This window comes from Solitalea longa (genome assembly GCF_002920915.1).
Lineage (GTDB): Bacteria > Bacteroidota > Bacteroidia > Sphingobacteriales > Sphingobacteriaceae > Solitalea > Solitalea longa.
Genome location: NZ_PQVF01000008.1, coordinates 1 through 57671, shown reverse-complemented (window position 1 = coordinate 57671; position 57671 = coordinate 1). Strand labels below are relative to the sequence as shown.

General features: G+C 38.1%; 52 protein-coding genes (1 of these 52 running past the window's edge). 35 read left to right on the top strand and 17 right to left on the bottom strand.

Going from position 1 to position 57671, the window contains the following annotated elements; all coding sequences use genetic code 11:
- The 7 genes from C3K47_RS12255 to ilvC all read left to right on the top strand — a co-directional run.
- Positions 1-1289 carry the 3' portion of a putative LPS assembly protein LptD gene (locus C3K47_RS12255; RefSeq protein ID WP_133159381.1) on the top strand. It extends 1336 nt beyond the left edge of the window, so the window shows 1289 of its 2625 coding nt (coding positions 1337-2625); its start codon lies beyond the left edge, outside the window; it ends in the stop codon at positions 1287-1289.
- Positions 1290-1538: 249 nt separating this feature from the next.
- Entirely contained in the window at positions 1539-2792 is a 1254-nt protein-coding gene (gene ilvA, locus C3K47_RS12250) for a threonine ammonia-lyase IlvA (RefSeq protein ID WP_103789433.1), read from the top strand.
- Positions 2793-2851: 59 nt separating this feature from the next.
- Entirely contained in the window at positions 2852-3739 is an 888-nt protein-coding gene (gene ilvE / locus C3K47_RS12245; protein ID WP_103789432.1) for a branched-chain-amino-acid transaminase, read from the top strand.
- Between the two features lie 77 nt (positions 3740-3816).
- Positions 3817-5496, top strand: a complete 1680-nt coding sequence (gene ilvD / locus C3K47_RS12240; protein WP_103789431.1) for a dihydroxy-acid dehydratase — start codon at positions 3817-3819, stop codon at positions 5494-5496.
- Between the two features lie 49 nt (positions 5497-5545).
- Positions 5546-7294 carry a biosynthetic-type acetolactate synthase large subunit gene (gene ilvB, locus C3K47_RS12235; protein WP_103789614.1) on the top strand — a complete coding sequence of 583 codons (1749 nt, stop codon included), beginning with the start codon at positions 5546-5548 and terminating at the stop codon, positions 7292-7294.
- 67 nt (positions 7295-7361) lie between these two features.
- Positions 7362-7907: an acetolactate synthase small subunit gene (gene ilvN / locus C3K47_RS12230; RefSeq protein WP_103789430.1), complete on the top strand. Its 546-nt coding sequence runs from the start codon at positions 7362-7364 to the stop codon at positions 7905-7907.
- A gap of 53 nt (positions 7908-7960) precedes the next feature.
- Positions 7961-9499 carry a ketol-acid reductoisomerase gene (gene ilvC / locus C3K47_RS12225; protein ID WP_207765291.1) on the top strand — a complete coding sequence of 513 codons (1539 nt, stop codon included), beginning with the start codon at positions 7961-7963 and terminating at the stop codon, positions 9497-9499.
- 275 nt (positions 9500-9774) lie between these two features.
- Here ilvC and C3K47_RS12220 read toward each other — a convergent pair whose 3' ends face one another.
- The gene (locus C3K47_RS12220; RefSeq protein WP_103789429.1) at positions 9775-9996 is read right to left on the bottom strand and encodes a PLDc N-terminal domain-containing protein; all 222 of its coding nucleotides are present in this window, start codon (positions 9994-9996) and stop codon (positions 9775-9777) included.
- A gap of 141 nt (positions 9997-10137) precedes the next feature.
- Here C3K47_RS12220 and C3K47_RS12215 point away from each other — a divergent pair, with 141 nt between their 5' ends.
- On the top strand, positions 10138-11397 hold the full coding sequence (locus tag C3K47_RS12215; protein ID WP_103789428.1) for a competence/damage-inducible protein A: 1260 nt from the start codon (positions 10138-10140) through the stop codon (positions 11395-11397).
- Here the strand turns inward: C3K47_RS12215 and C3K47_RS12210 are convergent.
- From C3K47_RS12210 to queA, 6 genes are all read right to left on the bottom strand, one after another.
- Positions 11378-12193, bottom strand: coding sequence for a methionyl-tRNA formyltransferase (locus C3K47_RS12210; RefSeq protein ID WP_103789427.1), 816 nt, complete (start codon positions 12191-12193; stop codon positions 11378-11380). The genes C3K47_RS12215 and C3K47_RS12210 overlap by 20 nt on opposite strands.
- Positions 12194-12299: 106 nt before the next feature.
- The gene (locus tag C3K47_RS12205) at positions 12300-13673 is read right to left on the bottom strand and encodes an exonuclease domain-containing protein (protein WP_103789426.1); all 1374 of its coding nucleotides are present in this window, start codon (positions 13671-13673) and stop codon (positions 12300-12302) included.
- 237 nt (positions 13674-13910) lie between these two features.
- Entirely contained in the window at positions 13911-14579 is a 669-nt protein-coding gene (locus C3K47_RS12200) for a response regulator transcription factor (protein ID WP_103789425.1), read from the bottom strand.
- A gap of 31 nt (positions 14580-14610) precedes the next feature.
- The gene (locus tag C3K47_RS12195) at positions 14611-15387 is read right to left on the bottom strand and encodes a sensor histidine kinase (RefSeq protein WP_103789424.1); all 777 of its coding nucleotides are present in this window, start codon (positions 15385-15387) and stop codon (positions 14611-14613) included.
- An 82-nt stretch (positions 15388-15469) separates the two neighbouring features.
- The gene (locus tag C3K47_RS12190; protein ID WP_103789423.1) at positions 15470-16138 is read right to left on the bottom strand and encodes a 2-C-methyl-D-erythritol 4-phosphate cytidylyltransferase; all 669 of its coding nucleotides are present in this window, start codon (positions 16136-16138) and stop codon (positions 15470-15472) included.
- Between the two features lie 109 nt (positions 16139-16247).
- Complete coding sequence (gene queA / locus C3K47_RS12185) at positions 16248-17297, bottom strand: tRNA preQ1(34) S-adenosylmethionine ribosyltransferase-isomerase QueA (RefSeq protein ID WP_103789422.1); 1050 nt, start codon at positions 17295-17297, stop codon at positions 16248-16250.
- Between the two features lie 176 nt (positions 17298-17473).
- Here queA and C3K47_RS12180 point away from each other — a divergent pair, with 176 nt between their 5' ends.
- On the top strand, positions 17474-18724 hold the full coding sequence (locus C3K47_RS12180) for an ABC transporter permease (protein WP_103789421.1): 1251 nt from the start codon (positions 17474-17476) through the stop codon (positions 18722-18724).
- Between the two features lie 157 nt (positions 18725-18881).
- Here the strand turns inward: C3K47_RS12180 and C3K47_RS12175 are convergent, their stop codons facing one another.
- Complete coding sequence (locus C3K47_RS12175) at positions 18882-20078, bottom strand: pyridoxal phosphate-dependent aminotransferase (RefSeq protein ID WP_207765290.1); 1197 nt, start codon at positions 20076-20078, stop codon at positions 18882-18884.
- Between the two features lie 371 nt (positions 20079-20449).
- Here C3K47_RS12175 and C3K47_RS12170 point away from each other — a divergent pair, with 371 nt between their 5' ends.
- The 17 genes from C3K47_RS12170 to C3K47_RS12095 all read left to right on the top strand — a co-directional run bounded on the left by C3K47_RS12170 (position 20450) and on the right by C3K47_RS12095 (position 34036).
- Positions 20450-20908 (top strand): NUDIX domain-containing protein, encoded by a 459-nt coding sequence (locus C3K47_RS12170; RefSeq protein WP_103789420.1) that lies wholly within the window; start codon positions 20450-20452, stop codon positions 20906-20908.
- A 4-nt stretch (positions 20909-20912) separates the two neighbouring features.
- Complete coding sequence (dacB, locus tag C3K47_RS12165) at positions 20913-22325, top strand: D-alanyl-D-alanine carboxypeptidase/D-alanyl-D-alanine endopeptidase (protein WP_103789419.1); 1413 nt, start codon at positions 20913-20915, stop codon at positions 22323-22325.
- A gap of 187 nt (positions 22326-22512) precedes the next feature.
- Positions 22513-23310 carry a PhzF family phenazine biosynthesis protein gene (locus C3K47_RS12160; protein WP_103789418.1) on the top strand — a complete coding sequence of 266 codons (798 nt, stop codon included), beginning with the start codon at positions 22513-22515 and terminating at the stop codon, positions 23308-23310.
- A 253-nt stretch (positions 23311-23563) separates the two neighbouring features.
- A complete protein-coding gene (locus C3K47_RS12155) occupies positions 23564-24376 on the top strand; it encodes a class I SAM-dependent methyltransferase (protein ID WP_207765289.1) in 813 nt (270 codons plus the stop codon).
- A gap of 175 nt (positions 24377-24551) precedes the next feature.
- Positions 24552-25673: an ATP-grasp domain-containing protein gene (locus C3K47_RS12150; protein ID WP_165784694.1), complete on the top strand. Its 1122-nt coding sequence runs from the start codon at positions 24552-24554 to the stop codon at positions 25671-25673.
- A 129-nt stretch (positions 25674-25802) separates the two neighbouring features.
- A complete protein-coding gene (locus C3K47_RS12145; protein ID WP_103789416.1) occupies positions 25803-26126 on the top strand; it encodes an ArsR/SmtB family transcription factor in 324 nt (107 codons plus the stop codon).
- Positions 26127-26131: 5 nt separating this feature from the next.
- Complete coding sequence (locus C3K47_RS12140; protein ID WP_103789415.1) at positions 26132-26590, top strand: SRPBCC domain-containing protein; 459 nt, start codon at positions 26132-26134, stop codon at positions 26588-26590.
- 11 nt (positions 26591-26601) lie between these two features.
- Positions 26602-27006, top strand: coding sequence for a DoxX family protein (locus tag C3K47_RS12135; RefSeq protein ID WP_103789414.1), 405 nt, complete (start codon positions 26602-26604; stop codon positions 27004-27006).
- Positions 27003-27581, top strand: a complete 579-nt coding sequence (locus C3K47_RS12130; protein WP_103789413.1) for a YdeI/OmpD-associated family protein — start codon at positions 27003-27005, stop codon at positions 27579-27581. Before C3K47_RS12135 ends, C3K47_RS12130 begins: the two co-directional genes overlap by 4 nt.
- A gap of 32 nt (positions 27582-27613) precedes the next feature.
- A complete protein-coding gene (locus C3K47_RS12125) occupies positions 27614-28177 on the top strand; it encodes a DUF4256 domain-containing protein (protein WP_103789412.1) in 564 nt (187 codons plus the stop codon).
- 115 nt (positions 28178-28292) lie between these two features.
- The gene (locus C3K47_RS19555) at positions 28293-28430 is read left to right on the top strand and encodes a hypothetical protein (protein ID WP_165784693.1); all 138 of its coding nucleotides are present in this window, start codon (positions 28293-28295) and stop codon (positions 28428-28430) included.
- A gap of 200 nt (positions 28431-28630) precedes the next feature.
- Entirely contained in the window at positions 28631-29122 is a 492-nt protein-coding gene (locus C3K47_RS12120) for a DinB family protein (RefSeq protein ID WP_103789411.1), read from the top strand.
- 88 nt (positions 29123-29210) lie between these two features.
- Positions 29211-29723, top strand: coding sequence for a hypothetical protein (locus tag C3K47_RS12115; RefSeq protein ID WP_103789410.1), 513 nt, complete (start codon positions 29211-29213; stop codon positions 29721-29723).
- 147 nt (positions 29724-29870) lie between these two features.
- Entirely contained in the window at positions 29871-31493 is a 1623-nt protein-coding gene (abc-f, locus tag C3K47_RS12110) for a ribosomal protection-like ABC-F family protein (protein WP_317043024.1), read from the top strand.
- Between the two features lie 261 nt (positions 31494-31754).
- Positions 31755-32447, top strand: coding sequence for a GIN domain-containing protein (locus C3K47_RS12105; protein ID WP_103789409.1), 693 nt, complete (start codon positions 31755-31757; stop codon positions 32445-32447).
- 235 nt (positions 32448-32682) lie between these two features.
- Positions 32683-33396, top strand: coding sequence for a head GIN domain-containing protein (locus tag C3K47_RS12100; RefSeq protein ID WP_103789408.1), 714 nt, complete (start codon positions 32683-32685; stop codon positions 33394-33396).
- Positions 33397-33502: 106 nt separating this feature from the next.
- Positions 33503-34036, top strand: coding sequence for a GNAT family N-acetyltransferase (locus tag C3K47_RS12095; RefSeq protein ID WP_103789407.1), 534 nt, complete (start codon positions 33503-33505; stop codon positions 34034-34036).
- Positions 34037-34090: 54 nt separating this feature from the next.
- Here the strand turns inward: C3K47_RS12095 and C3K47_RS12090 are convergent, their stop codons facing one another.
- Positions 34091-35290, bottom strand: a complete 1200-nt coding sequence (locus C3K47_RS12090) for an OmpA family protein (RefSeq protein ID WP_103789406.1) — start codon at positions 35288-35290, stop codon at positions 34091-34093.
- Between the two features lie 403 nt (positions 35291-35693).
- On the opposite strand from C3K47_RS12090, the gene C3K47_RS12085 reads away from it, so the two are divergent.
- From C3K47_RS12085 to pdeM, 7 genes are all read left to right on the top strand, one after another.
- Positions 35694-38579 (top strand): triple tyrosine motif-containing protein, encoded by a 2886-nt coding sequence (locus C3K47_RS12085; protein ID WP_243392545.1) that lies wholly within the window; start codon positions 35694-35696, stop codon positions 38577-38579.
- Positions 38580-38998: 419 nt separating this feature from the next.
- The gene (locus tag C3K47_RS12080) at positions 38999-39856 is read left to right on the top strand and encodes a glycoside hydrolase family 16 protein (RefSeq protein WP_103789404.1); all 858 of its coding nucleotides are present in this window, start codon (positions 38999-39001) and stop codon (positions 39854-39856) included.
- Positions 39857-39983: 127 nt separating this feature from the next.
- Positions 39984-41426: a glycoside hydrolase family 30 protein gene (locus tag C3K47_RS12075; RefSeq protein WP_103789609.1), complete on the top strand. Its 1443-nt coding sequence runs from the start codon at positions 39984-39986 to the stop codon at positions 41424-41426.
- Between the two features lie 90 nt (positions 41427-41516).
- The gene (locus tag C3K47_RS12070) at positions 41517-42923 is read left to right on the top strand and encodes a glycoside hydrolase family 30 protein (RefSeq protein ID WP_103789403.1); all 1407 of its coding nucleotides are present in this window, start codon (positions 41517-41519) and stop codon (positions 42921-42923) included.
- Between the two features lie 14 nt (positions 42924-42937).
- Positions 42938-44686 carry a cellulase family glycosylhydrolase gene (locus C3K47_RS12065; RefSeq protein WP_243392544.1) on the top strand — a complete coding sequence of 583 codons (1749 nt, stop codon included), beginning with the start codon at positions 42938-42940 and terminating at the stop codon, positions 44684-44686.
- Positions 44687-45003: 317 nt separating this feature from the next.
- Positions 45004-47454, top strand: a complete 2451-nt coding sequence (locus C3K47_RS12060; protein WP_103789402.1) for a ligase-associated DNA damage response DEXH box helicase — start codon at positions 45004-45006, stop codon at positions 47452-47454.
- Positions 47451-48092, top strand: a complete 642-nt coding sequence (pdeM, locus tag C3K47_RS12055; protein ID WP_165784692.1) for a ligase-associated DNA damage response endonuclease PdeM — start codon at positions 47451-47453, stop codon at positions 48090-48092. The genes C3K47_RS12060 and pdeM overlap by 4 nt, the downstream gene beginning before the upstream one ends.
- Positions 48093-48234: 142 nt before the next feature.
- Here pdeM and surE read toward each other — a convergent pair whose 3' ends face one another.
- A complete protein-coding gene (surE, locus tag C3K47_RS12050) occupies positions 48235-48981 on the bottom strand; it encodes a 5'/3'-nucleotidase SurE (protein ID WP_103789400.1) in 747 nt (248 codons plus the stop codon).
- 79 nt (positions 48982-49060) lie between these two features.
- Here surE and C3K47_RS12045 point away from each other — a divergent pair, with 79 nt between their 5' ends.
- Positions 49061-49954 carry a diacylglycerol/lipid kinase family protein gene (locus tag C3K47_RS12045; RefSeq protein WP_103789399.1) on the top strand — a complete coding sequence of 298 codons (894 nt, stop codon included), beginning with the start codon at positions 49061-49063 and terminating at the stop codon, positions 49952-49954.
- Positions 49955-49990: 36 nt separating this feature from the next.
- Positions 49991-50431 carry a low affinity iron permease family protein gene (locus tag C3K47_RS12040; RefSeq protein WP_103789398.1) on the top strand — a complete coding sequence of 147 codons (441 nt, stop codon included), beginning with the start codon at positions 49991-49993 and terminating at the stop codon, positions 50429-50431.
- Positions 50432-50501: 70 nt separating this feature from the next.
- On the opposite strand, the gene C3K47_RS12035 is transcribed toward C3K47_RS12040, so the two are convergent.
- The 7 genes from C3K47_RS12035 to C3K47_RS12010 all read right to left on the bottom strand — a co-directional run.
- Positions 50502-51392 (bottom strand): polysaccharide deacetylase family protein, encoded by an 891-nt coding sequence (locus tag C3K47_RS12035; RefSeq protein WP_103789397.1) that lies wholly within the window; start codon positions 51390-51392, stop codon positions 50502-50504.
- Between the two features lie 229 nt (positions 51393-51621).
- Positions 51622-52950, bottom strand: coding sequence for a TlpA family protein disulfide reductase (locus C3K47_RS12030; RefSeq protein ID WP_103789396.1), 1329 nt, complete (start codon positions 52948-52950; stop codon positions 51622-51624).
- A 204-nt stretch (positions 52951-53154) separates the two neighbouring features.
- On the bottom strand, positions 53155-53496 hold the full coding sequence (locus tag C3K47_RS19885; RefSeq protein WP_394341687.1) for a hypothetical protein: 342 nt from the start codon (positions 53494-53496) through the stop codon (positions 53155-53157).
- Complete coding sequence (locus C3K47_RS19550; protein ID WP_165784691.1) at positions 53390-53821, bottom strand: hypothetical protein; 432 nt, start codon at positions 53819-53821, stop codon at positions 53390-53392. The genes C3K47_RS19885 and C3K47_RS19550 overlap by 107 nt, the downstream gene beginning before the upstream one ends.
- A gap of 470 nt (positions 53822-54291) precedes the next feature.
- A complete protein-coding gene (locus tag C3K47_RS12020) occupies positions 54292-54543 on the bottom strand; it encodes a hypothetical protein (protein WP_103789394.1) in 252 nt (83 codons plus the stop codon).
- A 153-nt stretch (positions 54544-54696) separates the two neighbouring features.
- A complete protein-coding gene (locus C3K47_RS12015; RefSeq protein ID WP_133159379.1) occupies positions 54697-55101 on the bottom strand; it encodes a putative quinol monooxygenase in 405 nt (134 codons plus the stop codon).
- A gap of 240 nt (positions 55102-55341) precedes the next feature.
- A partial coding sequence (locus tag C3K47_RS12010) for a T9SS type B sorting domain-containing protein (RefSeq protein ID WP_133159378.1) occupies positions 55342-57671 on the bottom strand: 2330 nt, incomplete at its 5' end.

The following is a 57671-nucleotide window of genomic DNA, read 5'->3' as shown; positions in this document are numbered from 1 at the left end:
CGCCAACTTGGTACAGCAAAGTGAGATTGACCTACGGTATGGCATTAAGTAATACCGTTAACACCTACGATAGTTTATTGTTCAGTTCAAGTGCGCCACCTGAGCATCAGTTTAAAACACTGGTTAATCATACGGCAAGCCTGCAAACCAGTTTTAATGTGCTGAAATACATAAACATTAGTCCAAACATGCCATATACCGAAAACTGGTATTTCAGAACTATAACAAAAGAATACAATGCGGGTAATGATCAGGTAGAAACCACTTATCATAATGGGTTTAAAGCCGAAAGAAGTTACGCTCTGAGTGTTGGAGCTTCAACAACTTTATACGGTATGGCACAGTTTAAAAAAGGTGGTATAAAAGCCATTCGTCATACCTTGCGTCCAAATGTCAGTTATAGTTATAAACCTGATTTTTCGGATCCTAAATATGGGTACGTGAAAACGTACACTGATAAAAATAATAATGAAGTTCCTTATTCTGTATTCGAATCCGGTTCATCGAGTTATGGCCGTAGCAGTGTAATTGGTTTCGGATTGAGTAATAACCTTGAAATGAAGGTGCGTTCAGCTAAGGATACAGTGAATGGAGAAAAGAAGATATCCATTTTAAATGAATTAAGTTTGAACTCGAGCTATAATTTTGCTGCAAAAGAATTTAATCTTGCGCCATTTTCATTAGCCGGTTTCACTAATTTATTTAAAACTATAAATTTAAACTTTGGGGCCTCACTTGATCCTTATGCTGTTAATGATGAAGGTCAACGGATCAATAAATTCTCTATTAATGAAGGTGGACCATTGGTAAATCTGACTAATGCTAACATTTCTTTAAGTGCCAATTTTAACTCAAAGGCTAAAAACCGTCCTCAATATACAACTCAGCAGCAGCGAGATCTTTACCTGGTTGATCCAAATCCAAATAATTTTATTGATTTTAACATTCCCTGGAATGTGGGCATAAACTATGCGTTTAACTATTCACGTTCGTATTCAAATGGGAACAGATTTAATAACTTCTTTCAAACAATTAACGTCAACGGAGATTTTAACCTGACTCAAAAATGGAAGATCAGTGGTATGACCGGCTATGATGTATCATCACAGACAATTTCTCCAACTACTTTAAGTATTGCCCGTGATTTGCATTGCTGGGATCTGCAAGTGTATTGGGTACCGTTTGGACAATACAAACAATACAGTATTGATCTAAGGGTAAAGTCCTCAATTCTACAGGATTTAAAGCTTAGCAAGCGTCGTCCTTATTACTACGATGATGCCTATTAAGTGGGTAGACGTCGTAGAAATATTTATTTTTTTTAAACTTTATTTTGCTTCTTTATTAATATCATAATATATTCGCCTTAAGAGTTAAACAAATGAAAAATCTGAGCACTATTATTACTGTCATTATTATTATCGTGGTGATTCTTCACACATGACAGGGAAGTGGTGCACTTAAATATGTAAAGCAAACACAAACATAAAAAGAGCCGCTTCCCCCAAAGGGAGCGGCTCTTTTACTTTATCACAACTATGCAAACAACAACCTCTAACTTAACAGAGCAGGTAGTGCAGGCTGCCGAAAAACTTGATGGTGTAGCCTATCGGACGCCCCTGCAATACATTGCCCGACTATCCGAGAAATACAACTGCAAGTTGTATTTCAAACGTGAGGATATGCAGCCGGTTCGCTCTTATAAAATCAGAGGAGCTTATAATAACATTATAAATCTTGATCCCGAATTACGCGAAAGAGGAGTTGTATGCGCTAGTGCCGGAAATCACGCTCAAGGCGTTGCTTTTAGTAGTAATAAATTGAAAATCAAGTCGCATATTTTTATGCCGCAGGTTACTCCTCGTCAGAAAATACAAAAGGTTAGAAGTTTTGGTGGCGAATGGGCGAATGTTATTTTAACAGGGACCACTTACGATGAGGCCTATGAAGCGGCTAAAAAGTTTACAGAACAAAATGACCTTTCTTTTATTCATCCTTTCGACGATTGGAATACCATCTGGGGACAGGCTACTGTTTCCAGGGAAATTGATGAAGACCTGAACGATCTCGATATGCTGGTTGTTCCAATTGGTGGTGGTGGATTGGCTTCAGGAGCTGCCTTATATTTCAAGGAAAATAAACCAGAGGTAACAGTGATTGGTGTTGACCCGGCAGGTGCTCCCAAAATGGTGGAGGCTCGAAAGAATGGGGCTCCATTGAAGCTTGAATCTATAGATACCTTTATTGATGGGGCGTCAGTGAAGCAAATCGGTGAACTGACCTTTCAAATCATTAACGAGCATATAGAACAAATTTTTACTATCGAGGAGGGTAAGGTTTGTACAACCATGATCGAATTATATCAAAATGAAGGAATCATAGCTGAGCCTGCTGGTGCAATGGCAGTAGCGGCCCTTGATAAAATTGCCGATCAATTGCAGGGCAAAAATGTGGTTTGTGTGATCAGCGGTGGCAATAATGATATAGCTCGTTACCCTGAAGTTATTGAACGAAGCCTGATTTTTGAAGGTTTAAAACACTACTTTATAGTTGAATTTGCCCAAAAACCGGGTGAGCTTCGTAATTTTTTGAACGAGGCTTTGGGTCCCAACGATGACATTGTGCATTTTCAATATCTGAAAAAGACCAATAAAGAGTTTGGGCCAGCGCTGGTAGGTATTGAACTTGCTGTTAAAACCGATCTCGAACCTTTGCTCTTCCGTTTAAAACAAAACCACATCAATTATATCAACGTGAACGATCACGAAATGTTGAGGAAATACCTGGTTTAAACACTCACTCTCAACCGAATAAATTGTTATCAACTGATTTTAACCTTATAGACTGAATTATGCATTTTAATGAAAACTCAATTGTATTTTACAATGGCCAGTATTTAAACATCAAGGATGTTAAATTAAGTCCCTACAGTCAATCGTTTCACTATGGCAACAGTGCCTTTGAAGGTATAAGGGCCTATGATACAGATAGCGGTACTCGCATTTTTAAGCCTATTGAGCACTTTAAGCGCTTACATTATTCATGCAGTACACTTTTTCTCACCCTAAATTATACAGTTGAGGAGTTGACGGATATATCATATGAGTTAATTCGTCGCAATCATTTGAAAAATGCTTATATCCGTCCATTGGTTTTTGCCGGTGATAATTTATCGTTAACGCCAGGTAACAGCCATAACATTTTTATTGGTGCCTTCAGTTGGGCAGTGTATTATGGCGATCAGCAAACCCGTCTAATGACCTCCTCTTATAAACGAATTAGTCCTTCTGCATTTCATGTCGACTCTAAAGTTAATGGGCAGTATGTTAATGCAGTGATGGCCACACGTGAAGCTAAACAGAAAGGTTTTGATGAGGCATTGCTCTTAGATGAGCATGGTTTTATTGCTCAATGTGCAGCATCTAACTTTTTCTATGAAAAAGACAATACTATTTACACACCAGAGTTGGGTAGTATTTTTCCAGGCATCACCAGATCAACCGTAATTGACATTGCCAGTGATTTGGGTTATGAAGTGATTGAAAAGAAAATAAAGCCTGAAGACTTGATTGATATCGACGGTGCTTTTTCTACAGGAACTGCTGCTGAGGTTGCCGGAATAGAAAGTATTGACGGCAAAAGCTTTCGTAAAAAATGGGAAGACACAATTGGTTTCGAAATAAGCGTAAAATACAGGAAACGAGTTACTTTAAAAGAATACAAAGGTTATATCATATAAATTGAGCATCGTAAAACAAAACAATGATTGTTTAACAAACTTTCAAAGAAAACATACTTTTAGATTAAATTTTACAAATGAACAAACTAAATAGATATAGTGCAACGTTAACGCAGGATACTACATTACCTGGTGCGCAGGCCATGTTACATGGTATTGGTCTTACTGAAGAAGACATGAATAAAGCTCAGGTAGGCATTGCCAGTGCAGGTTATGAGGGAAATACTTGTAACATGCATCTGAATGATTTAGCAAAAGCAATTAAAGCTGGTGTGAAGGATAATGAGTTGGTGGGGCTTATATTTAATACTATTGGTGTAAGCGATGGTATGTCAAACGGTACGGAGGGCATGCGCTTTTCATTACAGTCGCGTGATATTATTGCCGACAGTATTGAAACCGTGGTGTCGGCACAATGGTATGATGCTGTAATTACCGTAATGGGTTGCGATAAAAATATGCCGGGTGCTTTAATGGCTATGGGCCGTTTAAATCGTCCTTCTATAATGGTTTATGGAGGTACAATTGATGCAGGTCATCATAATGGGAAAGACCTTGATATCATTTCGGCTTTTGAAGCATTAGGGCAAAAAATTGCAGGAGATATAACTCCGGAAGAATTCAAAGAAGTTGTAAAACATGCATGCCCTGGCTCAGGTGCCTGTGGGGGTATGTACACGGCTAATACCATGTCTTCGGCAATTGAAGCATTAGGAATGAGTTTGCCGTACAGTTCATCAAACCCGGCAGTAAGCAAGGTAAAGCAGGATGAATGTAAAGCTGTAGGTAAAGCAATTCGTACTTTACTGGAGAAGAACATTCTTCCAAAGGATATTATGACCGAAAAGGCGTTTGAAAATGCAATGACGATCATAATGGCTTTAGGAGGGTCAACAAACGCGGTATTGCATTTAATTGCCATTGCAAAGGCGGTTGATGTTAAACTGACGATCGATGATTTCCAACGTATTTCTGACAGAACTCCATTTATTGCTGACCTAAAACCTAGCGGTAAATATTTGATGAAAGACCTTCATCAGGTAGGTGGTATTCCGGCAGTAATGAAATATTTGCTGAATGAAGGTTTCTTACACGGAGATTGTTTGACAGTAACAGGAAAAACGGTTGCAGAAAATCTTGCAGATGTGCCCGAATTGGCGGCCGATCAGCAAATTATCGTTCCGGTTACAAGCCCGATCAAAGCAACAGGGCATTTGCAGATTTTATACGGAAACTTGGCGGCAGAAGGTTCGGTTGCTAAAATTACAGGTAAGGAAGGTTTAAAGTTCAGCGGACCTGCTAAGGTATTCAATACTGAGTTTGATCTAAATGATTCGGTTCTTTCAGGTAAGATCCAAAAAGGCGACGTAGTGGTAATCCGCTATCAGGGTCCTAAAGGAGCACCGGGAATGCCTGAAATGCTGAAGCCAACTTCATTAATTATGGGAGCAGGCTTAGGTAAAAGTGTAGCTTTAATTACTGATGGCCGTTTCTCAGGTGGAACACATGGTTTCGTAGTTGGCCACATTACTCCTGAAGCGCAAAACGGTGGTTTGATCGGACTGTTAAAAGATGGTGATATCATTACTATTGATGCCGAAAGACGAGTCTTAAATGCAGAGTTAAGCGATGAAGAGATCGCAAGCAGAAGAGCCGCTTGGCAACAGCCGGCTTGGAGAGCCACCAAAGGTACTTTGGCAAAATATATCAAAAACGTTTCTTCAGCATCTGAAGGTTGCGTTACAGACGAATTATAATATTAAAACAATTGCTCCGTTAGTCGGGGCAATGCTCAACAATAAAACTATGGGAACAACAGTTCAAAACGATACATTAAAGACAATGCAAAAAACAGCTGCTCAACGTAAAATCAGTGGATCGGAAGCCCTTATGATGGCTTTAGTTGCTGAAGGCGTGGATACCATTTTTGGTTATCCGGGTGGAGCTATTATGCCCGTCTATGATGCACTCTATGATTATCGCGATAAACTAAACCATATTTTAGTGCGCCATGAGCAAGGTGCCGGACATGCAGCCGAAGGTTATGCCCGAATTTCGGGTAAAGTAGGTGTGTGTTTGGTTACTTCAGGACCTGGTGCAACCAATCTTATCACGCCTATTGCCGATGCATTGATGGACAGCGTTCCGATGGTTTGCATTGTTGGTCAAGTGGCTAAAGCATTATTAGGAACTGATGCATTTCAGGAAGCTGATATTATGGGTATGACCATGCCGATAACCAAATGGAATTACCAGGTAACGTCGGCAGACGAGATTCCTGAGATCATTGCAAAGGCATTTTATATTGCTAAAAGCGGTCGTCCTGGGCCAGTATTGATCGATGTTACTAAAAACGCCCAGTTTGAACAACTGACCAACGAATTTATCAATGTTAAATGTAACAGTGTTCGTGGTTATCGCCCTAAATCAAACTATACCTATGAGCAGGTGGAAAAAGCGGCAGAGTTAATTAATGCTGCAAAAAAACCTTTCCTGTTTATTGGACAAGGCATTTTAATTTCTAAAGCCGAAAATGAAGTACGGGAATTGGTAGAAAAAACAGGAATTCCTGTAGCCAGCACGCTGCACGGACTTTCAGCTTTCCCAGCATCTCATCCACAATATGTGGGAATGTTAGGCATGCATGGTAACTACGGGCCAAATCTGTTAACTAATGAGGCTGATGTAATCATTGCCATTGGTATGCGTTTCGATGACAGGGTAACTGGTGATTTAAAGCGTTATGCAAAACAGGCTAAAGTTATTCATATTGAAGTTGATCCAGCTGAGATAGACAAGAATGTTAAAACGGCTGTATCGATCAATGCTGATGCGAAAGAGGCTTTACAGGTATTACTTCCGTTGGTTCGCAAAAACGATCATTCTCAATGGCATGCTAAATTCAATGAATGTTATCAGCAGGAAATAGAAAAGGTCATCCAAAATGAAATTTATCCTACGCAAGGCGGAATGCGCATGGGTGAGGTAATCAATATGATCTCAGAAAAAAGCAAGGGACAAGCAGCATTAGTAGCGGATGTAGGTCAGCATCAAATGATGGCTGCACGTTACTATAAGTTTGCGCATACCAACTCTTTCATCTCATCAGGAGGTTTGGGAACGATGGGCTTTGCATTGCCCGCAGCATTTGGTGCAAAAGTGGCGGCTCCTGAACGTGAAGTTATCGCTGTAATTGGAGATGGCTGTTTTCAAATGACCATACAAGAATTGGGAACAATTGCTCAAAATAAGCTTCCGGTTAAAATTGTGATCCTGAATAATAATTTCCTGGGTATGGTTCGCCAATGGCAGGAGATGTTCTTTGATAACCGCTATTCATTTGTTGAATTGCAAAATCCTGATTTTATCAAAATTTCTGAAGGTTTTGGTGTAAAAGCGAAAAAGATCACCGAAAGAGAAGAGCTTGATAGCGCTGTTGAAGAAATGCTTGCATCTGAAGTTCCTTACCTTTTAGAAGTGGTGGTTGAAAAAGAAGCCAATGTATTCCCAATGGTTGCCACTGGTGCAAGTGTCGATGAAGTTCGCCTTCAATAAAAGCGATAACTATCATTTAAAGTGTTTTATCAATAATTACTAATATCCCTTCAGGGGGAAGGGCATAATGGAAAAGTTATATACCATATCGGTTTTTACGGAAAATAATATCGGTTTATTGAACCGGTTAACGATCATCTTTACCCGTCGCCGAATTAATATTGAAAGCTTAACAGTTTCTGAGACAGAGAAAAAGGGTATTTCTCGTTTTACCATTGTAGTTAAATGTACCGAAGACATGAGTCGTAAACTGGTGCAACAAATTAACAAGGTTATTGAAGTGTTAATTGCCTATGCTTACGATGCTGATAATATGATATTTAGTGAGGTTGCAATCTACAAAGTGAACATTGAAGATCCTGCTAAATTAACACCTATTATCAATCTGGCTAATGAACATGGCGCCAGGGTAATGTATATGGAACCAGGGTTTACAGCTCTTGAAAAAACCGGTACGATAGAAGATCTGATGAGTTTTTATGATCTGTTAAAACCTTTTGGTTTGTTGGAGTTCGTCCATTCAGGGCGTATAGCCATTCACAAACAGCGTATTCCGGCACATGAATTATATCATGCCGAAGAATTAACCGAGTATGAGCAGGTGTTAAACTAGGTTTATACTTAACAAACAATTAAAATAAAACTTATACTAAAAGAATAAACAAAATGGCTTTAATGAATTTTGCAGATACAATAGAAGAAACAACTGCTAAGGCTAGCCGCCAAAATTATTTCAACACACTTTCATTAAGAGAAAAACTTAATCAATTGGGTGTTTGCGAATTTTTAGACAACAGCCATTTTGCTGATGGGGTGACTGCTTTAAAAGGTAAAAAATTAGTAGTTGTGGGTTGTGGTGCTCAGGGATTAAATCAAGGTTTGAATCTTAGAGATTCAGGTTTGGATGTTTCTTATGCATTACGTGAAGAAGCAATTGCTGAAAAACGCCAGTCGTGGAAAAGTGCTACCGAAAACGGTTTTGTAGTGGGTACTTATGAACAATTGATCCCTACTGCCGACGTGGTGATTAATCTTACTCCTGATAAGCAACACTCCGCTGTAGTATCGGCAGTAATGCCTTTAATGAAAAAAGGAGCAACCTTATCATACTCTCACGGATTCAACATTGTTGAAGAAGGCATGAAGATCCGTAAAGATATCACCGTAATCATGGTGGCCCCAAAATGTCCGGGTACAGAAGTTAGGGAAGAATACAAAAGAGGATTTGGTGTTCCTACCTTAATTGCTGTTCACCCAGAAAATGATCCGGAAGGTAAAGGATGGGCGCAAGCTAAAGCTTATGCCGTTGGTACCGGAGGTCACAAAGCAGGTGTGTTAAAATCATCATTTGTTGCCGAAGTTAAATCGGATTTAATGGGTGAACAAACGATCCTTTGTGGTTTATTGCAAACTGGTTCAATTCTTTGTTTCGATAAAATGGTTGAAAAAGGAGTTGATAAAGGGTATGCATCTAAATTGATCCAATACGGATGGGAAGTAATTACCGAAGCCTTAAAACAAGGTGGTATTACTGCTATGATGGACAGATTATCTAATCCAGCAAAAGTTAAAGCTTTTGAGGTTTCTGAAGAATTGAAACGCATTATGCGTCCATTGTTCCAAAAACATCAGGATGATATTATGAGCGGTGAGTTCTCATCAACCATGATGGAAGATTGGGCGAACAACGATATTAACTTGTTAACCTGGAGAGCAGCAACAGGAGAAACTGCATTTGAGAAAACGCCGGCAGCTGATGTGAAGATCTCAGAACAAGAGTTTTTTGATAATGGATTGTTAATGGTAGCTATGGTTAGAGCTGGTGTTGAATTAGCTTTCGAAACGATGGTTGAAGCTGGTATTATTGCTGAATCAGCTTATTACGAATCATTACACGAAACACCACTTATTGCCAATACCATTGCTCGTAAAAAACTGTTTGAAATGAACCGTGTTATTTCTGATACTGCTGAGTATGGTTGTTACTTGTTCGATCATGCTTGTAAACCATTATTAGCTGATTTTATGAAAACAGTGAATACCGATATCATTGGTAAAAACTACAACGACGGTAAAGACGGTGGCGTAGATAACAAAAAACTAATTGCTGTAAATAAGGCTATCCGTTCGCATCAAATTGAGGTAGTAGGTGATGTATTAAGACAAGCCATGACTGCCATGAAATCAATTACTACAGTAGCATAATTAAAGAGAGTTCCGTTTAAGCGCGGAACTCTCTTTTAATATAGAAATGGTGTAACCATTTCGATTTAATTGATAACTTCTCAATCTCAACCAATGCAAGAAATCCCCTGCTAATGCGGGGGATTCTTGTTTCAACCTACTTAAACAGCTCCTTTGTCATCTTCGGAAAAACAGCAGCACAACTGTTCCAATCAAACTAATTGTTTATTGGTGTTCATAGTTAGTTGTTGGCCAAACTGTAAACACCAGAATTAGATCGATTGAAAACTTCCGAATTAATTAAAAAGGAGTTTCTCTTTCTTATCTTGATCGTTTTCTTTTCTTACCCTGAAATAGATCAATGTTCCGATTATTGGTAAAAAGACAGATAATAAAATCCAAAAAAAGATGTTAGAAACACGATTTCGGTAGGCATCAATTGCTACCATTATTATACAGGTAACAGTTGTTATACTCACCACCACTGCAGTAAGTAAACACATAAAAAATGCAAACATTTTTAATTGGTTTTTAGTTGGTTTAATTGCAATGTTCTTGGTTTCTTTACATCTGTTATACCTTTACCAGTAATTTAAAGTTTCAATAAATAGTTTAAGTTTTAAAGTAATTCCAAATAAACTCAAAAAAATAATTAACAAATGTTAGCAGAAATAATAACCATTGGTGATGAAATACTAATAGGGCAGGTGGTGGATACCAATTCGGCCTGGATGGGACAAAAACTGAACGACATTGGAATATCCGTAAAGCAAATTACTTCAATTAGTGATAAACGCGAGGCAATACTTACGGCGTTGAATGAAGCTTGCTCACATGCAAATATTATTTTAATTACCGGTGGGTTAGGGCCAACCAAGGATGATATTACCAAACATACCCTTTGCGAGTTTTTTGGTGCCAGTTTGGTAATGAACGATGATGCCTTGAACAATGTTAAAGAAATATTCAAAAGGTTTAACCGGCCATTGATTGAGGTAAATGTTCGTCAGGCCGAAGTTCCGGATAATTGCCAGGTAATTCAAAACAAGAATGGCACGGCTCCTGGTATGTGGTTCGAATACAATGATAAAATTATTGTTTCAATGCCCGGAGTTCCTTTTGAAATGGTAGGGATGATGGAAGGTTATGTGTTACCTGAACTTCAAAAACGATTTAACATAGATACAATTTTCCACAAAACAATTATAACAGCCGGATTGGGAGAGTCATTTTTAGCCAAAGAGATCGAAGACATTGAAGACGGTCTGCCTGAACATATTAAATTGGCCTATTTGCCGAAATTAGGACAAGTTAGGTTGCGTTTAAGTGCGATTGGAACTAATAAAGAACATGTTGAAAAAGAAGTTGAGAGTGCTTCGGGGTTGATTATCAACCGGATAAAGAAATATGTTGTTGCTACTGAAGATATAACTCTTCAGGAAGCGATTTTAAACCATTTGAAAGTAAATAATCAGACTTTAACCACTGCCGAAAGCTGTACAGGGGGGTATATAGCTCACTTGATTACCTCCATACCCGGATCGTCAAATGCTTATGTGGGTGGAGCTGTTACCTATAGTAATCAATTAAAACAACAAATGATAGGAGTGAAGGCTGAAACATTGCAAGCTTTCGGAGCAGTAAGTGAACAAACCGTTACAGAGATGGCACTGGGTGCTTTGGCCACCTACCATACCGATTTTGCTATAGCCTGCTCCGGAATTGCGGGACCTGACGGAGGTACATCTGATAAACCTGTAGGTACTATTTGGATTGCAGTAGCTTCAAAAGATAAAGTGATAGCTAAAAAGTTTCTGTTTGGAAATAAACGTTTGCAAAACATTGAACGGACCGCTACAAGCAGCTTTTATATGCTCTGGAAATTAATGAACAATATAGCTACAGAAGAAATGTTGTAGAGGCCAATTGAGTTGCATCATTTTTTACCGTAATACCATGGCTAAGCTGTTCAACTTCTTTATCTGAAATAGGTAATTGTAAGCCTTTTATTACATGATTAATATGCTCAGGTGACCATTCATTCCATTTGATGAGTTGCCTAATCTCATCTGCTGATAATCTTTTGGCCCGTTTGGTTGAGCCCCGTACGGGCTGTTTTATTCTTTTTACTTTTCCTTTTTTAATTAGTTGTATTGATCGTACCAATAATTCGTATCCCAACTTTTCGCAATGCTCAATAGTTTGTAAATGTGAACTGCCATTTTTGATCTCAAAAGATTGCTGCAGAAGAATATCTCCGGAATCTTCTTTTTCTCCTAAATAGTGAATGGTAACACCGTGTATCAGGTCGTAGTCAAGGTATTGCCACATAATGGGTTGAGGGCCACGGTATTTTGGTAATAACGAATTATGCACATTGATCACACCTTTTGGTGGCAGTGCTAATAATTTTTGATCGAATAAAAATGGGCTCGAATAAGAAATGATCAAATCAGGTTTAAGTGTCTTTATCCAATCTAAAAATTCATTTTCGTTTTCTTTACTGAATATAAAATTGGGCAGCTTTTTAGCGTTTGAAAGTAGTCTTTTTACTCGAAAATAATTGTGTCTTATACTGAAAGAGAATTTGTGTCTAATCGATTGATTTTTAATGTTCTTGCACGGAAATGCGATGCCAATAAGTTCAATTTTGTCGTCGAATAGTAGCTTTTGAGCCAATGAATTGTAGCCCGAAGTAATCAATAATATTTTCATGGAGCGTAAATTTTAAGAATCAGACAGATTATTCGTGGATGTACAATAATCTTACCATAATAAAAGATAAAATCCTCTTTATTTATGCTTGAAAGGGATTTTTGTTCTAAAAATATACACTTTTCCCAGGATGGTTAAGAATGTATTGATAAATCAGATTTTTAACATAATCGAAAGAAGGGTAAGTGGTCAATGATTGCTGAAGTGACTCAAAATTGTTCCAAATGGTCTGATCATCAATAAATCCCATCCCATAAAATTCACCTTTTATCATTAATAAGCAACTCCGCTCGTTTTCCGTTCGCCCATCTTCCATTATAGCAAAGGTGGGTAAATAACTGTTTACAGAGGAAATAGCAGCATCAACGCGTTGATTGTAAATAGTAGTTTCTTCCAGTCCTTTACAAGCTCCATGGCATTCAGTTGAGCATGATTCGGCTATTTTACTCAAAAAACAGAGCTTGCTGCACAATTCATAATCGTCAATTAATTGATATAAAAACCGATACCCGTCGCTGAGCGAATTGAAAGTAGCAATTGGACGGAAATTTTTAATCTTTTTACTGATGGCCAAACGCTTATATCCATTTTGTGCATCAAATAAATACAGCCCGTATAGCTGTTCGTAATGTTTTAATGAGCGATTGTACTTTGGCCAATATTTTTTTATTTCCAGGGCTTCCAAAACAAAAGAGTACAACTCACTGCCACATTCAGTATGCGAAATGCTGAACACTTCTCTTAAAAATTCCTGTTTTTGTTGAGTGGCCTTATTATTGGTAAAATGACTCAACACTCTTTTTTTTAGATCAACAGCTTTTCCAATATAAATTATCTTTCCTTTTTTATCATAGAAATAATAAACGCCAGGTTTATTTGGAAGGCATTCGATTTGTTCTTTAGGTAAATTGGCCGGAATGGAAGCCTCTTTCGAGCCTTTTTTTAAGGATTGAACGATAAATTGATTAGCGTCATTTTCTATCAATTTAGAGAAAAGGATAGAGGTGGCATGAGCATCACCTGCGGCTCTGTGCCTGTTTTCAATTGAAATGGATAGGTGATTGCATAATTTGCCGAGACTGTAAGAAGGAAAGCCCGGGAAAATTTTACGTGAAAGTCTAACAGTGCAAAGCTTTTTCGATTGCAGTTGAAAACCGGCCCGGTTGAACTCATGATGAAGAAACGAATAATCGAAGTTTACATTATGAGCCACAAAAACTTTGTCACTTAACAATTGAAACAGCGATTGGGCAATTTCATTAAATCGTGGAGCGGTTTGTACCATTTCATTGGTAATACCTGTGAGCGACTGAATATGAAGAGGGATGGGCACACCCGGATTAACCAGTGTCTCAAACCGGTCAACAATTTCTTTTCCGTTGTGAACAAAAACAGCTACCTCAGTAATACTATTGCCGCTTGCATAACCGCCTGTAGTTTCAATATCTACAATAGCATATAGTGTATCGTTATCTCGCATACTTAAAAACTATACAGCTGCAAATATAATAAAGACTAATAATTTTAGCTTATTTGGCAAATAATTTTAGCTATTTAAAATAATATAAAATATTAATTACGTTTAAGTTATTGATTGTTAGATTGTTTAAGTTTAATAATAGCAATGTAGTTTTGGGTTAATTTCAGTTGAAATAATTCAAAAAATAAGGCCCTTCTGTTTTAGAACGGCCTTAAATCTAATTTTATCAGGTTCGGATTAATCCAGAATTTCTTCTTCGGTAATAAGCTGATTTCGCAAGGCATAAACCACAACACCTGCGGTGTTTTTTACATTCATTTTTTCCAAAATGCGCATGCGATAACCTTCGACAGTACGTTTGCTCAAAAATACTTTATCGGCAATTTCAAGGGCTGTTAGTTGCTTACAAATAAGTTTTATTATATCAAGTTCACGGTCATTGAATTCTACCTGTTGTTGTTTGGATGCCTGTTTACTTTTTGCCAGCATTTTAACTAGTTTCATTGAGGCTGCCTCACAGAAGTAGTTACCATCTTCATAAACAGTTTTTATCGCTTCAATGATCTCATTTTTGTGAGCATTTTTTAGCAGATAGCCTTTTGCTCCGGCTTCAAACATATCGGCTATCAAATTATCCTCATCGAACATGGATAAGGCAATGATCTTTACAGTAGGAAACTTGTCTGAAATGATCTTTGTAGCCTCAATTCCATCCATACCCGGCATTTTTATATCAGTAAGTACTACATCGGGATGATGAAGGTTAATTTTATTGATCAAGTCGATGCCGTTTATTGCCTGCTCAATCAAATTAAAATCTTTTTCCTTTTTTAGAACCAAACTTAGTCCGTCACGGAAGATCTCATGATCATCAGCTATAATAATTTTTATTCCTTGATCCAGCATTGGTAGGTAGTTATAGTAATCAGAAATAAAATTAGTTATTTTCCTTTTGATTAATGGGGATTTCGAAAATGAATGCAACACCTTTATTTACTTCACTTTTATGAAAAAGATGTCCTCCTAAAACTTCAACCCGACTTTCCAGGTTTTTCAAGCCCAAACCACCAGTACTGGTTACATCCTTGTTTTTCATAGCCTCAAAATCGAATCCCTTTCCATTATCGCGTGTTTGAAGCAGCAACTGTTTGTTTTCTTTACTTAGTTTTATCATCAATTGGGTTGCTCCCGAATGTTTAATTGTATTATTGATGATTTCCTGAATGATCCGGAAAACATTGATCTCCGTTTCTTTATCAATCGATAAATCGGGTGTCTCGCAACTGTAGTTGATCTTCACATTATTCTGATTGTCTGATTTGGCTACAAACTCAACAATAGCAGCATGAAGGCCTTTTCGAACCAATGTATTAGGCATTAGATTGTTTGAAATTTGCCTAATATTTTGCATAATATCATCTATATAAAGTCCTGCCTTTTGCACAATTTCATCATCATCCTTAGGTACATCCAGGCTATTTATATAGAGCTTTACAGACGAAATAAGTGGCCCAATACCGTCATGCAATTCAGAGGCAACCCGTTTACGTTCATTTTCAAGGGTGTTGATTTCAGCATTGATCCGTTCTTTTTGCAAGGCAATAAAACGGCGCTGATAGAGAATAAGTGAAACAATAAAGTAGATAATGATAATACTGAATAGCACAATGGCTATTATTATTGCAAGGTAGAGTTCTTTTTCTTTAGGATCCATAAAACGCTAAAAGCATAGGCATATGCTTCGTTTAAGCGAAATTATTAAATATATCGGATTCGCAATAGCCGCTGTATAAAAATTACAATCGGCCAATGATAGCCTCAGCAAATAAAAGATCTTCGGGATAAGTGATCTTTATGTTCTTATAATCGCCGTCAGTAAGCAATATTTTTACCCCCATGTTTTCTACAACACTGGCATCATCAGTAAACTCTTCTTTAAAATCCTGTTCGTAGGCTTTTAAGATCATTTCAGAAGTGAAGCATTGAGGCGTTTGAACAAGGTAATAATGTTCTCGGTTAAGTGCTATGGAAGTATTGTTTTCAACTTTACGTATTGAATCACGGCATTTTACAGCGGGAATAGCATTGCCGTTAAGCTGCGCGTTTTGGAAAAGGTTAGTGATAAATTGATGATTGACCAAAGGTCGTACCGCGTCATGAACAGCTACAACTCCAGGCGATTGTACATGCTCCAACCCATTTTTAACAGAATGAAAACGGGTTTTTCCACCTGGAACCAAGGTGTGAGGAGTGGTGAATTTATGTTCGTCGCAAAGTTTCTTCCAGTGATCATGGAAGTCGGGATGCATTACCAGGATAATTTTGGGTACCAGGGGCCATTGATAAAACGCTTTAATGCTGTGCATTAAAATGGGTATTCCATTGAGCTCAAGAAATTGTTTGGGAATTTGAGCACCCATACGCGACCCGGTACCTCCGGCAACAATAATGGCGTAATACGTCATTTAAAGATATAAGATGTAAGAAGCAAGAATCATGATTTCAAATAAGTAGAGTTAAGAAGTAAAAGTGATCGGTCTTACTTCTTAACTCCTATATCTTACTTCTTGTTTTCTATATGATCAACATGGCATCTCCGTAGCTGTAGAAATTATATTTTTCTTTTACAGCCACTTCATACGCATTCATAATATGTTCGTAACCACCAAATGCAGCCACCATCATCAATAAAGTTGATTCAGGAGTGTGGAAGTTAGTGATCATACAATTAGCAATACTAAAGTCATAAGGAGGGAAAATGAACTTGCTGGTCCAATCGTTAGCAGCTTTCAATGTTCTGCCTGCCGAAACAGCTGATTCAATAGCACGCATTGATGTGGTTCCTACTGCACAAATTCTTCTTTTTTGTTCCAAAGCATGGTTAACAATATCAGCATCTTTTTGCTCGATAATAAAATGCTCTGAATCCATTTTGTGCTTGGTCAAATCCTCAACCTCAACCGGACGGAAAGTTCCTAGACCTACGTGTAAAGTTACTTCTGCAAAATCAACACCTTTTAATTCAAGGCGTTTCAATAGCTCGCGGCTAAAGTGCAAACCTGCAGTTGGAGCTGCTACAGCACCTTCGTTTTTAGCGAACACTGTTTGGTAACGCTCTTTGTCTTCAGCGGTTGCTTTACGTTTGATATATTTTGGAAGAGGAGTTTCGCCTAAAATTTCAATGGCTTCGCGGAATTCTTCGTCGGTACCATCAAATAAGAAACGGATGGTGCGGCCACGAGATGTAGTGTTATCTACAACTTCGGCTACTAACAGGTCGTTGTCGCCAAAATAAAGCTTATTACCAACACGGATTTTACGGGCTGGATCAACCAAAACATCCCATAAACGCATTTCTTTATTAAGTTCGCGAAGTAAGAACACTTCAATTTGAGCACCTGTTTTTTCCTTATTGCCATACATGCGGGCAGGGAAAACTTTAGTGTTATTCAGAATCATAACATCCTTATCATCAAAATAATCCAGAACGTCTTTAAAGATTTTGTGCTCTATTTTTCCTGAGTCTTTGTGCAACACCATTAAACGAGCTTCGTCGCGAGTTTCGGAGGGTTTGTGGGCAACTAATGATTCAGGTAAATGGAAACTAAATTGAGATAATTTCATGTTATAATGATTGTTGTCTAATTAATATAGATTTTAGTAAAATGTGGCAAAGATAGAAAAAAAGTCCTATAAAGTATTGTGTAAATGCGGTTTTGTTGTACTATTTCAGATAGGGTTTAGCATAAATTTTACATTGTTTTAAATACAACCAATCGTTAATTAATTAGATTTGGTGTATGATCTATCTGCGTTTAATCAAAGAAAGCTTTGCCTTTGCTTTTGAGGCACTGAGGACTAACAAACTTCGTACCTTCCTTTCGTTGTTGGGTATTACCATTGGTATTTTAACCATTATTTCCATTTTAACTGCTGTAGATGCCTTAAAACGTAATGTTAGGGCAAGTGTTGATAAACTTGGAAGTAATACGCTGGTAATTGAGAAATGGCCTATGCTGTTTCAGGATGATTACCCCTGGTGGAAATTTATTAATCGTAAACCTGTAGATGAAAAAGACTACAATTCTTTAATGCCAAAGGTAAATACTGTAGAGGCGGCGGCTTTTTATACAGTAACAGGTGGTAAAACAATTAAATATAAAAGCAATTCGGCCGAAGGGGCTTATATGTTAGGGGTAACCTATGACATGGACAAGGTATATACCTTGGAAATTGAGCAGGGTCGATATTTTACACAAAACGAGACTAACAGCGGAAAGGCGCTTGCTATTGTGGGTCATGGTATTGCGGATGGTATTTTTAAAGGTGAAGATCCCATTGGTAAGACCATTAAAATTGGTTCGATGAAAGCTCAGGTGATTGGGGTCCTGAAAAAAGAAGGAACTTCGATCTTAAATTTTACCGAAGACGATAACTGTGTTTATATTCCATTGAACTTCGCAAAAAGCATCATAAATCCCAAAGATGAACGTAATGATCCGCGTATTATGCTTAAAGGTAAAGCAGGCATTCCTAATGAAGAGGTTGAAGCTGAACTGAAGAGTCTAATGCGCTCAATCCGCAGGTTAAATCCACAACAGGAAGATGATTTTGCAGTAAATAAGATCACCGTATTGGCTAATCAAATTGATGGCTTGTTTGCGGTAATGAATATGGCAGGCTGGATAATTGGTGGATTTTCAATCTTGGTAGGAGGGTTTGGAATCGCTAATATCATGTTCGTTTCGGTAAAGGAACGTACCCATATTATCGGTATTCAAAAATCATTGGGAGCAAAGAATTTCTTTATCCTGCTTCAGTTTTTAGTTGAGGCTATTGCTTTATGTTTGGTAGGCGGATTTATAGGAATGGCGCTAGTATTTCTCATCAGTATTGCCGCAACCCAACTCATAGGATTCGATTTTACTATTAATGCTGGAAATGTAATGGTGGGGGTTGGAATTTCATTGGTTATTGGAACACTGGCCGGCTTTATTCCTGCATTTACAGCTTCCCGACTTGATCCGGTTGAGGCCATTCGATCAAAATAAGATTTCGATATTATATTAACTATAGTTCACCGGGTCCTTTATTAGGATTCGGTGTTTTTTTATCGGGTAGTTGCAGATGATAAGGGCGCTATCTTAAAAATGAAAAACGCTATTCGAATTAACGAATAGCGTTTTAAAAAATAAACTTATTGGGGTTTTATTTTAATTCATTAAGAAATGCGGCAATGCGTTTCATGGCTTCAATCAATTTAGTTTCAGAAGCAGCGTATGAGAAACGAATTGAATTAGGATCGCCAAATGATTCACCACTTACTGTTGAAACGTGTGCTTCTGTTAACAGCATAATACTTAAATCGTCGGCGTTTTTAACCACTTTTCCATTATATGATTTGCCGAAAAATGAACTTACATCAGGGAAGAAGTAAAAAGCACCATCTGGTAGATTGGCTTTAACTCCATTCATTTCTTTCAATAAGTTATAAACAATATCACGACGTTTACGGAATGCTTCACGCATTTCGTAAGTTGGTTCCATGTCAGTAGTTAATGCCGTTAATGCAGCGCGCTGGGCAATTGAACAGGTTCCAGAAGTAACCTGGCCTTGTAATTTATCACAAGCTGCTGCAATTGCTTTAGGAGCCGCCATGTAGCCTAAACGCCAGCCGGTCATGGCAAAGCCTTTTGAAAAACCATTGATAATAATTACGCGGTCCTTTACGCTTTCAAACGAAGCAATGCTGGCATGTTTGCTGCCAAAATTGATATGTTCGTAAATTTCATCAGAAAGAATATAGATCTGTGGATGTTTTTCGAATACCTTAACTAATGCAGCCAATTCTTCCTTGCTGTAAACCGCACCAGTTGGGTTTGAAGGAGAAGAGAACATGAAAAGTTTTGATTTCGGTGTAATAGCAGCTTCTAACTGATCTGGTGTAATTTTGAAATTGCAGTCAATCGAAGCAGGAATGAACACACTTTTACCTTCAGCCATTTTTACCATTTCTGAATAGGAAACCCAGTATGGTGTAGGGATGATCACTTCATCACCCGGATTGATCAAAGCTAAAATAGTATTAGATAATGATTGTTTGGCACCGGTTGAAACTACGATCTGATCGGCCGAATAATCTAAATCATTCTCACGCTTTAACTTGGCAGAAATTGCCTGGCGAAGGTCTAAATAACCTGCAACAGGAGTATAATAGGTATAACCTTGATCTAATGCATTCTTCGCCGCATCACAAATGTGCTTAGGCGTAGTAAAATCAGGCTCTCCTAAACTTAAATTAATAACATCAATACCTTGTGATGCCAGTTCGCGCGATTTTTTCGACATCAATAGCGTAGCCGATTCTTCAAGTCGGTTTATACGGTCTGCCAGTTGTATACTCATTTTCTAATTATCCTTTGTTTGCAAATATATACAAAATTATGAATGCTACTTGTTCATATTTTTATTTTTACAATCAGTTGGTTGTTGTAATTTTAAATTAATCATTGTATTGTTGTGAATTTTGTAAATTAAATTGTTTGCTTTAATCAAATTGTAAATAAACAATTAGTTAGAACCTCTTCTAAGGAATACCGGGAATCTCCGGAAAACTTTGCCAGTCAAAAGAAATCCAAAGACACCAGCGGTATTAACAATCTTATTACACTAAAATAAATTGCGGTTTCAAGGATGTATTGGCATTTTCTTTTACTAATATTGAATTTAATAACGAAAAGTTGTTCGTCCGGTCATCTAACCAAAATCTCAACAACATGCAGAAAAAATTCAATATTCGTGTTTACGGCATTCTTATTAATGAATTCAGCGAAGTGCTCGTTAGTGACGAATTTGAATATGGTATTGAGTTTTCCAAGTTTCCCGGAGGTGGGCTTGAGTTTGGCGAAGGTACCATTGATGGACTAAAACGGGAGTTTATGGAAGAATGTGGCTGCGAGATAGAGGTGATCGATCATTTTTATACTACCGATTTTTTCCTTGAGTCGATGTTTGGTGGTGGACAATTGATCAGTATTTATTATATCGTTAAAAATTTATCTCCGCTTGACATCCGCATTGTTGAGAAGCCTTTTGATTTCGAAGAAAGGGTAGAATTGGCTCAGTGTTTTCGCTGGCTACCCTTAACAAAAATAAAACCCGAAGATCTTACCTTTCCAATCGATAAGCATGTTGCCACTATGTTAAGAACCCGGATTCAATCATTCTCCAATTAATTGCATGAAGAAAATCTTATTTCTTTTACTCCTTTCGAGCTTTTCAATATCTGTATTCTCTCAAACTTTAAAACAGCGTTTAGCGGGTAGTATCAGCAACTTGCAAAATGATCCTCAGCTTAAATATTCGAGTATCAGTTTAATGGTATTGAATGCAAAAACTGGAGCCGAGGTGTATGCTTTAAATGCAAATGTTGGGCTTTCAACAGCTTCAACGTTAAAAATAATTACATCTGCCAGTGCTTTTAGTTTATTGGGCACAGATTATACCTATAAAACTCAATTTGGTTATTCGGGATACATTGATAATCAGGGTGTATTACATGGAAATCTGATCATTAAAGGAAATGGCGATCCTACTTTGGCTACCTGGCGTTATGAGCAAACGAAAGAAAACCTCGTATTGAATAACCTTTGCAATGCCGTAAAATTTGCCGGTATAAAAAAGATAGATGGAGCTTTGATTGCCGATGATAGTGCTTTTTCCTCGCAGTCATTACCCGATGGATGGATCTGGCAGGATATAGGCAATTATTATGGTGCAGGAACATCAGCACTTACCTGGCGGGAAAATCAATTCGATATTAATTTAAAACCGGGAAAGGCGTTGGGTGATTCAGTGAAGATCATCTCCACTAAACCTTCAATGCCTTATTTGAGTTTGAAAAATGAATTAATAACCGGCCCGCGAGGTACAGGAGATGAGGCTTATGTCTTCATGGCACCTTATACCACAACCGGTTATATAAGGGGTGAAGTAGGGATTGATGAACAGAATATAACGGTTTCGGCAGCTGTTCCCGATCCGGCTTTTGAATGTGCCAGCCAAATTAAGAACGCTTTGGCGCAAGAGAATGGACTCAAAGTAGAGATCACCACCGCACGCAGATTAACTTTGGAAAATAAAACGATTCCGGCACTGACAAAAACTTTGGTTGATATTCAATCGCCGAAAATGAGCGAAATAGTGTATTGGTTCAATAAAAAGAGTATTAATCTTTACGGAGAACAACTGTTGAAAACGATTGCCAAAGAGAAGGGGAAAACTGCTACCACCAACAATGGAATTGAGCAAGTACTGGATCATTGGAACAAACAGGGAATTGATAAGAATTCAATAAATATAAATGATGGTAGTGGTCTTTCTCCAGCCAATCGAATAACTAGCAGCGCTATGGCTCGGGTGCTTAATTATGCCCGTAATCAACAATGGTTTAAAAGCTTTTATAACTCTTTACCTGAAGCTAATGGTTTAAAAATGAAAGACGGCTATATAAACGGTGTTCGTTCTTATGCCGGTTATGCCGATTCTAAAGATGGAAATACGTACACATTTGTTTTCATTGTAAATAACTTTAGCGGAAGTCCCCGCGAAATGAGGGAGAAGATGTGGAAAGTGCTTGATCTGTTAAAATAAAAACCGCCGCAATTTGAGTTGCAGCGGAAGCCAGTATAGTTTAGTTTAAAAATTGATCAATAGAACAACTAAAAGGTAGATACTTAATAATTAAAAATAATGCTTTTAGGATAAAACTGACTAATTTGTAAGCAGATATCAGTCTAAAACTGATTTATTTTACCACTCGAAAAAAGCATAAACTACCATGAAAACTTATTTTGTAGATTCATTTACCACTGAGAAATTTAAAGGAAATCCAGCTGCAGTTTGTATAACCGAAATTGAGCTGAGTGCGGAAACTATGCAAAGCATTGCAACTGAAATTGGTTTTTCTGAGACGGCTTTTATCCAAAAAACAGGGGAGAATGCTTATAAAATTCGCTTTTATACACCAAAGCAAGAAATTGCCTTATGTGGACATGCAACGCTGGCTGCTTCAAAAATAATCTTTGATAACACTGGGTTGGTAAATATCAGCTTTATAAATTGTGAGGAGGTGGAATTAAAGATTGAAAAAATGGCTGATAAAATTGTTATGCAATTTCCGGTTTATGAAACATCCGAAATGGATGTGCCTCAAGCAGTTTTTAGCGCCTTAGGTATAAAAGAGGTAGTGAACACAAGGTTTAGTCAAAAGAATAAGATCATTTTAATTGAAATAAACGATTCAGATAAATTAGCGGCTTTACAACCCGATTTTCAGGCTCTTCTCAATTCATATTCAGGTATCAATGGTGTTTTAGTAACAGCGTTATCTAACAGTCCTGATTTTGATTTTCAATACCGCTATTTTTGGCCATGGGCCGGCACCAACGAAGATCCGGTTACCGGGGGCATTCAAACCTTTTTGACCAAATACTGGGCAGAAAAACTCAATAAAAATAAATTAAAGGCTTTTCAGTCCTCTCTGAGAACGGGTATGATGACAATTGAATTGATAGGGGGCAAAGTGTTTATTTACGGTGAGGCTGTGATTGTTTTTGAGGGAGTATTTAAAAATTGAGACATGATACTAGGTTGAAACACCTTTACAGAATTTTTATATTACTGATAATTTAATTGCGGTCCATAGTGAACCTCACTTTTTTATTTATTTTTATTGTAGAACGTTCTATAAAATCTCTTAAAAAAATAGAATTGAAGGCCATCAATAGCTAACCAACTTAAGCAGCAAAAAGACACAAAACATCAGGCCTTATCCCGAGTAATTTCAATAATAATTGGTAATAATTTTAATCACATTAATTAATGAAGTTATGAATCCAAATAAAGCTTTATGGGAAAAGGGGGATTTTACGCGTATTGCTCAAACTATGCGTAAAAGTGGCGAAGAATTGGTCGCTAAATTAGGTATTACAAAAGGTATGAAAGTGCTTGACCTGGGTTGCGGAGACGGAACCACCGCTATTCCGGAAGCGAAACTTGGCGCTGAAGTTTTAGGGGTTGATATTGCCAGTAATCTTGTTGATGCTGGAAATAGTAGAGCAAAAGATGAGGGGCTGAATAACTGTACATTCCGGCTGGGTGATGCCTGCGATTTAAATGAATTGGAGAGCCAATCCTTTGATCGGGTGGTGAGTATTTTCGGGGCAATGTTTGCACCCAAGCCCTTTGAAGTAGCTAAGGAAATGGTGCGGGTTACAAAACCTGGCGGTAAAATAACTATGGGTAATTGGATTCCTAGTGATCCAACCTTAGTAGCCCAAATACTGAAAATAAGCGCGGCATACACTCCGCCACCCCCCGAAGGATTTATTAGTCCGATGACCTGGGGAATAGAGGGCAATGTAATTGAACGGTTCGGGGCAGCCGGTATCCCTGCTGAAAATATTTCATTTGAAAAAGATACCTATACCTTTGAAGGTCCATTTTCACCTGACCATTTTATGGCCACCTTTAAAAACTATTACGGACCAACAATGAATGCATTTGATGCTGCCGGGCAAAACGGTAAGTCAACTCAGCTTGAAGAGGAATTAACTACGTTATTTAATGCTCAGAATAAAAGTGGTTCAACAAATGAAACCCTAATACCTGCAGCCTATTTAAGAGTTACTGTAAACTGTTGATAGGTACATTATAATTTTTTGAGTGAAACCCGCATGCATTTTCGATTCGTGCGGGTTTTGTTATATTTGCCATCAAGCTGCATTACCGGCAGAACATTATTCTACCATCAATCAACACTATCATTTTAATGTATAACTCAAGAACTAACGTGTTTATGCGTTGGGAGAAATGGATATGGATCAAAAAGTATATTTAATTAAATCCAACAGATCAGAGGCGGGAACAATTGAAACATTAGCTGATTTTAGTAAGCTTGAAATAATAGTAGGGCATGATAACACGATACCGGCATTGCTTTCCAATAATGAAAAGGCTTGTATCATATCCGAATCATCGATTGAAACCATTATAAAATCGTTGCCCGAAAGCGATCGTAAACGAATTGCTCTGGAACTGTTCAAGGATAAATATCGTTTCAGGGAGTTAGTAAAAGACGATAATTTCGAAGTTCATCGAACCTGCTTTCAAAATTTACAGCATCTGAACATTCATAAAAAATCGGTTATTAAACCTTTAAAAGGTTGTTTTGGAACTGCTGTAAAAATTGTAGATGAAAACACCGATCTACTTCAGGTGAAAGAGGAAATTGCCCAGGAGTTGAAAAAGAACGCTGTTCTTTTCTCAGACAATGTTTTGTCAACCGATGAGTTTATTGTGGAGGATTTCATTGAAGGGGAAGAGTATGCGGTTGATATGTTTTATAATTCGAAAGGAGAACCTTGTATTGTAAATATTTATCATCACCCAATTCCCAAGCACAAGGAATATCTGCACATGATCTATTATTCATCGAAACCAACCTTTGAAGCAATTTATCCTTTGGCCGTTGATTTTTTTAAGAGGTTAAATGAGAAGATCGGGGTCACCAATTTTCCTATGCACTGTGAGTTTAAGTTGGCCAATAATAACCTGGTGCCAATTGAAATAAATCCCATGCGTTTTGGGGGGATGGGCCTGGGAAATTTAGTTTATCATTCCTTCGGAATAAACCCATATGAATATTTTTTAAATGATATTGAACCCGATTGGAAAACAATAAATGATAAGATCAGTGACGAATCAAGATTCATTTATCTTATAGCCTACAACGCATTTAGAAAAGATAAATTGACCCATAAGCCGATGGTGGGCGAATTACGCAAGCTTTTTACAGAGGTAAAGTTGGAGAAGCTTTTCGACTATCAGCAGCAACTTGCTTTTGGAGTGTTTTGCCTGCATGAAAATGAACAAACCTTAGGTAATCTTCTTGAAATTAATTTTGATGATTATTTCGAACCTATAACTGAATTAGTTTAAATATCCTGTTTTTATATCCTAAGGCGCCTTTGATCTTATTGATTGAGGCGCTTTTTTTCTGCAATTTTATTTATAAATATTTGCGTAGTTAAATGACTACATTTATATTTGTAGTCAAATAGCTACATAATGAATTTACGACGAGATGTATTTCAGGCTTTAGCAGACCCAACAAGAAGGGCAATATTGCTATTGGTGGCCACTCAGTCGATGACGGCCGGTGCCATTGCTTCGAATTTTGATACAGCCCGACCGACTGTTTCAAAACATTTACAGATACTTACCGAGTGCGAGTTACTGAAGCAAACGCAAAGCGGCAGGGAGGTTTATTATCACATTAATGCCAAAAAAATGAAAGAGGTAGCAGATTTTATTGAACCATTCCGTCAAATGTGGGATGAGCGATTTAATAAATTGGAAACCATTATGAAAAACTATCAATCAAAAAAATAAAAACCATGGAACAAAAAACAAAGGTTGATGCCAGGGATGGTCAACAGGACTTGGTGATTACCCGTGAGTTTGATTTACCACTGGATTTACTTTTCACCGCCTATGTTGAACCGGAAATTGTTGAACAATGGATGGGTACAAAAGTGCTTAAGCTGGAGAATAAAAAGCATGGTGGTTATCAATTTGAAACTACTGATCCAAAAGGCAACAAACACCGGTTTAATGGGGTTATTCATGATTTTATTTCCAATAGTAAAATCACCAGGACTTTTGAGATGGAGAACACGCCATTTGCTGTTCAACTTGAGTTTTTGGAGTTCGAAGAACTTACTTCCGGAACCAGCAAGCTTACTATGCACGTGGTGTATAAATCAGCCGAACATCGCGATCAAATTTTAAAATTACCATTTGCCCAAGGCATAAACATGGCTCATAATCGTATTCAGGAAATCTTAAACAACTAAAATAAGGTATCATGACAAAGCGAAATAAAATTATCTATTGGATTGCCACTATTTGGCTTTCATTAGGAATGGTTTCAACAGGATTGGTTCAATTATTCAAAGGAAAAGAAGGGGCAGGGGGCGTTGACAGTCTTATCCATTTAGGTTACCCCGTATATTTTTTGACCATTTTAGGTATTTGGAAAATTTTGGGAGTGATAGCCGTATTAATTCCTAAATTTCCGTTGGTAAAAGAATGGACCTATGCAGGTTTCTTTTTTATCATGACCGGTGCGTTATTTTCACATATAGCAGTTGGTGCATCTATCGGTGAGTTATTTCCTTCATTATTATTACTAGTGCTTACAGTTACGTCATGGTATTTCAGACCAGCAGAAAGAAAAATAGGTTCTTTAGTTTTAATTAATAACGTATGAATCCAAAAGTTGATTGGTATTTCAATAAGGCTGAGAAATGGCAGAAAGAATTAGACAAATTGAGAATGATCATTCTTGATTTCGGTCTTACTGAAGAATTAAAATGGGGTGTTCCATGTTATACCTATCAGGGAAATAATATTGTGCTAATCCATGATTTTAAAGAATACTGCGCAATTCTGTTTTTCAAAGGAGCCTTATTAAAAGATCCGAATGGAGTTTTGATTCAACAAACTAAAAACGTACAAGCTGCGCGTCATCTTAGATTCCGCAATCTTCTTCAAGTTTTAGAGATAGAAACGACTATAAAAGCTTATATCTATGAAGCTATTGAAGTGGAAAAATCAGGTTTGAAGGTTGAATTAAAAAAGACCGAAGATTTTCCGGTTCCCGAAGAGTTTCAGCATAAATTAGCTGAAGTTCCTGAATTAAAAACAGCTTTTGAAGCATTAACACCGGGGCGGCAACGGGCCTATCTGTTTTATTTTTCGCAGGCGAAACAAGCAAAAACACGGGAGGCCAGGATTGAAAAATACATGCCTCAAATTTTGAATGGAAAAGGGCTTGATGATTAATACGCATTTGAATTTACCTCAACTTATAAAAAATGAAGAAAGAATTAACTACTGAGCAACATGAAGAGCTGATTAAATTATTGAAAGCTCGGTTTGAGAAAAACATGAATCGCCATAAAGGCATTGCCTGGGCTGATGTGGCAACAAAGTTAAACGGCACAGCTTCAGCTGAAAAGCTTTGGTCGCTTAATGAAATGGAAAGGACCGAAGGAGAACCCGATGTTGTAGGTATTGACGAAAAGACTGGGGAGTATATTTTTTATGATTGTTCGGCTGAAAGTCCGAAAGGCCGCAGAAGCCTCTGTTATGATCGGGAGGCATGGGAGTCGAGGAAGGAATATAAACCGGTAAGCAGTGCCCTTGAAATTGCTGCTGAAATGGGCATAGAACTGCTTACTGAAACTCAATATAAAGAACTACAGCAACTAGGCAAATTCGACAGTAAAACTTCTAGCTGGGTGACAACCCCATCCGATATCAGAAAGCTTGGTGGTGCTGTTTTTTGTGATTTTCGATATGGTACCGTTTTCCTGTACCATAACGGCGCTGAATCTTATTATGCAGCACGAGGCTTTCGTGGTTGGTTGGCAATTTAAGTTGGCAATAAATAGGCTGTTTTATATTTAATATTGAGGTTTTTGGATTTCTAAAATAGCTGACTAAATATTATTTTAGATGTAAGAAACTTATTCTTACCTAGAAACTAAAACTATGAAAAAGACAGGATCATTAATGTCCACCAACCTTTTTAAGGTATTAATTCCAATGTTGATCGTTTTAATTATCGTACTTATTGCTAAGGATGGTTATCAATTTGGGCAATGGTTAAAAGGATTTATAAATAAATAAAGCAAATGAACCATTACAGGTTCGATTGTTAAAGTAAATATTTCTGATAGGCTCTGAGGTTTCCAAATACCCTCAGGGCTGTTTTTTTTAATCAAAATCTTAAGTATTAAGGAACTTTAGTCAATACGCAAACCCAAATATTTACATCACCTTTAAACTTTTGATTAGAACCACTTTTATCATTTTCTAAAATCACTAATATGAAATACACAGTTCAAGATGGTTTTCCTTATTACATCGAATTACTAGGAAACACAAGCTACCAGCAACTATTCTCTTCAAATGAAAACCTTACGCTTCTTGAATCACTTGATGAAGAAAAAGCAACTCATCGTTATGCAGCAGGCAAATGGAGTATTAAACAAATTATCGGTCATATAACCGACCATGAACGCATTATGACCTACCGGGCTTTACGCTTTAGCCGGAATGATAAAACACTACTACCCGGTTATGACCAGAACCTATTTGTTGAGAACAGTCGTTTTGATGAGTTAAGCTTTAAGCAACTTTTAACCGATTTTAAAAATGTGAGAAGTGCTACCAATAGTTTTATTGATTCACTATCTGAAGAGCAGTTAAGCTTGAAAGGACAGGCCTGGAAATATGAATTAACGGTTGAGGAGTTCCTGCAAGCAACCGCTGGTCATGAAGTGCATCATATCAATATTATTAAAGAACGGTATGTATAAAATGAATCTGCTTTATTAATGACGACGAGTGTGAGCCGGCGAAAGACAAAATTCAAAGGCAAAATCCCAACTTAAAAAATAATCAACCATGGATAACGAAATTTTATTTAAAGAAAGGCAACGATTTAAACAATGGTGGCTTTGGTTAGCATTGTTAGGAGTTAATAGCCTGTTTCTTTTTGGCGTTTTTAAACAGGTGATTGGCGGTCGACAATTCGGTGATAAACCAATGAGTAACAGTGGACTTTTAATTGCCTCGGGCATTACGCTTATAGTGATGATTGTTTTTATCAATTTTAAAATGGAAACAATGATCAAAAAGGATGGAATTTATGTAAGGTTTTTCCCATTTCATCTTAAATTCAAATTTTACGCTTGGGATACCCTGACCAAATCTTATGTTCGACCATATTCGCCTATAGCTGAATATGGTGGCTGGGGTTTAAGAAAAGGGTTATTGGGCAGTGGAACAGCCTATAATATTTCAGGTAACCAAGGTTTACAGCTGGAAATTAAAAACTCAGAAAAATTGCTTATCGGAACTGCCAAACCCCAACAGATGGCAGAATTGTTGAAAAAACTAGGGCAGGAAAAACTATGAAATAAGGGCCCTTTAGCTTTAAATTTCAGATGTTTCCAAAAAATGCTAAGTTTGTACCCACAAAACAAAAACACCTCTTTTTAATGTAATACTAATTTCTTTTAGGAAATAAACAGATGGATAGTGAAACGGTAAAACCGCTTTGCTATGTTTTTTAATCTTTTATCGAAAGAAATTATGCTTATTCTTCAAAATCTTAGCTTTATACATCCTAATAAAGATTTATTGTTTGAAAACATAGATCTTACTATTACTACTCGCAGTAAAATTGCATTGATCGGTAATAATGGTACGGGTAAATCAACCTTGCTGAAAATTATGGCAGGCTTACTACAGCCATCAGCAGGAACCATTCACGTTAATTCGTTTCCCTATTATATTCCTCAGCATTACGGCCAGTTTAACCAGTTAACCATTGCTCATGCTCTCGGAATTGATGAAAAGCTAAAGGCTTTACATGAAATTTTAAATGGAAGTGCCAATGAATTGAACATGGCCATCTTAAATGATGACTGGATGATTGAAGAGCGATGCTCGGAAGCTTTGGCTCATTGGGGATTGTCAGATATTGACTTGACCGCTCCAATGAAAAGCTTAAGTGGTGGACAAAAAACTAAGGTCTTTCTTTCCGGAATTGTCATTCATCAAGCCGAAGTGGTTTTGATGGATGAACCGAGTAACCATTTGGATAAAGCAGGCCGGCAATTGCTGTATGATTTTATAAAAACAACTCCCGCTGCATTATTGGTGGTAAGCCATGATCGTAAATTGTTAAACCTTCTCAATTCGGTAAATGAACTTAGCAAGCGGGGAATTACTGTTTACGGCGGTAATTATGAGTTTTATGCAGAGCAAAAACGTATAGAAAATGAGGCTTTGCACCAGGATGTAAGAAGCAGGGAAAAGGCGTTGCGAAAAGCAAAAGAGGTGGAACGGGAAACACTGGAACGTCAGCAAAAATTGGATGCAAAAGGTAAAAAGAAACAGGAAAAAGCAGGATTGCCTACCATTATGATGAATACGTTGAGGAACAGCGCCGAAAAAAGCACGTCGAAAGCAAAAAGTATACACGCAGAAAAGGTGGGTTCAATTGCCAGTGATTTAACCGAATTGAGAAAAGAACTGCCTGATGTGGATAAGATGAAGTTTGGCTTTGATAATTCAAATTTGCATAAAGGGAAAACACTGGTAACAGCTAATGAAGTAAATTATCAATTTGAAGATCAGCAGCTATGGAAACAGCCATTGACCTTTCAATTAAATAGCGGGGAACGAATTGCATTAAGTGGTTTAAATGGTTCGGGGAAAACAACGCTTATTCGGCTTATTTTGGGTGAATTGGAACCAAAATCGGGACAGCTTTCCAGAGCGCAAAATAAAACCGTTTATATTGATCAGGATTATTCATTGATTGACAATCACCTAAAAGTTTATGAGCAGGCACAGCAAATGAATGAATCGGGTTTGCAGGAGCATGAGGTAAAAATAAGGCTCAACCGTTTTTTATTTTCCAAAGAAACCTGGGATAAACCATGCCATGCGCTTAGTGGAGGAGAAAAAATGAGGCTAATGCTTTGCTGTTTAACCATTAGCCATCAACAGCCTGATATAATTGTGCTGGATGAACCCACCAATAATCTTGATATTCAAAATATAGAAATATTAACGTCGGCCATAAATGACTATTCGGGTACCTTGATCGTTGTTTCACATGATGAATATTTCTTAAACCAGATAAACATTGAGCGTTCAATTGTACTAAAAGAATGATTAGTCCATCGTCGATAGTCCATAGACTATAGTCCTAGATTTTAGGGTTTGGGATGGATACAAACTGGATTATTATTGTTACCTATAGGCAACTACTTAGAAATGAAATTACGTAGTACTACGCTTGATATGCGTAGTGAATTATGAGCAATTTTGAAGTGTTAAACAATTGATTTTTAAACAAATAAAAAAAACAACTGTAACCTAATTAAACAAGTTCTCGTCAGATGAACCAACAATTAACACTAACACTTAACAACAATGAAAACGCTCTCAAAATTAATCGCATGTGTTGCTCTTTTCACATTTTTCTGGACCGGTACTTCCTTTGCAGCCGACCATTCTAAGAAAACGCAATTCACTTATCAATTAAAACAATTCAGCAAGGTCAATGTACACGGAAATGTTCGCGTATTGATCAGCAATTCTGATAAAAACCAGCTAACCCTAATAAGTAAGGAAGCTTTTGTAAAAAAACAGCTTCGCTTTGAAGTGAAAAATGGTGAATTGCAGATCTTCTCTACTGCAGATGCATGTAGCGAATCGCCAATAGTAATCTTAAACACCTGCAATTTGACATCAATTGCAGCTGAAGATAATGCTTCAATAGAATCAGGAAGTTCAGCCTTTTCGGCTCTGGAACTATCGGTTGACCTTTCGGGAAACAGTACTGCTAATCTTGATCTTAATGTATTTGAACTGACTTCAAAAGTTGTGGATGGCTCAAGTATCGTTGTTAAAGGTTCAGCAGATACACATACCATTAAAACCGACCGTAGTGCTTGTATTGACGGGTCATTGTTTGTGGTGAGTAAATGCTTCGCTGAGCTGAATGGTATTAACAGTTTCAAAGCTTTTGTAAAAGACACGTTTGATTATGAAAACGATTCGGCTTCAAAAGTAAGCTTTGCCGGAAACACAGTTTATGTTTCATCCAAAAATCAGTTAAACTGATCTTAGTCAACATACATACATCTGCCTTAAAAGTAAAATGGCTGTTAGTGAAAACCAACAGCCATTTTTTATTTAACATGATCTTACTTTTTCGAAGAAGCTTGCATAGGTGTCAAATATTTCGGCCAGGCATTCAAATCAAAAAGAATTTTAAATTTGAATTGAACTTTTTTAATGTAACCTTTAAGTAAGTTAAAACGTCAAAAATTACAGAACCTATTTAACAAACCCTAAAATGAAATTTAAAACCTGTCTTATTTTATTATCATTTATTGCTCTTCTAAGTTCATCTTGTAAAAGAATATGCGTTAGCGGTTCAGGGAACATGGTTACCCAAGAACGTGTTCTCACGCACTTTACTGATCTGGATGTAAGTGGCGCTTATACTTTGGAACTCACTCAAGACTCGATGCAAAAAGTAGAAATTGTTGCTGATGACAATTTGCAGGAACACATTCTTACTTCCGTTAACGGCAATACCTTAAAGATCCACAACAAGAAGAACTTTTGCGTTTCTCATGCACTGGTGGTTAAAATACATGTAAAGGACCTGAGTAAAATAGATATTTCGGGAGCGGTTAATGTGAAAATGCTGAATCAGTTTAAGCTTAACCACTTAATATTTAAAACTTCAGGTGCTACCGAATCGGAGATGAATTTAAATGCAAATGTGGTTGATACACAGATCAGCGGGGCCGGAAAAGTTACCTATAGAGGTCAGGCGGCGGAACAGTCGATTGAAATTTCTGGGGCAGGCAAAATCAGGTCGTTTGAACTGGTTACCAATAAATGCCTGATCAATGTAAGTGGTGCTTCCGATGCCGAAGTGAATGTCCTTTCTGAGTTAAATGTTTCGGCGAGTGGTGCAAGTAAAGTTCGCTATAAAGGAACTCCTGAGAAAGTGGTGGATAATGCCAGCGGTGCTTCATCAGTTGAAAGAGTAGAATAAAAGAAATATAATGTTAGAAATAAGCCCATTGCAAATAAAATGTATTGGGCTTATTTTTTTATCGTTTTTAACGATGAGAATTTCTACTTTTTGAATATCTTATTTTATGGATTCAGCAAAAATTTCGATCTCAAAAGCTTCAACGGCAGATATTGACCAGTTGGAGCTTATTAGTTGTAAAACATTCTATGAGGCCTTTGCAAGTGAAAATACAGAAGATGATATGCAAAAGTACCTCGAAGAGAGTTTTAATCAACAAAAACTGTTGAAGGAGTTAAATAACAATACCTCGGCGTTTTATTTTATTTCGATAGAAGATAAGAAAGTAGGTTATCTAAAGGTTAATTCTTCGGCCGGTCAATCGGAGCTAAAAACTGATAACTCACTCGAAATTGAACGTATTTATATTTTACAGGAGTTTCAGGGCCAACGTTTGGGGCAGGCATTAGTTGACAAAGCAATAGAAATTGCCAGGAAAATGGCTTGTGATTTTGTATGGCTGGGTGTTTGGGAGAAAAACCTGAAAGCAATTGAATTTTATAAGCGAAATGGCTTTGTTGAATTCGATAAGCATGTTTTTGTTTTGGGTAATGACGTGCAAACCGATCTGATGATGAAAAGAGAATTGAATGCTATTTAAAAGTTTATAAGTAAGAGGGGCGAAAAGTAAACTTTTCGCCCCTCTTACTTATTATTATTTTTCACGAACACTTACCGAAACCCGTCTGTCCTTAATACGATCAGCTTCCGGGGCATCAGCCGGATACTTGGCAAACTCAGAGCCATAGCCTTCTGCACCAACAACCTGGCTACCTACACCGGCTGCTTTTAATGCGGCTGCAATAGCATCAGCCCTATCTTGTGACAGTTTTTTGTTTGCCACTTCATCTCCAATTTTATCGGTATAACCGCCAATCTTGATCTTTACTTTAGGGTACGCCTGCAAAATTTTAATAATATTATTCAACTCACTTTCACTTTCAGGGATTATTTCTGCAGTTCCGAATTGAAAGTTAAGCTCATTAAAATCGAACCAATTGTCTTTTCCTGATGCAGCCAGCGAATCATTGATAAATATGATCAGCAAATCTTCAATACCTCCTTTGTAAGCATCCAGTTCCACGCCATTGGGAAGTTTAAGTTTTATGGGTTCCCTGCTTATTACAACGGTATCGGTTTGGGTGGTAATTAAAGTATCGGTACTTGGAGTAGGAGTTTCCATTGGAGGTGCTTCTTTGTTACAACTTCTCAATAGCCATCCTACTGCAATAACAGCTAAAAGAGCCAGTAAGGTAGGAGTGACCCATCCACTGCTTGAACGCTTTTCTTCAATTCTTCTGGTATACCTTTCTTCAGGATTTTCTTTTACCCCCAATAAGCTACTTATGTTAAAACTCTCCGGAACAGCTGCTAGAAATGAGCTTTTTTCTGATGATAAAGATGAAGCAAGGCCTGATGAAGAAAGATCGTTTTCTTCGGCATGTTTGCCAAGCAGAGCCAGGATGAAGGGCAGTGTTATACCGAATAAGGAGGATGTACTTGAGCCTTTTAATCCGGCAAAACTGGAAACAGCATTGGCAATTTTTCCAAACTGATCTCCAAAAATACTGCTTATATAAGCCGGGCCCTTTGCCGGAATCCCTTCTCCACCGGGAATGAATGAATCAAGCAATTTGTCGCCTAACCCGCTATGGTAGGCTTCACGGGCATGGTTAAGCAATTGATCCGCATGACCTGTTTCTGCTTTATGAACAAGGCCTGCTAACGAAATCGGGATAATTGCTTCCAGTCCTTTCTTTACACTTACTGTTCCTTCATTCAGGTAATTCTCAGCTTTGCCAATTAATTCATTACCGAAATAACTGTGTACTGTATCGATAAAATTGAATGCCATAGAGATAAAATTTAGATGTTTTGCGATTAATAATTTGATTTGATCATAGATGGGTTTTGTAATTAGCCTTTATTAGTTTGATCAAAAAAGAACCAATTTCTATGTCGGGCACGGCGGGTATGTTTAACATGAACTCTTTCATTGCTTTATGGAAATTTTCATGTTTAACTCGGCTGTAAATGGATATGAGCGATTAGCATTATTTAATTTAATGAAAAACAATTTATCAACATAATACAGCAATAAAATATGGCCATTGGATTCCACGTATAATGCTTGTTTTAAAAATTCTCGAATATTAAATCTACTTTAGTTTTCAAAATTTATCCACTGATATAATCCAATAAGCTGATGATTAGCATTGGTGGAGAACTGTTCGATAGAGTACATTATGAATAAATGCTTGATACTGTGTAGTATCTTTTTCCTGTTAATTTTTGATGCTCGGGGGCAAAACCAAATTGCTTCTCCTCAAATTGTTAATTATAAAAACGACGATTACAAAGCAGGAACACAAAATTGGGACGTGGCGCAGGACGAAAGGGGGATACTTTACTTTGGAAACAACGAAGGTTTGCTCACGTTCAATGGGCATTTTTGGAATTTATACAGATTACCTAATCTAACAGTTATTCGTTCGGTAGAAATTGATTCAAAAAGCAGGATCTATATTGGTGGTCAGGATGAGATTGGTTATTTTTTTCCGGGTAACAACGGTTCACTGCAATATCATTCCTTGATTTCATTGATTCCCGAAAACGAACGACGATTTTCAGATATATGGAACATCTGTATCGTAAATGATGAGGTATTCTTTCGTTCTATAAATAAGATACTTCATTACAAAGAGGGTTCGATAAAAGTTTACAAAACCGAAACGGAATGGCAGTTTTTAGGATTGGTCAACAATCAACTGTATGCACAGAGCCAGCAAGGTGGCTTAATGAAATATAATAATGGGATTTGGAGGCCGTTTTGTGAAGATGAGGTGTTAAAGAATGCGGCCATAACCTCTGTTGCTAATTTTGGCAAAGATACTTTACTGGTTTCTACGCTTAAAAAAGGACTTTTTTACCTGGTCAATAATAAATTGATCAGCAAGAAAACGGAATTGGATAAAAACTTTTATTCCGACAGGATCTATTGCTGCAAGCGTGTTAACGAGCAATGGTTTGCCATTGGTACCACCTCTGCAGGTGTTATTATTATTGATAAAAAAGGTAATCTGGTTCAGAAATATACATTTCAGGATGGATTACAGAATAATAACATCCGCGGATTGCTTATTGATAAACACAAGAATTTATGGTTGCCCTCTGATGATGGTATTGATTTTATTGAGTTGAATAGCCCCATTAAATCCATTCATCCTGATAGGAGCAAACAAACCACCAGTTATGCGATCAATGTTTTTAATGACCAGCTTTATATTGGAACCTCAAACGGACTGTACCAGGCTAAACTAGAAAAGGGCCAGCGCGATTTCAGTTTATCGAAAAGTGTTTTTACGGAAGTAAGTAATGCTTCGGGTCAGGTTTGGAATCTGGACGAGATTAACGGGCATTTATTAATGGGACATGAAGATGGTTGTTTCGAAATTACTGGTCCTACCGCAAAGCAAATTTATAATACTCCCGGAACCTGGCTATTTCAGCCTGTTTCCAATGTTTTTCCAACCAGGTCGATCATTGCCGGCACCTACAAAGGGCTTCAAAATATTAACTTTTTAAACGGAGCGTTTGCCGATTTAGGCCATATCGACGGGTTGTATGAATCGCTACGTTTTATTGCATTCGATAATTCAAGTAATACGGTATGGGCATCACATCCTTATCGCGGAGTTTTTAGGCTGCAGTTGTCTGCCGATTTAAAATCGATCGATAAAAAAACTATTTACACTCAAAAAGAGGGGTTGCCATCAAACCTTGGGAATTATATCTATCGTGTAAAAAATCGTATAGTAGTTGCCACCACAAAAGGAATTTATGAGTTTGATGATCACAAAAAAAGATTCATCCAATCAAATTTGTTAAATGCAACCTTGAATAATTTTACACTTCGCTATTTAAAAGAAGATCCGGATGGAAACGTTTGGTTTGTTACGGATAAAACGGTTGGTGTAGTTGATTTTCAGCTTTCCAGCGGGAATAAACCTTCAGTTTTTTACTTTCCTGAGCTTAATGATAAAATTGTAAAAGGCTTTGAAAGCATTTACCCATACAATAAAGAAAATATCTTTATTGGGGCAAGTAAGGCAGTTTATCATCTTAATTACAAAAAATACATTGATAATATTAGCAAGCCCACTGTTGTGTTGGGTAAAGTAAAATTATCGGGCCAGGAAGATAGCACCATTTTTGGCGGATACTTTTTAAACGAAGGTAAAAGCTCCTTAACTCAATCTTCAAAAGATATTTACAAACTGTCGCATAGTTATAACTCAATTCATTTTGAGTATTCATCTACTTTGTTTGAACAGCAAAAAAATACGGTATTCAGCTATCAGTTGGTAGGATTTGATGATGATTGGTCGCCCTGGACCGATAAGATGGAAAAAGATTATACCAATCTTCCGGCAGGGAAGTACTCTTTTAAAGTGAAGGCCCGAAATAACCTTGGATCAGATTCACTTCCGGTAGTTTATACATTTATTGTTTTACCGCCCTGGTATCAAACATGGTGGATGTATTGCTTTTATGGATTGTTGATCTCTGGAATACTGCTGTATGTTTATCGTTGGCAACAAAGAAAACATCAGGAGGAGCAGCAAAAACTGCAATATATGCACCAGTTGGAGCTCGATCGGAATGAAAAAGAAATCGTTCGTTTAGAAAAGGAAAAGCTGGCGGCGGATATAAATTACAAGAATAAAGAATTGTCGATCATTACTATGCATATGGTTGAAAGAGGAAAAGTGCTGGCCAAGGTTAAAGAATTGCTGGTTAAAAAGCCATCTGCGGACGAAAATGCCACCAGTTTTAGGCAATTGCTACGTTTAATACGTGAAGTGGAGAACGGTGAACAAGATTGGAATCAGTTCACTATGCATTTTAATAATGTTAACGATGATTTCTTTAATAAACTGAAAAATACTTATCCTGAGCTGACTTCCACAGAACTAAAGCTTTGTGCTTATATAAAAATGAACCTGTCGACCAAAGAAATTGCTCAGCTGATGAATATCACAAGCAAAGCAATTGAGGTGGCTCGTTATCGCTTACGGAAAAAATTGCAGTTAACCCCCGAAACAAACCTTTACGATTTCCTTGTCAAGACTTCAAAAGACTAAAACCCATAAGAAATGGGGTATGACTTTAGCTAAGTTCTTTAGAGATATTTATTGGTTTTAATGGTTTAAAAATCAATATTTTAATATTCTTGTGTAGTGCTGTTGTAGGGCTGCTTTGGAGCCCTTTAGATGGCGCTGTATGGTTTCTGTAGTGGCTTTAAAATCGCCAGTTTCTTTGATCTGCTTTACATTTAAAAAATAATTACTGCGGCCACCTTGCTGCAGTGTTTGACCAATTTATCAGTCGGAATACTTAGCCCCAATTGCTTATCAGGATAAGTGTAGAACTGTTAGAAAGCTAATCCGACATCGATATAATAACTAGAATATATTTTTGCATTGGAAGTATAGATAATTGGTTTGTAAGCTGCCGGGAAACCGGCAGCTTCTAAAAAGCGCATTCACATCCATTTTATATTATGAAAAAAATAAGATTAGCAACATGGTCGATACTTATATTCGGTGTGTTAGCCTGTTCGGGCAAAAAGAAAGAAGAAACTGCCTATTATCCTAACCTTCCGGAAGCACCGTCAGATAAAGGATGGCAATTTGAAGCCACACCTGTTTGGGCTGATGAGTTTGATTACGAAGGATTGCCTGCTACCGATAAATGGGGATATGATACTGGCGGTTCGGGTTGGGGAAACAACGAGCTTGAATATTATACCAATACAATTGAAAATGCCTCAGTTGCTAACGGTAAACTCACCATTACCGCAAAGAAACAATCAATGGGCGGCAGAGAATACACTTCTGCACGTGTAGTTTCAAGAGGCAAAGGTGATTTTTTATATGGTAGAATAGAGATCAAAGCCAAGCTTCCTACGGGTAAAGGAACCTGGCCTGCTTTATGGATGCTGCCAACCGATTGGGTGTACGGAGGCTGGCCTCAGTCGGGCGAAATAGACATTATGGAGCATGTGGGTTATGATCCAAATGTAATTCACGTTACTGCGCATACAGAAGCTTATTACTTTAAGATCAATACCCAAAAAACAAGTACTAAAACAATTCCAACCGCCACTTCCGATTTTCACAAATATCGTCTTGATTGGACGCCTTATGCACTCAGAGGTTTTATTGATGATGTTCAGGTGTTTGAATTTGTAAATGAGGGTAAGGGCTATAAAGTATGGCCGTTTGATAAACGCTTCCATATATTAATGAACCTGGCTGTAGGTGGTGACTGGGGTGGAGCTCAGGGGATGGATGATTCGGCTTTCCCTGCGGCAATGGAAGTTGATTACGTGAGAGTATATAAAATGATTGATAAATAGGCTTTTTGTAGTCCTTAACTCTTGTTTTATATCTGGAAGAACCTAAAAGAGTACCGAAATCTTCAACATAAAAATTGTTGAAATTGATAAATTTAATAACCTGCAACCATAAAATGCTATTATGAAAATGAAACAACCAATTTTAACACTGTTACTGGCCTCCTCAGTACTTTCAGTAGGTGCCCAACAAAAGTACAGCACTGATGGTAAAAAAGTAACGGTTTATACCACAGCTAAGCAATCGGAACTGCGCTTATCTCCAAACGGAACATCGGAGTTTAAAGCCCATGGTCAACCTTTCGAAACTGAGGTAACCATTTTTGTTGACCCATCTAAAACCTTTCAAACCATCTATGGAATTGGCGGGGCAATTACCGATGCCGCAGCTGAAACCTTTGCTAAACTTTCGAAAGAAAAGCAGCAGGAGTTCTTAACAGCTTGCTACGATAAAGATAAAGGTGCCGGTTATTCATTGGCGCGTACACATATCAATAGCTGCGACTTTAGCAGTGACACCTACACGTATGTTAAGGATAACGACAAAGAGCTGAAGAGTTTTGACGTTAATCACGATAAAAAGTTCCGTATTCCATTAATTAAACAAGCCATTGCAGCTGCTGGCGGTCAGTTGACAACGTTTGTGTCTCCATGGAGTCCACCTGCATGGATGAAGGATAACAACAACATGTTGCAGGGCGGTAAATTATTGCCTGAGTATCGCCAGGCATGGGCCAACTATTACGTGAAATTTATTCAGACATACGAAGCATTGGGCATACCGGTTTGGGGCTTAACTGTTCAAAATGAACCAATGGCTAAGCAATCCTGGGAGTCGTGTATTTATACTGCTGACGATGAGCGTGATTTTATTAAAGGTTATTTAGGCCCAACGCTTAAAAAAGCAGGTATGGACAATAAGAAACTGATTGCATGGGATCATAACCGTGACCTGATTTACCAGCGTGCCAGCACCATCTTAGATGATCCTGAAGCTGCTAAATATGTTTGGGGCATTGGTTATCACTGGTACGAAACCTGGACTGGTAGCGGCATGCAGTTCGATAACGTAAAAAGAGTTCACGAAACTTATCCTGAAACGAATTTGGTGTTCACCGAAGGATGTAAAGAGGTTTTTAAATTAAATAATGTTGATGATTGGACATTAGGCGAGCGATATGGTTATTCAATGGTGAACGACTTTAATAACGGAACCTGCGCATGGACCGATTGGAACGTTTTATTGGATGAAACCGGTGGACCAAACCATGTGGGCAATTTATGTTACGCCCCACTTCATGCCGATACAAAAAATGATAAACTGATCTATACCAATTCATATTACTATTTCGCGCACTTTTCAAAGTTTGTTCGTCCGGGCGCAAAACGCATTATTGCATCGTCAAATCGTGATAAACTGTTAACTACAGCATTTATTAATTCCGATGGAAAAGTGGCGGTTATTGTAATGAATCGTTCGGATGATAGCTTACCATATAATATTTCAATTAATGGAAATATTGCTTCGGCAACTAGCGCCGCACATTCAATTAGTACGTTAATTATCGAATAGATAAAAGGTAAACAATGGTTTTAACTCCACTAGTGCACTTATTAAATAGATTTTATTGTTTTTATCGGGTAAAGAATTGTTAGACAAGAAATGAAAGCATTATTAAAAAGCAGTTTAGTTTGTGCACTGTTTGTAGTTTATGCCAATATTGGCTATAGTCAAAAAAATGGGACAGTTGAAAGCTGGATAACAGATCCGGCTAAATCTGTTTTATTTCAAAAGCAGCCTCAATCACTACAGTTCAGCACCCGTTCAAACACCGGCCTAATTATCGATGTAAATCCTAAAGAAACCTATCAGTCGATAGATGGTTTTGGTTATACGCTTACCGGCGGTAGTGCCGATCATTTAATGGGAATGAGCCAGGCTGCTCGCACCGCATTGCTCAATGAGCTTTTTGGAACGGATGGTAATCAAATTGGAACCAGCTATTTACGTTTAAGTGTTGCCGCTTCTGATTTAAATGATCATGTTTTCTCTTATGATGATTTGCCTGAGGGGGAAACCGATGTGGAGATGAAGAAATTTGATTTGGGACCGGATAAAAAGAACTTAATTCCTGTTATTAAAGAGATCCTTGCTATCAATCCGAAAATTAAGTTTTTAGCTTCTCCCTGGTCGCCACCAAAATGGATGAAAACCAATAACGATACACGTGGTGGTAGTCTAAAGCCTGAATTTTATGATGCGTATGCGCTTTATTTAGTGAAATACATTCAGGTAATAAAAGCGCAGGGTATTGTTATAGATGCGCTAACGGTTCAAAACGAGCCTTTGCATCCGGGCAATAATCCAAGTTTGTTGATGCTGGCGGCTGATCAGGCAATATTTGTGAAAAAGCATTTGGGACCGGCTTTTAAAAAGGCTGGTGTTAAAACCAAGATCATTATATACGATCATAATTGCGATCGTCCTGATTATCCAATTTCTATTTTAAATGATCCGGAGGCTAAAAAATATGTGGACGGTTCGGCATTCCATTTATACGGTGGTAAAATTGATGCTTTAACAGAAGTGCACAATGCGCACTCTGATAAGAATGTTTATTTCACTGAACAATGGTTTGGATCACCGGGTAATTTGCCCCAAGATTTTGCCTTTCATATGAATGATCTGATTATTGGTGCACCTCGCAATTGGAGTAAAACTGTTTTAGAGTGGAACCTTACGAGCAATCTTCAATTAACACCATTTACTGATAGGGGCGGATGCGACCGATGCTTAGGAGCAGTAACTATTGACGGCGATAAAGTAACCCGCAATCCGGCTTATTACACCATTGCCCATGCGGCAAAATTTGTTCGTCCTGGATCGGTTCGTATAACTTCAAATACATCCGTTGAACTTCCAAATGTGGCTTATAAAACGCCACAGGGGAAATATGTTTTAATAGTGTATAACAATGCACCAACTAATCAATCGTTTTCGATACGATTTAACAATCAAATTGTGAAATTATCGCTCGATGCACAATCTGGAGCTACCTACGTTTGGTAACAATATACTTTACGATGAAAAAATTGAAATTACATAAGAGCATGATTGGTTTCATGCTCTTTTTTATGCCTTTTGCAGTAGCAGGTCAGGGTTTTTTAAAAACCCAAGGGAAGCTTATTGTTAACGAAAAAGGTAAAAAAGTGATACTGCGAGGTATGGGTTTGGGAGGATGGATGCTGCAGGAAGGTTACATGTTTAAACTGGGGACTATTGGTCAGCAATATAAGATCAGGGATAGTATACAGGCGCTGATTGGTAAAGTCAAAACCGATGAGTTTTATACCAAGTGGCTGAATGATCATACCTCCAAAAAGGATATTGATTCGTTGGCGGCCTGGGGTTTCAATTCTGTTCGATTGCCAATGCATTATAACCTTTATACGCTTCCTGTTGAGAAGGAACCCGTGGCAGGACAAAATACCTGGCTGGAAACTGGCTTTGCCTTGACCGACAGTTTGTTGAACTGGTGTAAAGCCAATCATCTATACCTGATCTTAGATTTGCATGCGGCTCCAGGCGGGCAGGGAAATGATCTGGCTATTTCAGATCGTGATCCTGCTAAGCCTTCCATATGGGAGAGTGAAGCGAATCGCTTAAAAACAGTGGCGCTTTGGAAAAAACTTGCTCAACGCTATGCAAACGAGCCTTACATTGGCGGCTATGATATTATTAACGAACCTAATTGGGGCTTTACCTATCCAAAGGATAGAATAGGGAATCAGGAGAAAGAAAATAAGCCACTGCGTCAATTGATGATGGATATTACTAAGGCTATACGCGAGGTTGATAGCAAACACATTATTATTATTGAAGGGAATGCCTTTGGTAATAATTATCATGGAGTAATGCCATTGTGGGATGATAATATGGCGGTGAGCTTTCACAAGTATGGCAATTTTAATGACCAGCCCAGCATTCAAGGTTTCCTTGATCTGCAAAAAGCCAACAATATGCCTTTGTGGATGGGAGAGTCGGGAGAGAATTCTAATACCTGGTACACTCAACTGATCAGTATGGTGGAAGCGAACGATATTGGCTGGGCCTGGTGGCAGTTGAAAAAAATGGGTTCGAATAATCCTATGGAGATCAAAATAACGCCCGGATATCAACAGCTGGTTGATTATTGGACAGGAAAGGGAGAGAAGCCATCCGCCGCTGAAGCTCAGGCCACACTGGATGAACTGGCTGAAAACCTGAAAATAGAGAATAATGTTTATCATAAAGATGTGATCGATGCGATGTTTCGTCAGGTGCAGTCAATCGAAACGATTCCGTTCAAGAAACATCTTATTAAACAAAATACGATTATCAATGCGGTGGACTATGATTTGGGACGCCAGCGTTATGCTTATTATGATGCCGATTCCGCCAGTTATCATTATACTCCTGGTGTAAATACGGTAGGTAATAAGGGAAGGATATACCGTAACGATGGAGTGGATATTCAGAAAGAAGGTGAAGATCATTTTGTGTTTAAAATTGAAGATGGAGAATGGCTCCAATACACAATAAATGTAGCCGATGGGGGAAAATATTCCCTAAATCTGTTGGTTTCTGCAGATTCTACTGCCGGAAAAATTTCAGTTTTTGTAAATGATGAACCAAAAGCTGTCACAATAGAAGTGCCTGTAAAAGGTGAAGCGGGGAAATGGCAGGAAATTAAAAGCGCTGGAATTAGCTTGAAATCAGGGCTTAACAAGTTGAAGATTAAGTTTGATAAAGGAGGGTTTTATTTTAAATCTTTCCGATTTGCTAAAATTTAATAATGAAAATCAGTGTTAATTCAATATAAATAAATCGTAAATAAAAGGTTTCGTAATTATAGCGAAAGTCTTATATTTAACGCTTCAACCAATTTATCAATTAATTATGTTTAGCATCAGACCAATCCTGGTCTGGTGCTTTCTTTTTTATGGATAAAATATGATCTTCCTCATATATTTCGGCCTATTTATCCCTTTTTATAAATTGCTGAAAATACCTTCAAATGAGAGGGGAACTTTTTCCCCTTAGAATAAGCTGTCCCATTTTTGCCTAAATAATATTCAATGGTTCGATTTTGTAATCCATCGTATTTTTTATGACCCCAGGCGAAAAAATATTAAGAGATTGGTTAGTTGGAAAAGGTTGGAAACTGGCTGGTTTTCAACAGCAAAGCATTGATGCCTATTTAAAAGGATTTAATGGCTTGGTGAATGCCCCCACCGGTTCAGGCAAAACCTTTTCACTTTTTCTTCCCGCCTTAATTCAATACATTAATTCCACCTCTGATTATAAAACAAAAAGAGCATCTCAACTACAGGTTTTATGGATAACGCCTTTGCGTGCCTTAACCCGCGATTTGCAGCGAAGCATGCAGCAGGTTTGCGATGAATTGGAACTTCCATGGCGTGTTGGCATTCGCACAGGCGATAGCAGTGCGAAGGAGAAAGCATTACAAAAAAAAGAACTTCCTGAAGTGTTGCTTATAACACCTGAAAGTTTGCACATGCTTTTTACGCAGAAAAATAACTCTGTATTTTTTAAGGAACTGAAGCTGATTGTTGTTGACGAATGGCACGAATTATTGAGCACCAAAAGGGGAATTCAGGTTGAACTGGGCCTTATGTACCTTAAAAATTTGCAGCAACGGCTACAAATTTGGGGCATGTCGGCTACCATTGGCAATATTGAACAGGCACTTGATGTGCTTTTAGGCAAACATACCAATAGGCACCAATCGGTTATTGTCAGATCAGGAATCATAAAGAAGGTGGAAGTAGAATCCATTTTGCCCGACACCATAGAGCTGATGCCCTGGGCCGGTTATCTCGGCATTAACCTGCTGGATAAAGTAATGCCGGTGGTCAATCAAAATAAGTCGACTTTATTGTTTACCAATACTCGCTCACAAACGGAGATCTGGTACCGGGTATTATTGGAGCAATATCCCGAAATGGCCGGCCTGGTGGCCCTCCATCATGGTTCTTTAGATCGCAATATCAGAGACTGGGTGGAAGATAACTTGCATACAGGGCGTCTGAAACTGGTGATCTGTACTTCAAGTCTCGATTTAGGGGTTGATTTTCGCCCTGTTGATACCGTAATCCAGGTTGGAAGTCCAAAGAGTATTTCACGTTTCTTGCAGCGAGCCGGCCGTAGCGGCCACCATCCGGGAGCTGTAAGTAAGATTTACTTTGTACCTACACATTCATTGGAGCTTATTGAGGGTGCCTCTTTGCGAGATGGGGTAAAGAATAATGTGCTGGAAGAAAGGGTCCCGATTGCACATGCGATAGATGTGCTGGCTCAATTTATGGTAACACTGGCCGTTGGCGAAGGATTCAGGGAACAGGAGTTATATGAGCAGGTTAGTAAAACGCATGCTTTTCAATTTCTAACCCGCAAAGAGTGGGATTGGTTGCTTGGTTTTATCACTACCGGAAGTTCATCACTGGTAGCTTATGATGAATTTAAAAAGGTGGAAAAGGTTGACGATTTGTTTACAGTTAAGGATAGGAGAGTGGCCCTGAGGCATCGCCTGAGTATGGGTACCATTGTTTCAGATGCGGCAATGAAAATTAAAACCGTAAATGGGCGATACCTGGGCTCAGTAGAAGAAGGCTTTATATCGAGAATGAAACCTGGAAGTGTATTTTCCTTTGGAGGAATGCATCTCGAACTGATCCGGGTACGAGGGATGGTTGCGGAAGTTAGAAAAACCAATGCACAAAAGGCTTTGGTGCCCAGGTGGATGGGAGGACGGGTTCCACTTTCATCGCAGCTCGCGGTTTATATTCGAAAACGCTTGGATGAGGCCCTGGGGCAATCATTTACACAGCCCGAAATGAAAAAACTAAAGCCACTGTTGGCGTTGCAGCAGGAGCGTTCGGCAATACCACATCATACCGAATTATTAATTGAACAATGCCAGACTGATGAAGGTTATCATATCTTTATTTTTCCTTTCGAAGGGCGATTGGTGCATGAAGGCATGGCGGCTTTAATTGCTTTTCGCATTAGCCGAATTATGCCTATTACCTTTTCACTGGCCATGAACGATTATGGTTTCGAACTGCTAACCGATTCGCCGGTACGATTGGATGAACTGTTGGAAGAGCATGACCTGTTTTCAACCGAAAACCTAATTGAGGATATTTTTTTAAGTATAAATGCCAATGAAATGGCAAGGCGAAAGTTCAGGGAAATTGCAGCAATTTCGGGCTTGCTGTTTCAGGGGTATCCCGGTAAATCTGTTAAAGCCAGTCATTTGCAGGCATCTTCGTCATTATTATTTGAGGTGATCAGTGAGCATGAAAAAGACAACTTATTGCTCCAGCAATCGTATAGGGAAATACTCGACCAGCAGTTGGAGGAAACACGTTTACGTAATGCTTTGCTGAGAATAAAAGAGCAAAATGTGATATTTACCTTTCCCGATCGCCCTAGTCCGTTTAGCTTTCCAATTATGGTGGATAGGTTGCGGGAGGAAGTTACTTCGGAAAAACTGGCCGACAGGGTGAATAAATTAATAGAACAGTTAGAAAAGTGACGATAACCATTTGCGACCAAACATTGCAGCTTTTGCCTCAAAAGGCCCTCTTTTGGGTAGAGGAACAAACGTTGCTGATCAGCGATTTGCACATCGGCAAAATAGCCCATTTTCGTAAAGCCGGATATGCGGTTCCTTCTAACTCCATTCAGCAAAACTTCGAACGGCTGAACCAGTTAATGGCTTTTTGTAATCCTAAACGAATCTATTTCATAGGCGATCTCTTCCATAGTGATATCAATCATGAATGGGAACTGTTTCTGAACTGGCGTAAACAGTTTCTGGCAATTGATATGCAAATCATACTTGGGAACCATGATCGTTTACCTTCTAATTTCAACGAAGATTTCAAAATAACTGTTCATCAAACTACTATTAAAGTAGGTCCTTTTACGCTGGCGCATCAGCCGGTAAAATCCTTTTCCAATGTTGATGAATATGTTATTTCGGGGCACATTCATCCGGTGGTGAAAATCACAGGCAAAGCTAACCAGGCTATTAAACTACCCTGTTTTATTATTGGAAAGCAGCAGGCCATTTTACCGGGTTTCGGCTATTTTACCGGTGGACACGCACTTAAGACTACTTCTACCGATAAAATTTTTGCTATTGTAGAACACGAGCTGAAGGAAGTTTAAAAGTGTTCTCAGAAGAAATACAGATCGTAGAGGGAGAAGCTGTTTACCCCTTCTAGGCAATTGATGAGTTAGGGGAGATTGCTCACCACGCCCGGCTCCTCCTAAATTAGGAGGGGAGTTGGGTCGCCACCATAAGTGAACTTTACTCCACCTTTTCCTGATTAACTTCCTTATTTATCTTTCTAAGCTCTTCTTCATTCGTTAGATCTAACCTTAATGGCGTGACCGAAATAAAATCATGTTCAATGGCCCATCTGTCAGTTCCTTCTTCGGTTTCTTCCAGCGGAATTACCGTAAACCAATAATGCTTGCGACCCATCGGATCAATACCCGGAACCACTTTACCATCATACAATCGTACCGATTGCCGTGTCCATTGTAACCCGTGCGAGTTAGGAGGGACGTTTACGTTGAATAGCCCGAAATCGGTTTTAGTGATCAACGATTCTAATGTATTAGCAACCGGTAAAGCTAAAGCTTCAAAATCTGGTTCAGTGCTGCCCACTGAGGTGCTGAAAGCAATTCCTTTTATTCCCAATAAAACAGCCTGTTTGGCGGCGGCAAGTGTTCCCGAGTGCCAAATTGAGTTGCCAATGTTCATCCCCATGTTAATTCCTGACAGCACCAGGTCTATATGCGTGTAAATATGGGTACCTAATGCCACACAATCGGCAGGAGTTCCGTTTACCCTAAATGCTTCGATGCCTTCGAATGTAATAGGCGATTTTTTAACAGACAGCGGGCGCGAGTGGGTAACTGCATGCCCCATCGACGATTGCTCCACATCCGGAGCTACAATAAACACTTCCCCGAACTGTAGGGCGATCTTTGCCAAAGCTGCAATACCGGGACTGTATATTCCATCATCGTTAGTGATTAGTATTCTCATGGTATATTCTACTTAAATTATTGTGCCACAGGTAATAATGGATTGATTTTTATTAATGTATAGCTACAAAAGATGAAACATGAAAACAGTTAAGTTATTACATAATCCCACAGCGGGCGATTTGGAACATTCAAAAAAGAAATTGATTTCATTACTGGAGTCGAATGGCTTTATCTGCAATTATGCTTCAACAAAGAAAAAGGGCTGGAATCTGATTGAACCCGAAGTTGACTTTATTGTTTCGGCTGGAGGAGATGGAACGGTCAGGAAACTCACCAAAGAACTGTTAGATCGAAAAATACTGGAGCAAAGCTGGCCGGTGGCTTTATTGCCTTTGGGAACAGCCAACAACATTGCCAAAACGCTGGGACTGTCTAAAGAAACGGAAGCCGTGGTGCAAGCCTGGCATAAGGCCAAAATAAAGCATTACGATGTGGGACTGATTTACTTCAATGGTTCAACTGCTTTTTTTCTTGAATCGTTTGGATTTGGTGTTTTTCCGAAGTTAATGAACGAGATGAAAAAGCAAGGCAAAAACAATTTGGAAACACCCGAAGAGCGCATTCAGGCTGCTTTAGAACTGTTGCAGGAAATTATTGAAGCCTATGATGTGCGCTACTGTGAAATTGAAATTGATGGGGTTGATTATTCGGGGAAATACCTCATGGCAGAAGTGATGAACACCCAGTCGTTTGGGCCAAATTTAGTGCTTTCGCCAGAATCAACGCCTTTTGATGGTGCGTTGAACGTTGTGTTAGTGTCGGAAAAGGATAGAGGTAAGCTGATCAACTATGTTTCAGGCAAGCTCGACAGTAAAGAAAAAAATCATTCGCTTACGAGTATTAAAGCCAAAAATGTGCGTATCAGGTGGTCGGATAACCTTATTCATATCGATGATGAGATGACGAAGATTCCAAAGACTTTGGAAGTAAAAATTGAGATCAAAGAAGGAATTCTGGAATTTATGATTTAAAAGGTTTCAGACGATTATAATTAGAAATTAAACAAGATGGAAAAAAATAAAATTCCTTTACTCGAACGCATGGCTTCAAAGGCTACTCATGCTGCCGGAAGTAACATAGCTATTTTAATTTCATTTCTGATGGTGGTTGTCTGGTTGTTTTTAGGGCCGGTTTTCAACTATTCTGATACCTGGCAGTTAGTGATCAATACCTCTACAACCATTGTTACCTTTTTGGTGGTGTTTTTAATTCAGAAGACACAAAACAAAGATTCGGTTGCGCTGCACATAAAACTCAATGAACTTATTGCTGCACATGAAAAAGCCAGCAATCGGATAGTGGCAGTTGAAGATCTTAGTGAAAAGGAATTAGCGATACTTGAGGAGTTTTATGAAAAGCTGGCCGAACTTTCGAAAAAGGAACGGGAAATCCACCAATCGCATTCCATTGATGAAGCAATGAAAAATCACTCAGCAAAGAAGCGATGATCGATTGATCAAAAAGAAAATGGTCGCCTTACAGACGACCATTAACCTTAAATATCTTTTATAGAGAATATTAATGAAAACTATTGTTCATTGCACTATTCAGTGTTTTTGGACTCCAATACCCGCTGGCAATAATACGACGGATGGTAAATAAAGGATCATCCTGATCTTTTTTATCGGCTAAGCTAAATGCCGCTTTAAATCCTCGTTTCTTCAACTCCGGAAACGCTGGCTTGTTCCATAAACCAAATGGATAAGCAAAATACTCTATCTTTTGACCAGTAATAGTTTCAAGCGTTTTGGTAGGTTTTTCAATCTGGGTTACCCAATCTTCGCCCTGGTATTTTTTAACGTTATGGTGATCCCAGGTATGACTGCCAATTGTGTTGCCTTCGTCAGCAAGTTTCTTGATCTGGTCTTTGGTCATATAGTTAGGGCGACCGATAGAAACCGTCATGATGAAGTAAACCGCTTTATAGTTGTATTTTTTTAACTCTTCGTTGGCAACCAAAAATTGGTTTGCTTCGGTATCATCAAATGTTAACATTACCGGTTTCGATGGAAGCGGATCTCCATAAACCAAATAATTATAAACCTGCTCAGGTAAAACAGTGTGATAACCACTGTCGGCAAGTAGTTTCATGTGCGCTTTAAAAGTGCTAACCGGAATAATATAATCTTTAGCAACTTTTGAATCCGATGGCTTCCAGTCTCTGATCTGGTGATAACAAAGAATAGGCACTTCTTTTCGAGCCAAAATTTCGGCAACCGAAGCAGCTTTTCTGTTCGTATTATTGCTTGCTACAGGAGTAGAGGCAGATGCTGAATCCGTTTTAGGTTCAGCCACAACACCTGAATCGGAAGTAGATTTTTCTTCTGTCGATTTACCTTTTTGACCACAAGAAACTGCTGTAAACAGCATCCCTGCCAATAGTGTATATTTTAAATAGTTCTTAATCATAACTTGAAATAAAGGCTGCAAATTAAATGAATGGATAGGTGTAAATCAATGGTTGAGCGAAAAGAATTTTTTACGAGATGAGTATGAATGGGAGCGGATTTAGTCTGACTTGTTTTTCTCCGGAAAGAGGTAATAAGGTGGTTGAACGAAGGTAGAATCTTAACAAAAAAGTAAATCCTTGTCAATTTTTGATTGACAAGGATCTTTTATTTCGTAAATCGTATAGTAATTAAAGCTGTTTCATTATCATTTCCTTCAGCATTGGATCGCTCGCTAAAGGCGCATTAACACTAACAATATTACCTTTTTTATCAAATAGCATAAATGTTGAGAATACGTTGTTGCCTTTGATCATATATTTCTCCCATATTTCGTATTTACCAAACAGTTGTATTCCGTTCAAATTTAACTTTGTCATGCATTTCTCCCACTGATCTTTACTATTCCAATCAGCTGAAACACCTATTACTACTAAATCCTTTTCTTTAAATTCTTCCTGCAATTGTTTTAAGTAAGAAAATTCCTTTTCCATCTGGAAATGATCACCCCACACATGCACCAGTACTACCTTGTCTTTATAATCCGATAGGGATACCATCTTGCCATTAGCATCAGGATAAGAAAAATTAATAGCTTTTTTACCAGGCTGTAAGGCTGCTACATGATCCAATATTGATTTGGCGCGACTTTTTTGCTCTGCGGTTAAAAAGTACTGTTGGTACTTTTCAAACCATTCAGAATAATCATAATACGATTTTATAGCTCTAGGGATTCGAGTCAATACATATTCCCCTTTTATTGTATCATCGGGTACCGCTTGCAAACATTTGTCAAAATTTATTTCTTTTGAACCATGAAGCTTGAACATTACAAGAAATTGGAGCAATCTTTCTCCATAAGGAAAATTATAGAGACTCTTATTTAAATATTCGTCTGGTTTTAAATTTTTCAAGTAAGAATTAAAATCTTGAGGAGCATAACGTTGTGTATTCAAATAAAGGTTTGAAATAAATGCTAAATCATATTTAACAGTTTCATGCATTAACTGATCAAAATCGGCATTTCCGGTTTTTTTATCTGCACACCAGTTTTGTGCTTGTGATGCGGTATTTTCAAGATCCGTAAAAAATTTAAAAGAATCTGTTTTAATATTATTAGCCTCCTTGTCAACTTTGTAAATTAATTTGTGCCATTGTTCAAGCAGTTGATTTTCTTTGGTATTTTGTCCTGTAAGTACATATGTGGAGTCGTTTAACTCAAGGTTAATTTGTTCATTACCTTTAACGTAGAACTTGAATTTATCCTTTGTTCTGCCTGGATGTTCGGTACCAATTACATAGTACCCCTTGTATTCTGGTTCAAAACTAAAAGTAAATTCGCCGTTTGCCTTTGGGGTTATACTAGCAATTTCCTCCATATGCCCAGTGACTACTCGGTAAAGGCTTAATGTGGTTTGTTTAGTTTTTTTTGAGATCCCCTTAATCTCGGTTAAAGTTTTGGCTTGTAGATGTAAACCAGTAGCCAACAACGCAGTAAAAATGACAACGTGTTTTTTCATGTTAGGTTAATTAAATGGTAAAATAGGCTTGCAATTTAGAATATTTAGTAACTCAAAAAAATATATATTAATTAATAAGAAATAAATTTTTCAATTCATAAGAGTCAGGGACATGATGCAGGTTTCGTTCAAGTGGCTCAATTAGTACACTTTAATTCTTCTTAAACGTAATAATAAATAGCTTTTTTATCCTCAGGATTTTAGTTATTGCTCCGGTTCTCCAAAGTACTCTTTCAAGTTTAAGTTCGCTTTGTTATACCCCAACTTTCCCTTGGTTAAAAAAATTATTGATAATGAAAGCAGGCAATATAAAATGATATAGGTCCAGCCTTGATGAAAAGGAGTATTAGAAACATTGGGAATAAATTTTGAAAGGAAGGAATATTGGGCGTCAAAACATGCGTGAAATAGAATTACAACCAAAAGATTTCCACGGGATTTAAAAAAGAACCATGAATGAACTATCGCGATTGCCAGTGATAAAATTAGCCAGGGCCACAGCGGTTCGTTTTTCCAACCTGCAAGTAGCGCTGGTAAATGCCAGATGCTTACAATAAAAAAAGTGATAATTGTGGCTATCAACGGCTTTTGAGTTTTGAGGTAGTAGAAATCCGCGCCATCCAAATTCTTCGGCTAGCCCTCCCGAAACTATAAATCCGGTAATTAGGAGAAGGTAAAACGAAAAATGTTGTTGTAAAATAATAAGTAAACTGGCAAGCTCCACTCCGGCGAAATAGTAGGAGAGGAGAATTATACTCAGCGGCAGCAAGACAACCATTAACAGCCAAAATACGGTATGCTGCGTTATCCGGTTGAAGCGAAGTATCGATCTTAGTCCTTTAATACCATACAATTTCAAAATAACGATCAACGCTGCAATGCTACCACCATATTGATTGAAGAGCTTCTTTCATTCAGTTGTGCCTCTGGAAAATTGAAGGAAAAGCGCGGAAGCAGAGTGTGAATTAATTCAACTAGGATAGGATTAAGAACATGCGAAATGCTGAATGTAAGGAGTACAAAAATCCCGATGGGGTATTTAGCTATAAAACCACTTTTTACGAACATACTTCAGTTCGGATTTTTGAGTAAGTAAGTCGCATGACATTCCTGCTTCTTGAAGCAGCGGTGAAAAAAACTGTGTCATCATCCGCCCTGGCATTACTTAGTGATTTATCCAAAAGACAAAGAGATAGATATTGAACCCTAACAATCCTATTATTAACGCAATTAAAAATGGAAGTATCGACTTTCCAGTCTGTCGTGCAGCTTTTTTGTTCTGGTCCCTTTCTGAGATGAATGTCTCTATATTTTGATTAACCTTTTCAATGTAATGAATACTTAGTTCTTCATCTTCTTCTTTATCCAGTCTTCTCTTAAAGTTTCACCTGCAATATCCGTGTATATTTTATTTGATAGTGCCACTTCAATGCTCTTCACTCCGAACTTTATAAGTCCTTCGTCATTGGCATTGATGTATCGAAGATGGCCGTGTCCGTTAAATGAAAAATAAATGTCTTCATTTTGGATTTCGTGATTCCATTTGTCTACGAAGTCTTGTAGTTCTTTTCGTTGTTCTTCTGTGAGTTGCATGTAAGCCTTTCAGGTAACGTTTCGCCTGTAACCGCAGTCGCGGATCAAAGCGGACTGAGTTCTCTCTGGTAAGATATGATTACTTCGTGAAAATAGAACGTTCAATTTACCGAAAACTCCGCGATTGCGGGTACAGTCTGTTAGCAGCTGGCACTACTTTTTATATTCGTTTTCCACTTGCCAAAAAGTTATTTCGGGTGGACCTGCTAGAAAATTTCTGGAGTCTCCGATAAATTTTTGTAAATGAGTTGTTGTCATATGTTTTGAATTGTAATATGCTTCATCATCCCATTCTTCGTACAAAAGAATATTTGTTTTGTCTTTTGGATCAATATGGAGTTTGATATTTACGAAATGTGGTTCCAGTTTTACATTTTCTATCAATTTGGTCAAAGCAGAAACTGCAGCTATTTCTTTGGTCGGCTGCGCCTTGTATTTTACAAGAACAATGATATTTTTAGGATTATCAAGTCTGATGTCTTCTTTAGTCCAACTAATGAATACGAAAGCAGTAATTATAATAATAGCTTTGATAAATACCTTGTTTTGGGTTTTCATATTTTTGAGTGTTATGTTACATAGTTTATGCGCAATTTTGGGTGCTTGCTGCTGACAAATTGCTATACGCAACTCATTGCGTGTATTCTTGTCTAGTATCAATGCTCTAAAATAAATATTCGGGCTGTTTCTCCAAATTTCAAGGGCTTTATTGTTTTATTCAGTATCTCGAAAAACAGCCTTAAAATTCCCACAGAAGATTCCTGTGTAAAGAAGCATTAATAGTGGTAGATAATCTGATTAATAGATAATAGTAATATCACCTACTTTCGGCTTGATGCCTTTTTTATTCGGCTGAATGACATAATAATAGGTAGCATTTGGAAGTTTTTTTCCATTCGCGGTTCCATCCCAGGTTTGAGCGCTTCCTTGTGAAGAAAATATTTTATCTCCATAGCGATTATAAACATATATCATTGCAGCGGGATATTTTTCAATATTTTTTATTTCCCAATAATCATTTTTACCATCTCCATTAGGTGATATGGCATTAGGAACCTCAATATCCGGTAACACATTAACCAAAACATTTGCCTCACAGCTGCATCCGGCTTCATTGGTAATTACTAAGTTGTACGCCTTATTTTCCTGGGCATTAAATATGGGAGTTAAACTACTTGGATCATCCAATCCATCTTCCGGATACCAGCGATACGTGTGCTCTGACTCTACAGTCGACGATAACTCCATATCGAACCTTATACTATGGCCTTCGGGTACTTCAAAAACTCTATTATCAACCGATGGAGGTCCATTCACGGTAATTTCATGTTTGATCTTTTGTGAACATCCTACTTCATTTGTGAAAACACATTCAATAGTATGGGTTCCTTGTCCTGCCACTTCGGGGAAAAACAGACCGTCTTTTACACCTGGCCCACGAAAAGTATAGTTTCCTTGAATCATTTCACCCGGTGTTAAAATCACAGGCGGTGCATTCTGACAAACAGTATCAGGAATCGATAAACTAATTTTTGGTTTTGGCATCGCAGTAAAATATCCAGCTGTTGAATCAATACAACCTAAAGTTGTATAGATCGTCAATTTGATCTGATACCGTTTTGCCATGGAAGATTCAGGAGGTGTGAATACAAATACCGGATTATTATCTGTTTTATTAATTATGATAGCTCCAGCCTCGTCAAGCACCTTCCAGCTACGGGTCGAAACTGGTGTAGCTGAAACCGACCCGTCCCTAAATACAATTTCATCCATTGTACAATAGGGAAGAGATGAATTAATCTCGATACCTGCTTTAGGTTTTGTTCCTACAATTAACTTTTTCACAATACTGGTCGAACATCCATTTGCAGTCAGGGTTAACTTAACAGTATATTCTCCTTCCTGCTTGAAATCGTATACAGGCTCTACTTCATTTGAAGTTTCTCCTGTTCCAAAATCCCATTTATAAGCTCCGGTTGAACTTTTAGTTAGGTTTTTAAATTTAATTACGGATGAACCGCATGCTCCGGAAAAATCAAACTGAGCCTCTGGAAGTAAATTAATACTCACGCAAACCGGTTTAATTACCAAACACCCCTGTACGCTGGTTAGCTTAATATAGTAAGTACCGCTGGCGGTTAAGGCTGAAGGATTCGCTAAGGACGTTGTTGCTGCGGGATCGCTAAAGTAGCTTAGTGTACCTGCATCGCTTCCGGCTGTAATGGTCGCATTAGTCAGATCAACGGGTTGATCACATGTAGCTGGCGGGTTGGTAATCACCAATTTTGGCAAGGCATTGATGGTTACCGTTACGGGCTTGATCACCGAACAACCTTGTGCGCTGGTAAGCTGGATATAATAAGTTCCACTGGCTGTTATAGCTGAAGGATTGGTTAGTGGCATCGTAGCCACCGCATCGCTAAAATAGCTCAAACTACCTAAGTCACTTCCAGCTGTAATAGCTGGATTAGTCAGATCAACAGGTTGGTCACATGTGGCAGTAGGGTTGGTAATCACCAATTTCGGTAAAGGATTAATCGTTACCGTTACAGGCTTAATCACCGAGCAACCTTGCGCGCTGGTAAGCTGGATATAATAAGTGCCACTTGTCGTTATCGAAGAAGGATTCGCTAATGGAGTCTTTACTGCCGCATCGCTAAAATAGCTGAGCGTACCTGCATCGCTTCCGGCTGTAATGGCTGGATTAGTTAAATTGATAGGTTGATCACATGTAGCAGACGGGTTAGTAATCACCAATTTCGGCAAGTCAAGGATCGTCACTGTTACCGGTTTGATCACCGAACAACCTTGGGCATTGGTAAGCTTAATATAATAAGTGCCACTGGCGGTTACCGAAGAAGGATTCGCTAAGGATGTTGTTGCTGCGGCATCGCTAAAATAGCTGAATGTCCCTACATCGCTTCCGGCTGTAATGGCCGTACTGGTCAGATCTACCGGTTGATCACAGGTAGGTTGCGGATTGGTAATCACCAATTTCGGCAAGGCATTGATCGTTACCGTTACGGGTTTGATTACCAAACAACCTTGTGTGCTGGTAAGCTTAATATAATAAGTGCCACTTGTGCTTATCGAAGAAGGATTCGCTAATGATGTAGTTGCTGCCGCAT

Coding starts and splice junctions, on each gene's coding strand:
- ilvA (WP_103789433.1), top strand. CDS start 1,539: ATGCAAACAACAACCTCTAACTTAACAGAGCAGGTAGTGCAGGCTGCC.
- ilvE (WP_103789432.1), top strand. CDS start 2,852: ATGCATTTTAATGAAAACTCAATTGTATTTTACAATGGCCAGTATTTA.
- ilvD (WP_103789431.1), top strand. CDS start 3,817: ATGAACAAACTAAATAGATATAGTGCAACGTTAACGCAGGATACTACA.
- ilvB (WP_103789614.1), top strand. CDS start 5,546: ATGGGAACAACAGTTCAAAACGATACATTAAAGACAATGCAAAAAACA.
- ilvN (WP_103789430.1), top strand. CDS start 7,362: ATGGAAAAGTTATATACCATATCGGTTTTTACGGAAAATAATATCGGT.
- ilvC (WP_207765291.1), top strand. CDS start 7,961: ATGGCTTTAATGAATTTTGCAGATACAATAGAAGAAACAACTGCTAAG.
- C3K47_RS12220 (WP_103789429.1), bottom strand. CDS start 9,996: ATGTTTGCATTTTTTATGTGTTTACTTACTGCAGTGGTGGTGAGTATA.
- C3K47_RS12215 (WP_103789428.1), top strand. CDS start 10,138: ATGTTAGCAGAAATAATAACCATTGGTGATGAAATACTAATAGGGCAG.
- C3K47_RS12210 (WP_103789427.1), bottom strand. CDS start 12,193: ATGAAAATATTATTGATTACTTCGGGCTACAATTCATTGGCTCAAAAG.
- C3K47_RS12205 (WP_103789426.1), bottom strand. CDS start 13,673: ATGCGAGATAACGATACACTATATGCTATTGTAGATATTGAAACTACA.
- C3K47_RS12200 (WP_103789425.1), bottom strand. CDS start 14,579: ATGCTGGATCAAGGAATAAAAATTATTATAGCTGATGATCATGAGATC.
- C3K47_RS12195 (WP_103789424.1), bottom strand. CDS start 15,387: ATGGATCCTAAAGAAAAAGAACTCTACCTTGCAATAATAATAGCCATT.
- C3K47_RS12190 (WP_103789423.1), bottom strand. CDS start 16,138: ATGACGTATTACGCCATTATTGTTGCCGGAGGTACCGGGTCGCGTATG.
- queA (WP_103789422.1), bottom strand. CDS start 17,297: ATGAAATTATCTCAATTTAGTTTCCATTTACCTGAATCATTAGTTGCC.
- C3K47_RS12180 (WP_103789421.1), top strand. CDS start 17,474: ATGATCTATCTGCGTTTAATCAAAGAAAGCTTTGCCTTTGCTTTTGAG.
- C3K47_RS12175 (WP_207765290.1), bottom strand. CDS start 20,078: ATGAGTATACAACTGGCAGACCGTATAAACCGACTTGAAGAATCGGCT.
- C3K47_RS12170 (WP_103789420.1), top strand. CDS start 20,450: ATGCAGAAAAAATTCAATATTCGTGTTTACGGCATTCTTATTAATGAA.
- dacB (WP_103789419.1), top strand. CDS start 20,913: ATGAAGAAAATCTTATTTCTTTTACTCCTTTCGAGCTTTTCAATATCT.
- C3K47_RS12160 (WP_103789418.1), top strand. CDS start 22,513: ATGAAAACTTATTTTGTAGATTCATTTACCACTGAGAAATTTAAAGGA.
- C3K47_RS12155 (WP_207765289.1), top strand. CDS start 23,564: ATGAATCCAAATAAAGCTTTATGGGAAAAGGGGGATTTTACGCGTATT.
- C3K47_RS12150 (WP_165784694.1), top strand. CDS start 24,552: ATGGATCAAAAAGTATATTTAATTAAATCCAACAGATCAGAGGCGGGA.
- C3K47_RS12145 (WP_103789416.1), top strand. CDS start 25,803: ATGAATTTACGACGAGATGTATTTCAGGCTTTAGCAGACCCAACAAGA.
- C3K47_RS12140 (WP_103789415.1), top strand. CDS start 26,132: ATGGAACAAAAAACAAAGGTTGATGCCAGGGATGGTCAACAGGACTTG.
- C3K47_RS12135 (WP_103789414.1), top strand. CDS start 26,602: ATGACAAAGCGAAATAAAATTATCTATTGGATTGCCACTATTTGGCTT.
- C3K47_RS12130 (WP_103789413.1), top strand. CDS start 27,003: ATGAATCCAAAAGTTGATTGGTATTTCAATAAGGCTGAGAAATGGCAG.
- C3K47_RS12125 (WP_103789412.1), top strand. CDS start 27,614: ATGAAGAAAGAATTAACTACTGAGCAACATGAAGAGCTGATTAAATTA.
- C3K47_RS19555 (WP_165784693.1), top strand. CDS start 28,293: ATGAAAAAGACAGGATCATTAATGTCCACCAACCTTTTTAAGGTATTA.
- C3K47_RS12120 (WP_103789411.1), top strand. CDS start 28,631: ATGAAATACACAGTTCAAGATGGTTTTCCTTATTACATCGAATTACTA.
- C3K47_RS12115 (WP_103789410.1), top strand. CDS start 29,211: ATGGATAACGAAATTTTATTTAAAGAAAGGCAACGATTTAAACAATGG.
- abc-f (WP_317043024.1), top strand. CDS start 29,871: ATGTTTTTTAATCTTTTATCGAAAGAAATTATGCTTATTCTTCAAAAT.
- C3K47_RS12105 (WP_103789409.1), top strand. CDS start 31,755: ATGAAAACGCTCTCAAAATTAATCGCATGTGTTGCTCTTTTCACATTT.
- C3K47_RS12100 (WP_103789408.1), top strand. CDS start 32,683: ATGAAATTTAAAACCTGTCTTATTTTATTATCATTTATTGCTCTTCTA.
- C3K47_RS12095 (WP_103789407.1), top strand. CDS start 33,503: ATGGATTCAGCAAAAATTTCGATCTCAAAAGCTTCAACGGCAGATATT.
- C3K47_RS12090 (WP_103789406.1), bottom strand. CDS start 35,290: ATGGCATTCAATTTTATCGATACAGTACACAGTTATTTCGGTAATGAA.
- C3K47_RS12080 (WP_103789404.1), top strand. CDS start 38,999: ATGAAAAAAATAAGATTAGCAACATGGTCGATACTTATATTCGGTGTG.
- C3K47_RS12075 (WP_103789609.1), top strand. CDS start 39,984: ATGAAACAACCAATTTTAACACTGTTACTGGCCTCCTCAGTACTTTCA.
- C3K47_RS12070 (WP_103789403.1), top strand. CDS start 41,517: ATGAAAGCATTATTAAAAAGCAGTTTAGTTTGTGCACTGTTTGTAGTT.
- C3K47_RS12065 (WP_243392544.1), top strand. CDS start 42,938: ATGAAAAAATTGAAATTACATAAGAGCATGATTGGTTTCATGCTCTTT.
- C3K47_RS12060 (WP_103789402.1), top strand. CDS start 45,004: ATGACCCCAGGCGAAAAAATATTAAGAGATTGGTTAGTTGGAAAAGGT.
- surE (WP_103789400.1), bottom strand. CDS start 48,981: ATGAGAATACTAATCACTAACGATGATGGAATATACAGTCCCGGTATT.
- C3K47_RS12045 (WP_103789399.1), top strand. CDS start 49,061: ATGAAAACAGTTAAGTTATTACATAATCCCACAGCGGGCGATTTGGAA.
- C3K47_RS12040 (WP_103789398.1), top strand. CDS start 49,991: ATGGAAAAAAATAAAATTCCTTTACTCGAACGCATGGCTTCAAAGGCT.
- C3K47_RS12035 (WP_103789397.1), bottom strand. CDS start 51,392: ATGATTAAGAACTATTTAAAATATACACTATTGGCAGGGATGCTGTTT.
- C3K47_RS12030 (WP_103789396.1), bottom strand. CDS start 52,950: ATGAAAAAACACGTTGTCATTTTTACTGCGTTGTTGGCTACTGGTTTA.
- C3K47_RS12020 (WP_103789394.1), bottom strand. CDS start 54,543: ATGCAACTCACAGAAGAACAACGAAAAGAACTACAAGACTTCGTAGAC.
- C3K47_RS12015 (WP_133159379.1), bottom strand. CDS start 55,101: ATGAAAACCCAAAACAAGGTATTTATCAAAGCTATTATTATAATTACT.